The 57,671-nt window shown below is 35.4% G+C and carries 37 protein-coding genes (1 of these 37 running past the window's edge); 24 read left to right on the plus strand and 13 right to left on the minus strand.

Features of this window, described 5'->3' with window-relative positions; all coding sequences use genetic code 11:
* The 5 genes from GQN54_RS06560 to GQN54_RS06580 form a co-directional block, all read left to right on the plus strand.
* A partial coding sequence (locus GQN54_RS06560; protein ID WP_160632736.1) for a T9SS type A sorting domain-containing protein occupies positions 1-894 on the plus strand: 894 nt, incomplete at its 5' end.
* Positions 895-1,152: 258 nt separating this feature from the next.
* Complete coding sequence (locus GQN54_RS06565) at positions 1,153-7,218, plus strand: T9SS type A sorting domain-containing protein (protein WP_160632737.1); 6,066 nt, start codon at positions 1,153-1,155, stop codon at positions 7,216-7,218.
* A 129-nt stretch (positions 7,219-7,347) separates the two neighbouring features.
* A complete protein-coding gene (locus tag GQN54_RS06570) occupies positions 7,348-8,598 on the plus strand; it encodes a T9SS type A sorting domain-containing protein (RefSeq protein WP_160632738.1) in 1,251 nt (416 codons plus the stop codon).
* 132 nt (positions 8,599-8,730) lie between these two features.
* Positions 8,731-9,969 carry a T9SS type A sorting domain-containing protein gene (locus GQN54_RS06575; protein WP_160632739.1) on the plus strand — a complete coding sequence of 413 codons (1,239 nt, stop codon included), beginning with the start codon at positions 8,731-8,733 and terminating at the stop codon, positions 9,967-9,969.
* A gap of 137 nt (positions 9,970-10,106) precedes the next feature.
* Entirely contained in the window at positions 10,107-11,735 is a 1,629-nt protein-coding gene (locus GQN54_RS06580; protein WP_160633137.1) for an acyl-CoA carboxylase subunit beta, read from the plus strand.
* Between the two features lie 73 nt (positions 11,736-11,808).
* Here the strand turns inward: GQN54_RS06580 and GQN54_RS06585 are convergent, their stop codons facing one another.
* The 7 genes from GQN54_RS06585 to GQN54_RS06615 are packed head-to-tail and all read right to left on the minus strand — an operon-like array spanning position 11,809 to position 24,070.
* On the minus strand, positions 11,809-13,002 hold the full coding sequence (locus GQN54_RS06585; protein ID WP_160632740.1) for an NHL repeat-containing protein: 1,194 nt from the start codon (positions 13,000-13,002) through the stop codon (positions 11,809-11,811).
* Entirely contained in the window at positions 13,002-14,018 is a 1,017-nt protein-coding gene (locus GQN54_RS06590) for a PorV/PorQ family protein (RefSeq protein WP_160632741.1), read from the minus strand. Before GQN54_RS06590 ends, GQN54_RS06585 begins: the two co-directional genes overlap by 1 nt.
* A 2-nt stretch (positions 14,019-14,020) precedes the next feature.
* Positions 14,021-16,870, minus strand: coding sequence for a TonB-dependent receptor (locus GQN54_RS06595; RefSeq protein WP_160632742.1), 2,850 nt, complete (start codon positions 16,868-16,870; stop codon positions 14,021-14,023).
* 3 nt (positions 16,871-16,873) lie between these two features.
* Positions 16,874-18,301: a fibronectin type III domain-containing protein gene (locus GQN54_RS06600; RefSeq protein ID WP_160632743.1), complete on the minus strand. Its 1,428-nt coding sequence runs from the start codon at positions 18,299-18,301 to the stop codon at positions 16,874-16,876.
* Between the two features lie 50 nt (positions 18,302-18,351).
* A complete protein-coding gene (locus tag GQN54_RS06605; RefSeq protein WP_160632744.1) occupies positions 18,352-20,535 on the minus strand; it encodes a T9SS type A sorting domain-containing protein in 2,184 nt (727 codons plus the stop codon).
* 25 nt (positions 20,536-20,560) lie between these two features.
* Positions 20,561-22,717: a hypothetical protein gene (locus GQN54_RS06610; RefSeq protein ID WP_160632745.1), complete on the minus strand. Its 2,157-nt coding sequence runs from the start codon at positions 22,715-22,717 to the stop codon at positions 20,561-20,563.
* A 48-nt stretch (positions 22,718-22,765) separates the two neighbouring features.
* Entirely contained in the window at positions 22,766-24,070 is a 1,305-nt protein-coding gene (locus GQN54_RS06615; protein WP_160632746.1) for a T9SS type A sorting domain-containing protein, read from the minus strand.
* A 131-nt stretch (positions 24,071-24,201) separates the two neighbouring features.
* On the opposite strand from GQN54_RS06615, the gene GQN54_RS06620 reads away from it, so the two are divergent.
* Positions 24,202-25,776: an NAD(P)/FAD-dependent oxidoreductase gene (locus GQN54_RS06620; RefSeq protein ID WP_160632747.1), complete on the plus strand. Its 1,575-nt coding sequence runs from the start codon at positions 24,202-24,204 to the stop codon at positions 25,774-25,776.
* Here GQN54_RS06620 and GQN54_RS06625 read toward each other — a convergent pair.
* The gene (locus GQN54_RS06625; protein WP_160632748.1) at positions 25,751-26,494 is read right to left on the minus strand and encodes a TrmH family RNA methyltransferase; all 744 of its coding nucleotides are present in this window, start codon (positions 26,492-26,494) and stop codon (positions 25,751-25,753) included. The two genes, GQN54_RS06620 and GQN54_RS06625, sit on opposite strands and share 26 nt — an antisense overlap.
* A gap of 98 nt (positions 26,495-26,592) precedes the next feature.
* Between GQN54_RS06625 and tamL the strand changes: the two genes are divergently transcribed.
* Positions 26,593-28,824, plus strand: a complete 2,232-nt coding sequence (gene tamL, locus GQN54_RS06630) for a translocation and assembly module lipoprotein TamL (protein WP_449369398.1) — start codon at positions 26,593-26,595, stop codon at positions 28,822-28,824.
* 5 nt (positions 28,825-28,829) lie between these two features.
* Here the strand turns inward: tamL and GQN54_RS06635 are convergent, their stop codons facing one another.
* The 3 genes from GQN54_RS06635 to GQN54_RS06645 form a co-directional block, all read right to left on the minus strand.
* Positions 28,830-29,525 carry a hypothetical protein gene (locus tag GQN54_RS06635; RefSeq protein ID WP_160632750.1) on the minus strand — a complete coding sequence of 232 codons (696 nt, stop codon included), beginning with the start codon at positions 29,523-29,525 and terminating at the stop codon, positions 28,830-28,832.
* Positions 29,526-29,528: 3 nt separating this feature from the next.
* A complete protein-coding gene (locus GQN54_RS06640) occupies positions 29,529-30,434 on the minus strand; it encodes a hypothetical protein (protein ID WP_160632751.1) in 906 nt (301 codons plus the stop codon).
* Positions 30,435-30,512: 78 nt separating this feature from the next.
* Positions 30,513-31,970, minus strand: a complete 1,458-nt coding sequence (locus tag GQN54_RS06645) for a sodium:solute symporter (protein WP_160632752.1) — start codon at positions 31,968-31,970, stop codon at positions 30,513-30,515.
* Between the two features lie 134 nt (positions 31,971-32,104).
* On the opposite strand from GQN54_RS06645, the gene recR reads away from it, so the two are divergent.
* A complete protein-coding gene (recR, locus tag GQN54_RS06650) occupies positions 32,105-32,725 on the plus strand; it encodes a recombination mediator RecR (RefSeq protein ID WP_160632753.1) in 621 nt (206 codons plus the stop codon).
* An 8-nt stretch (positions 32,726-32,733) separates the two neighbouring features.
* The gene (locus tag GQN54_RS06655) at positions 32,734-34,707 is read left to right on the plus strand and encodes a glycosyltransferase family 2 protein (protein ID WP_160632754.1); all 1,974 of its coding nucleotides are present in this window, start codon (positions 32,734-32,736) and stop codon (positions 34,705-34,707) included.
* Here the strand turns inward: GQN54_RS06655 and GQN54_RS06660 are convergent.
* Positions 34,704-35,309: a T9SS type A sorting domain-containing protein gene (locus GQN54_RS06660; RefSeq protein WP_160632755.1), complete on the minus strand. Its 606-nt coding sequence runs from the start codon at positions 35,307-35,309 to the stop codon at positions 34,704-34,706. The two genes, GQN54_RS06655 and GQN54_RS06660, sit on opposite strands and share 4 nt — an antisense overlap.
* A 130-nt stretch (positions 35,310-35,439) precedes the next feature.
* Between GQN54_RS06660 and GQN54_RS06665 the strand changes: the two genes are divergently transcribed.
* From GQN54_RS06665 to GQN54_RS06680, 4 genes are all read left to right on the plus strand, one after another.
* Complete coding sequence (locus tag GQN54_RS06665; protein WP_160632756.1) at positions 35,440-36,765, plus strand: dihydrolipoamide acetyltransferase family protein; 1,326 nt, start codon at positions 35,440-35,442, stop codon at positions 36,763-36,765.
* A 105-nt stretch (positions 36,766-36,870) separates the two neighbouring features.
* Positions 36,871-40,233 (plus strand): PD40 domain-containing protein, encoded by a 3,363-nt coding sequence (locus tag GQN54_RS06670; protein WP_160632757.1) that lies wholly within the window; start codon positions 36,871-36,873, stop codon positions 40,231-40,233.
* A gap of 87 nt (positions 40,234-40,320) precedes the next feature.
* Complete coding sequence (locus tag GQN54_RS06675; protein WP_160632758.1) at positions 40,321-41,088, plus strand: 3'-5' exonuclease; 768 nt, start codon at positions 40,321-40,323, stop codon at positions 41,086-41,088.
* A gap of 9 nt (positions 41,089-41,097) precedes the next feature.
* On the plus strand, positions 41,098-41,712 hold the full coding sequence (locus GQN54_RS06680) for a fumarylacetoacetate hydrolase family protein (RefSeq protein WP_160632759.1): 615 nt from the start codon (positions 41,098-41,100) through the stop codon (positions 41,710-41,712).
* A 29-nt stretch (positions 41,713-41,741) separates the two neighbouring features.
* On the opposite strand, the gene GQN54_RS06685 is transcribed toward GQN54_RS06680, so the two are convergent.
* Entirely contained in the window at positions 41,742-43,079 is a 1,338-nt protein-coding gene (locus GQN54_RS06685) for a saccharopine dehydrogenase family protein (RefSeq protein WP_160632760.1), read from the minus strand.
* Between the two features lie 89 nt (positions 43,080-43,168).
* Between GQN54_RS06685 and GQN54_RS06690 the strand changes: the two genes are divergently transcribed.
* The 11 genes from GQN54_RS06690 to GQN54_RS06740 form a co-directional block, all read left to right on the plus strand.
* Positions 43,169-43,558 carry a DUF423 domain-containing protein gene (locus GQN54_RS06690; RefSeq protein ID WP_160632761.1) on the plus strand — a complete coding sequence of 130 codons (390 nt, stop codon included), beginning with the start codon at positions 43,169-43,171 and terminating at the stop codon, positions 43,556-43,558.
* A gap of 71 nt (positions 43,559-43,629) precedes the next feature.
* Positions 43,630-45,525, plus strand: coding sequence for an asparagine synthase (glutamine-hydrolyzing) (gene asnB, locus GQN54_RS06695; RefSeq protein WP_160632762.1), 1,896 nt, complete (start codon positions 43,630-43,632; stop codon positions 45,523-45,525).
* Positions 45,526-45,591: 66 nt separating this feature from the next.
* Positions 45,592-46,785, plus strand: a complete 1,194-nt coding sequence (locus GQN54_RS06700; protein WP_160632763.1) for a glycosyltransferase — start codon at positions 45,592-45,594, stop codon at positions 46,783-46,785.
* A 151-nt stretch (positions 46,786-46,936) separates the two neighbouring features.
* Positions 46,937-47,629, plus strand: coding sequence for a polysaccharide biosynthesis/export family protein (locus GQN54_RS06705; protein ID WP_160632764.1), 693 nt, complete (start codon positions 46,937-46,939; stop codon positions 47,627-47,629).
* Positions 47,630-47,653: 24 nt separating this feature from the next.
* Positions 47,654-50,095, plus strand: coding sequence for a GumC family protein (locus tag GQN54_RS06710; RefSeq protein WP_207554845.1), 2,442 nt, complete (start codon positions 47,654-47,656; stop codon positions 50,093-50,095).
* Positions 50,095-50,637 (plus strand): dTDP-4-dehydrorhamnose 3,5-epimerase, encoded by a 543-nt coding sequence (rfbC, locus tag GQN54_RS06715; RefSeq protein WP_160632766.1) that lies wholly within the window; start codon positions 50,095-50,097, stop codon positions 50,635-50,637. The genes GQN54_RS06710 and rfbC overlap by 1 nt, the downstream gene beginning before the upstream one ends.
* Positions 50,637-51,707 (plus strand): MraY family glycosyltransferase, encoded by a 1,071-nt coding sequence (locus GQN54_RS06720; RefSeq protein WP_160632767.1) that lies wholly within the window; start codon positions 50,637-50,639, stop codon positions 51,705-51,707. The genes rfbC and GQN54_RS06720 overlap by 1 nt, the downstream gene beginning before the upstream one ends.
* Before the next feature lie 2 nt (positions 51,708-51,709).
* Positions 51,710-52,645 (plus strand): lytic transglycosylase domain-containing protein, encoded by a 936-nt coding sequence (locus GQN54_RS06725; RefSeq protein WP_160632768.1) that lies wholly within the window; start codon positions 51,710-51,712, stop codon positions 52,643-52,645.
* Positions 52,646-52,679: 34 nt separating this feature from the next.
* Positions 52,680-55,523, plus strand: a complete 2,844-nt coding sequence (uvrA, locus tag GQN54_RS06730; RefSeq protein ID WP_160632769.1) for an excinuclease ABC subunit UvrA — start codon at positions 52,680-52,682, stop codon at positions 55,521-55,523.
* Between the two features lie 6 nt (positions 55,524-55,529).
* Positions 55,530-56,246, plus strand: a complete 717-nt coding sequence (locus GQN54_RS06735) for an LOG family protein (RefSeq protein WP_160632770.1) — start codon at positions 55,530-55,532, stop codon at positions 56,244-56,246.
* Between the two features lie 226 nt (positions 56,247-56,472).
* Positions 56,473-57,671 carry the 5' portion of a hypothetical protein gene (locus GQN54_RS06740; RefSeq protein ID WP_160632771.1) on the plus strand. Its footprint extends 187 nt past the window's final position, so 1,199 of the gene's 1,386 nt are visible here — the first part of the coding sequence; the start codon lies at positions 56,473-56,475; its stop codon lies off the right edge, out of view.

Consider the following 57,671-nt stretch of genomic DNA (forward strand, 5'->3'; position numbering starts at 1 on the left):
GGAGATGTGTTGAACGATACCATCGTTTCTACCATTAATAGTGGATTTGCACAACCGTTGAACCAAGCATTCCCGTTCTACTACAACGACTTTGAAGGAGCTACCAACAATTGGGTAACTTATGGAACCAATAATTCATGGGAAATAGGAACCCCAAGTACGTTCTTCATCAGCGGTCCTGCAGGCGGAATGAATGCTTATGTAACATCAGCAGCGAGTAACCACAATGCGAACGAACTGTCGTACATCGAAACACCATGTTTTGACTTGTCGATCTTTAATGCAGCAGATGAGTTTGAGATCATATTTGATGCATTGTTCAGAACAGAATCAGATTCAGACCAAGTATGGATGGAGATGACAATGGACAATGGATTGACATGGTCTAAAGTAGCAGCAGCTACTTTTGCGATAAACTTCTACAACAATACTACCGATGATGTTTGGGATGGATTCTCTAACGGAGGAGCAGGAAACTATATTCCGGTATTTAATACCATTACAGGAATAGGTGGAGTGTCTCAAGTGAAGTTTAGATTTGTATTCAAATCCAACGGAAGTATAGAGAATGACGGGTTTGCATTAGATAACTTTAGAATCAACTCTCCATTATATATAGGAGTTGGAAAGAATAGCTTAGATGCTTCAAGTTTTGGATTATATCCAAACCCAACGAGAGAGCAAGTAACCATTTCATTCAACAATGTAGCAACTGGTAATTATGAGTTGACTATAGAAGACGTAAAAGGTCAGAAAGTAGTGAACGAAGTAATCGCTGTTAAAAACAGCAACTCAACTAGAGAAGTGAATACTTCACAGTTTGAGAAAGGCGTTTACTTTGTAAGATTAGTAAATGGTACTTCAACTGTTACGAAAAAGTTAGTAGTGAACTAAAAGATAGCGTTCATTCAACTATAACAATCAAAAGCCCCCAAGATTTAAATCTTGGGGGCTTTTTTAATACCATTTTACACGAATATAGATAAACAAATCTCGTATACCTTTCATATTAAAACTATTAATATTCTATAAAACAAGAATAGTGTGGCTATTTGAAAATTGAGAAACATTAAAGAATGTCTCGAAATGCTGCCTTTTAACAAATTTTAATTAAATTGGGGTTCCGTAAATTCTAACTTAAACTAATAAACTATGAAAAAAATTATGCCTTTAATAAGGGTAGTGTTCTCATTGCTATTATTTACAAACCTCAATTTAAGTGCTCAAATAATCTGGCAGGATGATTTTGAGACTTATGTTACAGACTCCATTATTGAACCCCAAAGTCCTTTATGGAATGGCTGGGGCGGAGCCGTAACAAGTGCACTTGTCTCAGGAGACTCCGCATTTAATGGTACTAATTCATTAAAAATATGGAATGGACTTCCCCCAGGAGCGGCAGTTGCTCTTTCAGATGTACTTTTAGACCTCGGAGACTCTACTTCTGGCAGGTATGAATTTAATTTCAAAGTTCTTATTCCTTCTAATCTAGGGATATCCGGAGCAGGTGGCTATTACAATATTCAACATACAATTGATGCGACTAATACAGGAGTCGAATTTGCCTTTGAAGTGTATCTAGGACCTGATGGGGAATCCTACATTTCGGTAATGGGTCAACAATATTCTATACCTGAACGATTGGATGAGTGGGTTACGATAACCCATATTTTTGATTTGGATAGAGACCGGCATGACTTCTTCTATGATGGAATTTGGATAACCACACAACCATTTTCTGCCCAATCAAACACAACTGTGCTCGGAACAAATAGATTAGCAGGAATGGACTTGTATGCAGCATGCAGTAATAGTTGCCCCGAGCTAGCCTATTTTGATGATTTTGTTTTCAAACATTTTCCTGATCAACAAAATGATGGTGGAATTATAGCCATTAACTCCCCTACTTATTGTCAAGGAGACTCTATACCACTTCTGATCGACCTGAAAAATTGGGGGTTCAATGCAATAAACTCAGCTAGTATTAATTGGTCGGTAGATGGTGTGTTACAAACCCCTATTACCTACTCAGGAGTTTTAGCACCAGATAGCATCGAAACTATCAATTTAGGAAAATTTAAATTTACTGGAACTTACCCTTATAATGTGAAGTTCTGGATCTCTGGTGTTAATGGAGTTGCTGATACAGTAGCCTTTAATGACACCAACAAAATTGAAATTGGTGGACCAGGAGTGAGTGGTAATTTCACAATAAACTCACTATTAGCACCATCCGCAACCAATTTCATTGATTTTACTTCCTTTTTTAACTTTATTAACCAATCCAACGTTTGCGGAGATGTTATCGTTGATGTCGTTCCAGGTTCGGGCCCTTATATGGAACAAGTTGCTGTTTCAGGAATTCAAGGTGCTGCAAATGCAAAGCTTATTATAAATGGAAATGGAGAATTATTGGACTTTGCAGCTACTACATCAACTGAAAGAGCAACTTTCGCAATTGAAAATTCTTCTTATATCACTCTAGATAGCTTAAACATATCTGCAAGTGGAAGTACATATGGTGTGGCTTTATATATGGATGATATTGATAACGTAACCATAAAAAATTGTACTTTTTCTGTGGACAGCACCTCCACTTCCACCAATTATTCATCGGTTAGAATTAGTGGAATTCAAACAACACAATCGTCTGCTACGAGCTTTAATAATTTAGTTTTTGAAGGCAATACAGTAATTGGAGGTTATTATGGATTTTCATTTTATGGTAACTCTACCTCACCCTCTTCTAACATTCTAATTAAGAACAATAAATTTAGAGGGTTTTATTACTACGGTAATTACCTTTACTATTCAGATAATATGATTTATGAGGGTAACGATATCAGCAGACCTAATCGATCTGTAGTTACTACTTTATATGGATTATATATGTTTGGACACACTAATCAAGTTGTGAATAGAAATAGGATCCATAATTTATTTGACGGAGCCACTACTTCATCATCCACTTGCTATGGTCTATACAATAGTAGTGATGCATCTACATCCAATTCTAATGTAGTAATGAACAACTTATTGTATGGCTTTAATCATAGAGGAAGTGTTTATGCATTGTATGATGGAGGAAGTGATAATACTTACTACTATAATAACACAGTTTCTTTAGACAATACGACTAACACAAGTGGTAGTTCATACGCAATGTATCACCCTACTGCATCTATTGGAACTGAATTCCAAAATAATATTGTGTCAGTTTCTAGAGGTGGATCAGGAACCATATATGGATTGTACTTCACACAATCTGTAGCGGTGTCCAATCATAATAACGTTTTTATCAATTCTGCCGGAACTGGAAATCACTATTATGGATATAATGGTTCTGCTAAATCTACTTTAGCCGACTGGAAAGCTTCTGGATATGGGTCGAACGATGTGGACACTGATCCATTATTTAATAATATCGCTTTAGATGATTTTCAGCCAATGAGTGTTAGTTTAAATGCAGCTGGTTTTCCTGCACCACAAGTAACTGAAGATTTTAATGGTGCACCTAGAATTGTAGCAGCTAATGATATCGGTTCTTTTAATATTCAATCTCCACCATTAGATGTTGCAGCTGCTAAAATTGATGTTGCAACTCCATTTTGTGCCAGTACTCAGCCGGTATCTGTTGTTATTTCTAATAATGGCTCAGTAAAGGTCGATAGTTTAATGATTAATTGGTCCATTGATGGTGTATTACAGACTCCTATTGCTTATAAAACTGTAATTGATACAGCAGGAGCATTGACAGGAAATAAGGATACCGTTTTATTAACGAACTATACTTTTGCATCTGGAGTAGGAGCCGACTTTGTTGCATGGTTAAGTGCACCAAACGGAGTTTCTCCTGACTCATACATTGCCAATGACACAGCTAGTAGATTTGTTGGTGGTGCGCTGGTAGGAAACTATACTGTTAACCCAAGCCTACCTGCAAGTGCTACGAACTTTATTGACCTCAACACTATGTCAACAAACCTAAGTACGTTCGGTGTTTGTGGCCCTGTAAGTATTACTGTATCTTCTGGTAACTACACCAGCAATATCTCTTTAGATAATGTAGAAGGTTCTGGAGCAAACAATCCAATTCTTATTGATGGTGTTGATTCATCTCTAACATTTGTAACTTATCCTGGAAATGGAATTGGGATTGGAGCCATTTCTATCAACAATACTGACAATGTAACTATTAAGAATTTTAGCCTTGAAGCATCTGCAAACTCTAACGCCGTTGGTGCAATCATAGCTAACTCTTCGAATATTACAGTTTCTAACTGTTACATGGAAGTTGATACAGTGAGTACATCCTCTACCTTAAATGGAATTTCTATTTCCTCTAATATTACAGGAAATTCCTCAGGTGGTTCAGGACGAAACATTCGATTTGAAAACAACACTATAAAAGGAGGTTACTATGGTTTTTATGCATATGGGTCAACTGGAGAAGCTATTCAAAACATCCAGTTAATTAACAATACCTTTAGCCGACCTTATTATTACGGTCTTTACACCTATTACTGTGATACACTCGACTTGATCGGTAATAATATCAATCTAATGGATCGTGCAAATGTAAATGCTGATGGAGCTTATATCTATTATACCTCAAATGCAAGAATTAATGGAAATAATATTTCAGCTCCTGACTATGGATTGTATTATTACATATTTACATACTATTGGCCTAAGACGATTAAGACTGAATTTATCAACAATATGATCTATTCTGACACTGATTATGGATTGTATGTTTATTATGCGGATAGTGTAGACATCTTCCACAATACAGTCGTTTCAAACAGCAGTTCTTCTTCCGCTGTGAGGCTTTACGGTACAGGAAGCAACAGCCAAGATTTTGACGTAAGAAATAATATTTTCTATTCAAATGGCGCAGATGCATTGAATACGAATGTTTCTGATCTTACAATGTTTTCTGTCTTCGACTACAATAACTTTTACACAACTGGATCAAGTTTGCTGACAATAAACGGAACGCCTTATTCAGATTTAGCTGGTTACGTATTAGCCCAGCCTGGATTTAATGCCAATAGTATTGAAGGTAATCCAATATTCGTCAATGTCAATTCTGACCTTCATTTACTGGGAACTTTAGTAAATGGACAAGGAGATAACACGGTAGGTGTTACAACAGATATTGACGGCGATCTTCGTCCGCTTTCGGGTTCTACGATAGTAGATATGGGAGCTGATGAATTTGATCCTCCATCTTGCCCTCCTCCTACTGCAGTAACTATAACAAACGCAACATTTACCACTGCAGATATAAACATTACAGGAGGTGCTACATCCACATGGACTTATGAATATGGTTCAGTAGGATTTACTCCTGGTACAGGTACTTTTGGAACAGCAGCAACAGCAATTTCAACCATTACAGGTTTAACTTCTGGTTCGGCGTATGATTTATACATCAGAGAAATCTGTACGGCTACAGATTCCTCTCCTCAAGTTGGACCATATAGCTTTGTTACTGCCTACGGAGTTCCTTATAGTGAAGACTTTGAAAACTTTACAGTTGGTGAAACCGGCCCGAACTTCTCCAATGGTTGGACAAGTACTGCAGCTTCTGGCTTTGGTTGGGAGTCGGAGTTAGGTTCCGGATTTAATACAAACTCTAGTAGTACAGGTCCACTTTGGGACAGAACTAATTTTGGAACAACTAGTGGTATCTATATGTATATGGAAACATCAGGAGGAACTACTGGTGATACAACAATTTTAGCTTCACCACCTATTTTTGTAGATCCCAATAAAACAACATTACTATTGGAATACTCTTTATTTAATTACGGAGCAAACGTAGATAGAATGGATGTTTTGATTGATACCAATGGAGTATCTAATGTAGTGGCAAGCTTTGTTGGTCAGCAACAAACTTCTCAAAGTGATGCTTGGATAGACACATCAGTGGTCCTTCAAGGTTACCAAGGAAAGTCTGTTCAAATAATGTTTAGAGGTGTTAATGTAGCATGCTGCACGGGAGATATAGCAATAGATCAGATTCGTTTATTCGATACTGTAGCAGTAGATTTAGCTATAGACTCTATCGTTTCTCCCGTATCAAACTGTGGACTATCATCTGCTTCGAATGTTACGGTAAGTATTTCTAATGTTGGATTAACAGGAATGTCAAACTTCCCTGTTTCATTCGAGTTAAATGGAGGAACAGCGGTTACAGAAACTGTAACAGCAACTATACTTCCTGGAAATAGTTTGAACTACACATTTACTACTACGGTGAATCTTCAAACAGTAGGAAGTTACGACCTAAAATCATACATAGCAGTTCCAGGTGATGGAGATTTAATGAATGATACAGTGAGTTCCATTGTTAATAGTGGATTTGCTCAACCATTAAATCAAGCATTCCCTTTCTATTACAATGATTTCGAAGGAACAGCTAATAACTGGGTTACTTATGGAACCAATAATTCATGGGAAATTGGAACTCCAAGTACATTTTACATTAGTGGTCCTGCAGGTGGCTTAAATGCTTATGTAACCTCTGCTTCTGGCAATCATAACGCCAATGAAATGTCATACATTGAAACTCCTTGTTTTGATCTTTCACTATTCACCAGTAGTGATATCTTTGACATTAGCTTTAAAGCATTGTATAAGACAGAAATGGATTCTGATCAAGTTTGGATGGAAATGTCAATGAACAACGGGGCAAGCTGGACGAAAGTAATGCCAAGTGGTAGTTCAATTAACTTCTATAATAATTCTAACGACAACGTTTGGGATAATTTTTCAAGTGGAGGAACAGGCAATTATATACCTGTACTGAATACGCTAACAGGTATTGGTGGAAACTCTCAAGTGAAGTTTAGATTTGCATTTAGATCAAATGGATCAAATGAAAACGACGGATTTGCTATGGATGAGTTTAGAATGAACTCTCCACTGTATACTGGTGTTGATGGAAATGGATTAACAGATGCTAGCTTTGGATTGTATCCAAACCCTGCAAAAGACAATGTGACCATTACTTTCAACAATGTTGAAGCAGGAAATTATGAAATGACTATTGAAGACGTTAAAGGTCAGAAAGTAGTGAATGAAGTAATTACTGTTAAAAACAGAATTTCAAACAAAGTGATTGATTTATCAAAAATCGAAAGCGGTATCTACTTCGTAAAAGTGGTGAATGGCTCTTCTATCGTCACTAAAAAATTAGTAGTGAATTAAACATGAATTCAATCCTAAATTTTATCAGCCCTCAAGATTTTTCTTGGGGGCTTTTTTTGTAATGAATTGATTTGTTTTTAATTCTAAAATTTACGTACTTTAAATTGTCTAAAATTCAATACATTACCTATGAATAAAAATCAAATCTACTCCTTTCGACACTTTATAACATTTATAGCAATCCTACTCCTTTCGTTCAATAGTACTGCTATTGATTTATCGGTGGATTCCATTCTTTCTCCTGTTTCAGATTGCGGGATCTCTACCCTATCTTTTGTTGAAGTAAAAATTCACAACCACGATTCGGTTGCGGTTTCTAATATTCCGATTTCTTACCGTTTAAATGGTGGAGCTACCGTAACAGAAATAATTACATCAAGTATTTTAGGAGGAAGTAGTTTTAATTATACCTTCACCTCGACTGTAAATATGCAAACCCATAGAGTTTATGAAGTTCAAATATATACTGCGTTGATTAGTGACACGAATTCGTTGAACGATACTTTAAGTAAAACAGTTGTAAATGGGTATATACATCCTCTGAATTTTACAAACCCTTTCTATTTCTATGACTTCGATAGGCCTCCGATTGAATGGGTGACATATGGAACCAATAATTCTTGGGAAATGGAAACACCTAGTACCAGCTATATCAGTAATGCAGCAACAGGATCTACTGCATTTGTTACCAATGCAACTGGAAACTATAATGCCAATGAATTATCGTACATTGAAACACCTTGTTTTGATTTATCATTTTTCGATCAAACTGATTATTTTGACCTTATTTTTGAATGCTTGTATAGATTGGAACCAGATTCAGACTATGTTTGGATAGAACAATCAGTAGATGGAGGAAATGCTTGGACAAAAATACTCCCTAAAACCCTATCTATCAATGTATACAATGACACCTCATTAAAAGCATGGACAGGAATATCTAATGCAGGAGCTGGAAATTTCATACCTACGATGCATATAGCAGATAACATTGGTGGCCGCTCAAAAGTAAAGTTTCGATTTGTATTTAAATCTAATGGAACAGTTCAAGATGATGGATTTGCAATTGACAATTTTAGAATTAATCCCCCATATTGGATCACAAACATAGAAACCAACAACTTTAAGCATGTCGATTTTAACCTTCACCCCAACCCTTCCAATCAAAATATTACCATTTCATTTAATTCGATTGAAAAAGAAAGGCACACATTAATTATTGAAAATATTAAAGGTCAACAAGTGTTGAAAGAATCAATACCCATTCAAAATGGCCTTGCCTCAAAAGTGATCGATGTATCTCAATTTAAAAGCGGCATCTACTTCGTAAAAGTAGTGAATGGCTCTTCTATCGTCACTAAAAAATTAGTGGTGAACTAAACATTAATTCAATCCTAATTTTTATCAGCCCTCAAGGTTTTTCTTGGGGGCTTTTATTTTTACAAAGAATTGATTTGTTTTTAATTCTAAAAATTACGTTCTTTAAATTGTCTAAACTTCAATACATTACCTATGAATAAAAATCAAATCTACTCCTTTCGACACTTTATTACATCTATAGCAATCCTACTCCTTTCGTTCAATAGTACTGCTATTGATTTATCGGTGGATTCCATTCTTTCTCCTGTTTCAGATTGCGGAATTACTACCTTATCATTTGTTGAAGTGAAAATTCACAACCATGATTCGGTTGCGGTTTCTAATATTCCGATTTCTTACCGACTAAACGGAGGAGCACTAGTAACAGAGACAATCACTTCATCCATTTTAGGAGGAAGCAGTTTTAATTATACCTTCACCTCGACTGTAAATTTGCAAACCACCGGAGTGTATGAAATTCAAGTATATACTGCGTTGACTAGTGACACGAATTCGTTGAACGATACTTTAAGTAAAACTATTAGGTCTAGCTCAATTTACCAATTGAATCAAACTACTCCTTTTTACTTCAACGACTTTGAAGATTCAATAAATTCTTGGTTAACCTATGGAATTAATAATTCTTGGGGAAGGGGTACACCAAGTACGTTATACATTAGTGGTCCTGCAGGGGGCTTTAAAGCATACGTGACTAATGCAACTGGAAACTATAATGCCAATGAATTATCATACATTGAAACTCCGTGTTTTGATCTTTCTTTATTCGTTCAAACTGATGGATTTGAAATGTATTTTGAATTATTGTATAATATGGAGTCCGATACGGACATGGTATGGATGGAACAGTCAATCGATGGGGGAAACTCTTGGACAAGGGTACTACCCTCAAGTGCTTCTTTCAATTTCTACTCAAATATATGGACAGGTTCTTCAAGTAGTGGCTCGGGCAACTATATTCCTGTCTTTAACTTTTTTACAGGGATAGGAGGATTTTCTCAAGTGAAATTTCGATATGCATTCAAGTCGAATGGTACCATTCAAAATGATGGATTTGCAGTTGATAATTTTAGATTTCAAATTCAAGCAATGTCAACAGTAGTTGGAAATAATAATTTAAAGGCTAAAAACTTTAAACTTCACCCCAACCCTTCCAATCAAAATATAACCATTTCATTAAATGCAAATGAAAATAAAAACCACACATTAATTATTGAAAATATTAAAGGTCAACAAGTGTTGAATGAATCAATATCCATTCAAAATGGCCTTGCCTCAAAAGTGATTGATGTCTCTACTTTTGAAAGCGGAGTATACTTCGTAAAAGTGGTGAATGGCTCTTCTATAGTCACAAAAAAATTAGTGGTGAATTAAACATTAATTCAATCCTAAATTTTATCAGCCCTCAAGATTATTCTTGGGGGCTTTTTAATTCGGTGAACTCAAATACAAAACTGATTGTTTAATTATATTTGAACTTCAAAGGATAAAATACAGCTATGGCGAAGAAGATAGATTTAGAGAAAAGTAAAAATGATGACAGCATGCGTTTGTTGATCTCTCAGATGAACAGAAAATTGGAAGAAATCTACAAAGGCGGTGGAGAAAAACGAATTGCGAAACAACATGCAGAAGGGAAACTAACTGCAAGAGAACGTATCGATTTTTTACTAGATAAAAACTCAAAAAGTATTGAAATTGGAGCATTTGTAGCCAATGATATGTATGAAGAGTACGGTGGATGCCCCTCAGCGGGAGTTGTAATAAAAATGGGTTATGTATCAGGTAAACAATGTTTAGTGGTAGCTAATGATGCCACAGTAAAAGCAGGTGCTTGGTTTCCTATTGCTGCTAAGAAAAACTTGAGAGCTCAAGAGATAGCTATGGAAAACCGCATCCCAATCATATATTTAGTAGATAGTGCGGGTGTATTCTTACCCCTTCAAGACGAAGTTTTCCCTGATAAAGAACACTTTGGACGGATATTTAGAAACAATGCGAAAATGTCGGCAATGGGAATTACCCAAATTGCGGCGGTAATGGGAAGTTGTGTTGCTGGTGGAGCTTATCTACCTATTATGAGCGACGAATCATTAATCGTAGACAAAACAGGAACTATTTTTTTAGCAGGAAGCTATTTGGTGAAAGCCGCAATCGGTGAAAACATCGACAATGAAACACTTGGTGGCGCCACTACTCAAAGTGAAATATCAGGAGTTATTGATCATAAATGTGAAAACGATGAAGCTTGTTTAACATCTATCCGAAACATCATGGATAAGATTGGCGATTTTGACAAAGCGGGATTTAACCGTAAAAAAGCAGTTTTACCCAAATCACCTTTGAAAGATATTTACAGCCAAATTCCTGAAGACCGTTCTAAACAATACAATGTAAAGGATGTAATTGCCAACTTGGTGGATGATAACACCTTCGAGGAATTTAAAGAATTGTATGGTCAAACATTAGTTTGTGGATATGCTCGGATAGATGGCTGGGCAATAGGCATTGTGGCTAATCAACGGACGTTGGTAAAAACTAAAAAGGGAGAAATGCAATTTGGTGGTGTTATCTATTCTGATTCCGCCGACAAGGCAGCTCGTTTCATCATGAATTGCAATCAAAAGAAGATTCCATTGGTATTCCTGCAAGATGTTACCGGATTTATGGTCGGGTCTAAATCTGAGCATGCAGGTATCATAAAAGATGGGGCTAAAATGGTGAATGCTATGGCCAACTCTGTGGTTCCTAAATTCACTATTTTAATGGGCAATTCTTATGGAGCAGGAAACTATGCTATGTGTGGAAAAGCTTACGATCCTCGATTAATTGTTGCGTGGCCAACGGCTAGATTGGCAGTTATGGGCGGCGCTCAAGCAGCAAAAGTACTATTGCAGATAAAAGTAGCTTCGTTAAAATCAAAGGGAGAGGTTATCACCGATGAAGCCAAAGAAAAGTTATTAGAAGAAATTGAATCCAATTACGACGATCAGACTTCTCCCTATTACGCTGCATCTCGTTTATGGGTAGATGCCATCATTGACCCTAAAGATACCAGAGATTGGATCTCAATGGGTATAGAAGCAGCAAATCATGCTCCTATTGAAAAGCCATTTAATGTTGGAGTAATGCAGACTTAGAAAACAAAAGTTTATACCACCAAAAAGGGAGTCTAAAATTTAGACTCCCTTTTTGGTGATTATGATAGACACTCTATCGAATATCCAGTGTTAATTTAAACCGCAACACTCTGCCATTACCAGCATCTGCTACATATAATATCTTATTGTTGTAGGCAACTGAAGTTGGTTCTTTAAACTGATTCAACTCGACTCCTGTTCCACCAAATGAAGTTTTAACAAATTTGGTTTCTCCCGATGCGGGTGGTGGCGTTACACCTTCGAATCCATTTCCTGAAAACTGATAAATGGAGTCTTTTTCTCGATCCGCTACAAAAATGTAATTGGTCCCATCACCAGTAATTGTAACACCATAAGGCTGCTCAAACTTATAAGGTGTAAATAGAAAACCATCAGCTTCTGATGCATCTCCAGGAGGAGCAACAACTGAATTATACTGACTTCCAAAATCTGACTCTGAATACTCTATGACTTGGAGTTTCAAAACTGTTTCATCATTCAAAGAGGTAACAATAAAATTTTGACTAGACGATGCGTTAATCTGTGGTGGTTTTACAAAAGATGAAATCGCATAAGGTTTCTTAAAATAGAATCTATCATTTGCACCACTAACGTTTACAGCAATTGGTGTAATAAAATTATCATTGGCATCAAACTGCAATACAGCATCATCAGGAGTTCTAGCAGATGAAGCGGTGTTGTTTGGACCCGTTCTCGTAACATAATACTTATTATCCGACAATGTACCAATTCCATTAAATTTAACTAAATCATCATTTGATAATAAAGTAGTTCGATCATAAAAAGGATGAATAACTTCATTTGTAATTTTTGCATACTTTATGCCATAGCCTAATGGAGATGAAAGATCCAATCTATATATACATGTCAGTTTTCTTAAAGTTCCACTAATCATAGTATCTTTTCTTCCGATTGCTAAAATATCCAATCGCCTATCTTGCGCTATAGAAATTACTCCTGGAACTGATTTTCTGCCCAATTCTCGCCCTGATTCGTCCATTGCAACAATCTCTTCAGTGGCATTATCTACCACATAAATTAACTCATCAAAGCCTGCCAAAACAAAAGTTGGGCGAACGAAGTTATCCAATACAGGCTGCACTGGCACATATGCCACCTCTCTATAGTTTTGTGTTGGAACTTCGATAAAATCCAAATTGGTTTTATCCCCAAAATATTTTTCACATGAAGTGAATAGCAAAATTGAGGTCAATCCTAAAAATTGAAATACTTTAATACTCTTCATTATCGCTCCTCCATTTTATTAAATGCCATTGAAAGTCCTATCATATGTTGAAATCCATAATATTCTGTAGGATTAGCTGCATAATCTATATGGATGGGAAACCCTGCTACGTTGGCTCTCACTCCCAGACCAAATGTTGGTAATCCTTGCCCTTCTATATTCAATTTTATACCAGTCCTAACAAACAATAACTTCATGTATTCGAATTCCAAACCGGCTCTATAGTTCTCCGCATTGTCATTGGGGTGATTTAATTGTACAGAGGTAGTTAAAGAATACCTCTCCTTTTTAAGTGGTACCATGGAAGCTCCTAATTTAAATACAGTGGGTACTGTATAATCTTGCAACTCCAATGAGTTCAAATCACGGTTAAAGTTTACTTGCACTTCATCTCCACTCAAAGCCGAATTCCCTCCAAAATTTTGCACCATTACCGCAAACTTTAAGTCCTTATAATCGGTATAGTATAGGAATGAAACATCAACTGCTACTGTAGAGTTTCTATATTCTGCAATCTGTTCGTAGATGTATTTGAAACTTACACCCGCCGAAAACATATCAGACAACTTTTTTGAGTAACTAAAGCCTGCTGCTAAATTTGTTACGTAAAACTGCTCCCCGGTTCCTTCTGGCTGAAATTCAGTCCGAACATCCATCTTACCTGAGTTCAGTATATTTAAAGTCAACCCAAATGCTGACTCATTTTTTCTGGGAAGTATGGCAGAAACAAAAGACTGTTGAACGCCAGCTCCCAGACTTAAGCTTGAGGTGGCCAATGTAAACCCTTTGGCATCTGTAGCTGAAGCGGGATTGGTATATAATGAATAGGCATCACCACTTAATGCCACACTCGTTCCTGATAAACCTGCTGATCGAGGACTCATGTCGTTTTTTAAAAACGATAAAGATGACAAGCCGGCCCTTTGCCCTCCAAAGTTGGGTAGCAACTGCGCCGAGGTATCACTAGAAAAAATGAATCCCAAAAATAATAATGATATATATAATGTTTTTTTCATGCTTAAAATCTAAATGCTATCCCATATAAAATGTGTCTTGGAGCTAAGTACCTAGCAGGATTATCCGAAGGTACTCCACTTTCCTCAGGCCCAATATATCTTGGGTCTCTCCATTCATTTGGCACATCATCCCCGATTTCATAACCTTCGCCTGTGATTGGATTAATGATCTGTGCATTTTTGTTATTGAATATATTTCGAATCTCTACAGAAACTGTAATTCCAGAATTTTTATCTTTCAATGGAATATCCTTACTCAGTTTTAAGTCACCACTAAACCAAGCTTTAGCGCTTTTAGAAAGGTATTTATCTTCTTCTAATCGGTATAATGGTCGGCCAAGATCGTTGTAGCCATCGAACGCATATGGAGTGTATCTAAATCCTGATTGATAATTCATAGAGAAAAATGCTCTAAACCCATTGGTGGATACACCAAAAATTCTCAAAGTTGTATCACCTTTTAATACCAAACCTGCTGTAATGTCCCATGGACGATCAAATGCCAAATATTGCTCAGAAGTCAATGGTACAGAACCATTTTGCTCAATTTGCAATCCGGACTCTCTGGCGGAGTTTGACTTTCCTCTCGCTACCTGATAGGTCACATTTAAAAAGGTTCTAATATGCTTTCCAAATCGATTAGATATTCCTGCTTCTACTCCAATTACTTTAGCATAATCCTGATTGATATACATCCGTTTAGTAACGGGTCTTCCTGTTTGGTCGTTTACAATTACACTTCGTTGAACGATATAGTCAAATCTATTGTTATTAAAAGCAGCTACATTTACACCAAAATCCTTTGTAATTTGAGCTTTGTAACCAATTTCATAGGAAATGTTTACTTCAGGGTCAATATCTGGATTACCTAGGTTAGATAAAAACGATTGATCTTGGTAATCCGGATCCAAACCAGCATATAAAAATCTAGGATGAGGCAGTTTCATGGAGTGTCCGTAATTGAAATACAAGACATTGTTTTCCGTTACAGGGAACGAGACATTGATTTTCGGTAATAACCGAGTCTTGATTCTATACCCCGCAAAACCAACTGTTTTGTCTTTATAATCTGTTCGAACTTGGTCAATTACTGGAGAGTTCGGATCTTCTACTGCATTATCAGCAAATTTTCCTGGTGCCCAATAATTTAATCGAGCTCCAACTGTCGCTATAATTCCTTTGTAGTGGATCTCATCTGAAATAAAGAATCCACCATTAAAAGGCTTTACTGCCCATATATCATTAGAAGAACCAACACTTGTTGAAGGTGTTGTTAATGAGTCGTTAATTACAATTGGCGCTCCGATCCATGGTTTTGTAACATCCACCCATTGATAGGCTGTAGATTTGTGCTCAAAGCCGAATGAGAGCTTATTGTCTCCTGTTTTAGAGTATCTAGAGAATGAAGTATTTAATGTCAACTCTCTTGCATAGTGATCGTGCCAAACAGGAGATATACCACCATTATTATATAATCCTGGGCCAGGAAGAACATACTGCACATCACTTCCAGGATTAAAGATAGTAACCGGGTCAGTAACAATTGAGCTTTCGTCATAAATCTGATCCACTGTTGGGTATCTGAAAGGTCTTCCATTTGCATCTGCTCGCAGATTGGTAAATAAGCGTCCAACTGATACATTAAACCACCATTGGTCATTGATCAAATGCTTTAGATTTAATGCCGTCAAATTGGACTGATGCGTATAGGTGGTAGCATTGTCCAGATTCAGACTCCTTTCCCATTGAAATCCAGGTTGGAGGATGGCATCAAAACCCACTATTTGGAGTGTTCTCGTGTTTTGATTTACTCTTAAACTATGCTGATTAGTAATCGTTATTTTGGTTCCCTTCTTAAATTTATAACCCAGCTTTACGGTATTGGTATATGCGTTATCTTGTCTAGGAGACCATAAAGAATCGTTGCTAGTGAATAAAGAGGAATGCAATTGATCCGCAGTTGGACCAAAATAATTATCTGACAAATTCATCGTTGCATTCACAAAGAATGAAACTCGTTTGTTGGTAAATGGGAGAGGTCCTCCAATAGAAAATTCAGCAATATCAGTATTCCAAGCAGTACCTTGATTTTTATTGAATCCAAAATTATCTCGTTGCCAACTTCCTGAAATCTCAATGGTCTCGCCACCTTCACGAATGGTAGTAGAAATAATCCCTGAAGAGCCATCGCCATATTCGGCACCAACTCCACCAGTAATAATATTCAAACTTTCAATAGAACTAGAAGAAACATCTACACCAAAACCAGTTCCTGCTAATGGATCCTGAGCTGATATTCCATCAACAACATATCTCGTTTCGTATACTCTTGCCCCACGAATCTGCAGACCATCAGGAGTTTTATTAACTCCAGTTTGCATAGCTGCCAATTCTTGAACATCCCTCACATTCATTTCCTTGATTTCTTCCCGTGAAATCTTAACCTCTGTGCTAGCGGATTCCAAATTTACGATACTCTTATTTCCGACAATAGTAACTCCTTCTAATGTCTGTGAAGCAGGTAGCATTTTTACATTAAGAGTAGTTGTTTCTCCGGCCTTCACGGTTACACCGTTGTACTGCTTTTCTCCAAAACCTATAAAGGTAAATTTTAGGGAATAATCCCCAGGCTTCATTTTTAAAAACTCAAAATTTCCATCCAAATCAGCAGAAGCTCCTCTATATGTACCAACAACCAATACAGTAGCTCCAATTAATGGCTCTCCTGTTTGTTCATCTAATATAACCCCTTTAATGGTTCCAGTATTGGCTACTTCTCCTTGATCCTCTTGCGCAAAAAGTGGATGAAAACATATGATAAGAAGCGCTATTAAAAAGTTAAATTTCTTCATCTATTAATTGAATTCTACATTCAATACTTGATTAAACAATGCGTCTAAATCTGATTGGTTCTTATTGAATTTCCACAACTGAACTGAAAAGAAAACCTGAAAAGCTTTACCGTTTCTTTTACGAACAGATCCTACTATATTTGGCCCTCTCCAGTTGTTATTAGGTTTTTTTATTTGTCCCGTGTAAAACACTTCTGCATCTGAAGTTGGATAGAATGTATTTACCGCATCAACAAAATTCGCAGGATACAGCAAAGGAAATTGATTATTCGTTGGAACAATCGCACTATCATTAAAAATACGAACTCCAAAATCTGAGGACTCTGCCAATGTGTCTATCGGCATTACCCCATAAATGGGATCCATATTTGAAGTGGTTTTAAAATCTGTAGTAATGAGGAATTTTCCACCGATGTTTGCATACTCTTGAAATGAAGGAGCTGCAAATTCCAATAGCATACCAGATTGATTGTTATACGGATTGATTACAGCAGATTCATCAGAGAAGAAGACCACTTTTTCGTATTGCAAAAGCATTAGTGTAAAAGTAGGATTCCACAACCGCGGTAAATTCTCTGAAGAGTTGACTAGAAAGTCGATATAATCGTATGAAACACCAATATTATTCAAAGTAGATTTATATATATTGGCGGGAATAGTCGAAAGCCCTGCAATTAACAAGACGTCATTATTCTTTCCTTTTAAATAAAAAGTGGTAGAGGTATCTACTTTACTTTCTGCATTTGAAACGTCTACAACTTTTAAATAGAAAGTATTGGTATCATTCACTCGAAGTCCATCTAAAATAAGTGAACTCGGATTTTTGTCATTTTCATAATATATCAATGCATTCCCTCTTCCACTAGTCGATGGATTCTCAGGGATGATTGAAAAAGTTTTTCTATCTCTATTGATTTCAAACCACTGCCCATCATTAATTTTTAGATAAGCAGCTTTGATAGATTCGTTGCCATCTACATCGGAAGCAGTCCATGCTCCGGTGACAACAATATTCGCACTATCAGGAAACTCCAATTGTTCGTTAAAAGTAGCTTCTGGTGGTGTATTTTTTAAAGGTATTCTTAAAAATGCAGGTGAAGGATCTACTAACCCTTCGTTGTCCACTGCTCTAACATAGATATTGATGTCAACAGTATCCGACTCGGCAGATATGGAAAATCTGAAAGTTGAATCTTGATTAGTGACATAACTCCATGTGTTATTGTCAAAGGAAAGTTCATATCCTTTAACGTAACCATCTGGGTCTTTTCCATACCAGCTTAATCGAACCACGCTGTTCAATCGATTTTCGCCAGTTAAATTAATTTCCTTAATAGAAAATTGTGTTTCAGGAGATTGATTAAAATCCTTCTCTCCTTTGTCGCAAGCGACTAAAAACAAGAAACAAAAAATGTATACTAAATGCTTCATAGATAAAAATAATGGGGAGCAGAATTAAATCCGCTCCCCAATAAATGAAATTATTTTGAAATAACCAACTTAGTAGTACCTACCACTTCATTGTTATTCATGATTCTAACAATATAGATACCATTGTTAAAATCAGAAACATTTACGTTATTCGTAGTATTTCTTAAAGATTCAGACTTTAACAATTGACCTTTTAAGTCATAGAAAAACGCTTCATAATTAACGCCTTCTGCATTTTTAACCTCAATAGTAACATTGCTTGAAGCAGGGTTTGGATAATACTTCATATTGATAGTATTATTAACTTCTTCCTTTGCACCAACAATCACTAGAGGAAGTGAGAAGTTAATGATGTCTGCATTATTTCTAGGAGTTAATTTAAAAGTTCCAAAAGAATACCAAAGAATTCCAACCATTGCATCCATATCTTGAGTGGTATCAGTGATAATAGCAGGAACATTCATTACTCCTTGATTCTGGATATAGAAAGAGTCAGTTACTAAAGAAACATTTAATGAAGATTGAGCAGTAGTACCACTAACTCTTCCGCTAAGAACTCTAACAAAATCATTAGATCCTGACAAACCAATACCAAACTCACCGTTGTTTAAGTCTGCTTCAATGATATCAATTTTTCCATTATTAGGATCATCTAAACTAATCAACATCCCTTCATACATCTCAGCTTTTGCATCAAAATTAGCATCAGGTGTTACTGAAATAGGAGCTATATTAAATGTGGTATTCAATTTAGTAACGTTTGTTACAGTTACAGTAGTTACTCCATAAACCTCAGATACGTCACCGGTAATTGTAGCTACATCACCTATAGCCAATCCTGCTAAAGCAGCATTTCCTGTAACATAAACACCCGCGTATTCTGTAGCAATAGTATCCTGAATGTAAACATAACCTAAATTATACTGATTCAAAGTAGCAGTAACTGCTCCTGTGAACGTAACTGACTGTCCGTCATAAGGGGAGTCCGTACTTGAGTTAGGTCCAGGGTTCTGAACATCAACAATTGAAAAACCAGTAGATCTAACAGTGTAAAAAGCAACACTATTAGCACTCGGGTATGAAGATACGTTGGAACTATCATCTGTTGCTTCAATAAAGTATCTTACCATTGTATCTAATGGAAAAGCAGGAATTGTAGCTGTGTAAGAATTACCAGTAGCAGTCATTGCTACGGAAGTAAATGTTGAACGAGTTGCAGCTGGATCTGCAGAGTAAAATAGACTCGCTGAAGTTACTACTCCATCATTATCAATAATATCAGCTGTAATCGTAACGGTTTGAGTTGCATTCGGAACTATTGGATTTCTAACTACGTTGGTAATTGAAGGAGGTGTAGCACCCTTTACATAATGCGTAGAGTCAAAAGGATTCAATTCATAACCTCTTCCTGTTCCACCAGTACAGCCATTTTCAGAGTGTCTAATCATTCCTTTGATTGAACTATACACTGTTCCAACAACTGGAGCAACAAATGTCCCAGTTCCAGGTCCACCGTTAGCTACAGAATTCGGAGAATTTGGATTAACGACCGTATGAGATGGTAAACGCTGTGCTAAAAACTCATCGGATACATTAATTTCATTTCCATTCGCATCAGCGATATCAAAACTAACTCTAGAACCACCGCCAAAAAAACTTACACCAATAACAGTTACATTTTGAAATTCTACAAAAGAGCCTTCCCATTGTTCTCCAGTTGTTAATTTATTCACTCTACTTTGGTCATTTAAATCTCCAATAGAGATCAATGCTGGAGTTGGAGTAATCGCAGATGGAGTAATTAACGTCACAGAACTACTTGTTAAAGGAGTTAATTGCAATCCACCTTGATACTGATTAACAATTCCAGTAATTTCAATCAAATCACCTGATTGAGCACCTTCAATTGCTGGAGCGGGAGTATTACCTACTGCTCCCATCACTTCAATACCCAAGAAAGAACCTGCCGCGCCATTAGCCGAAGCAGTATCTAATAAATAGATAAAAGGGCGAGATCCACCTGTTACCGAACTTGAAGCTACTTCAGACAAATTTCCAGGTGTAACGACGTAACCTCGAGTAATTACTGTATCTCCTAAGTATTGATTGGTATCAATACAAGCAGCTAAATCTGAAGGACTGACATAACTAATGTCATAAATAGAAACAGGTGTTTGAGCCATTGCCCAAGTTCCTGCTGCCATTGCAACTAAAGAAAGTAAAATTTTTTTCATCATTTCAATTTTTGAATTTCAATTATTATTTAATTATTGTGAATTTGCCTCTATATGTTTCATTATTATCCAAATTTTCTACAGAGAACAGATAAAGTCCTCTACTGATAATTTGGGTAGATTTTGATAGTAAATCCCAAGCGTGCTCACCGCCTGAAAACTTATTGTTCTTTTTATTCTCAGCTCCAAAAGTGTCAAACCATTTAATATCACTTCCATCGTATTCAGGATTGTGATAAATTTCATCGATTAAATCTCCAGCTGGAGCAAATACTCGAATAATACATCGTTCGGGTAGATTACTAAAAATTAACTTTCTACTTTGTTCTTGAAAATTACTTCTTCCTTCCCAAGATGCACCCATGTAGTATGGATTAGGATAGGCAAATGGTTCATTTTCATCAAATGAATCGGATGGCTTTTTACCTGGAAATACTCTAAAGTTATTACCCAATATACTGGATTCTAAAGATTCCAAATTACTTTCCTCGTCTCCTGTATCAAATGAAGAAACAGCGACTGCATATTGCCAACCATCCAACAAATTATCTATTACATATTTATATTGATACACATTGGTGTCTCCATCAAATAAAGCTGGCGTAGTTAATCGTATATCATCCAATCCAATATCTTTAAACTTTCCATTATTGGGTAAATCATACTCGTCTAGTGCGACAAGATCTTCCGCCAAATTTTGCACTCCAGTTACATCAAAGCCTAATTTCGATAAGTATATACGGTAGCCTTCAAAATCTTTTTGATTCGTAATTGGGTCGATTGATTCCTCTGCATTATCCGTCCAGTAAATTTCAATCTTTTTGTCTTGAGCAATTACTTTAGTTCTAGGAATTGCAGGTGGCTCAGGCAAAATGAATCGAGTAATTTTACCATTGTTATCATTATCCTCACCTGGATCCAACACTCCATTAAAGTTGATATCTTCACCGTAATAAGCCAACTGAGCTCGATCTGCGTTAGCAAACAAATTTCTCTTTTGCTCAAATGTATTGGCTGATGTTGGATTTCCATCATCAAATTTCTTGGCCATAATTATCGCATAAGAAACGCGTAACGTATCGCCCTTCTTGAAATCTCTAAATGGTCCTACGGATACTAAATCCGAGCGATTTCCTGCCATGTTCAATGACTCTTGATAACTTCTTCCTGTACAACCTTGGGCAGAACCATCTTCCCAACATGGGCTATCATTCAATCCTTTGGTCATTTTCTCGTAACGAGCATTATCATTGGCAGGTTGAAAGAAGATAGGATCAGATGAACTGTTAAACGTCCAAGCACTATAATGAGCATCAAAGCTAGGATCTAAAGTAGGGTGATGAAATCCAAACTTATCTTCAGCACCTAAAAACTTTTGTCCAATATAGCTATCGGTAAAGCCAACATCTCCTGCCTTGTCATAACAATAAGCGATGTCCAAAGAATCAATAAATCCATTTCCTCCTTTATCATAAAAAGACACTCCTCCAGAACCTACAGGAGTAATATTGGTATTACGAACAACTGTATTGGCATAAAAAGCAAAAAAAGCGCTATCTATTAGACTTACTGGATCTCCTTTTCGACCTAAATTAATAATCTCGAAATCCAAAAACACTATAAAGTCACTAAAGGTAAAGTTCCAATTATATGTCTTTTGAATAATTTTAACGTTCAATGGCTGAGTATGTCCTGCAATAGGAACTCCAGGACCTCCGGAACCACCTGTTCCGGGTACAAACAAATTGGTATCTGTGTAAGATGCAATAAAGTCTTCATGAGAAACCGCATTGGGGTTATAATTTGGACTATCATATAGAGAAGATCGTACATTAAGTCGATTTCCGATTTCCCCAGTGAATTCATACCCACCTCTACCAGTAGCATACCCTTGCGGTTGGTCAAATGCCGAAGTAGATACTAATGGTTGACCTCCTGCGTTTTTTCCTCCAACCCATACACCAGCTTCAAACAAATGTTCAATTCCTGAACCAGCAGGATACTCGCACGATTGATTACCACTTCCATCTCGATATCCTCTAAAAGCATTTCCGAAAGTACCAACGTTGGTAACTGTTATCCTTGTATTGGATACTGATGTCAAACGCTCCTCAAAAGAAGTCGTTTGACCAAACACCAAAATACTACTAAAGAGAAATAATATAGATAAACCTTTTTTCATAAGCAATGCAAAGTTCTTTATTATTGAATTGGCAATTGAATAACAGTGTTAAATCTTTATTAACTTTTGAATTTTTACCAACTCCTTACCTTCATATATCTTTAGAATATAAGCCCCTCTTTTCAAATTAGAGACATCTATTCTAATAAAAGAAGTCTGATTATTAATGGACTCCATTAAGACTCTTCCATTCATATCGAATAACTGAATCAATGAAGATTCAAAATTTTTGCCTTCTTTTATAATTCCTAAAAAATCCTTTAGAGGGTTAACAACTCTAATGTTTTCTCCTAATGTAGAGGAAACAACATTTGTTGGGATAGAATAATCTATTTCATAGGATGAGGTCACTGGTAAATGATCACTCATATTATACAAAGCATTCGCAACAGTTGAAGGAACCAATGGATTAGTAGGTGAATTAATATTTCCATTGAAACGATTTCCATCTTGTCCTAAAGCGGTGTATGAGTTGGGTATATACCTCATCCGATTGACATTATTTAATACCTCATCAGAAACTAAAGTAAAATCAAATCGATCGTCCATTCCACCGCCAGCTGCACATCCATTGCTTGAAGAGCGAACAGACTGGGTATGTGCATAGCTAAAATTGCTGTTGTTACTCCAGCTTCCAATAGTATTGATAGGATCAAAAAATCGAACAGATGGATTAGAACTGTAATTGATTAAATTTTGAAAAGCAGGCTCTGAAGCAGTATAAACATTAAAATCTCCACAGATAAAAACATTGCCTTGTATACTATTCTCATCCAAATATTTCATTATTGCGGCGGTGGTCTTTGCTCTCTCCAGCTGATCAGCAGAAGTGTTACTTGCTTTTAAATGAGCGGCCAACACTGTAAGATAAACGGTGTCGGTTTGAGCTGTCATATTCGGTTGTTTGTAATACAAACGGTATACATCAATTAAACGAACAATAGGGACATTATTGGTATCTCGCTCTATTTGATCTTGAGAAATTAACCCCAATTTTGTAGTATTGAAGTACAGCATATTGGACAAGCTCGAGCCTTGAGTTACAAAATAATTGGCTTGCGCCCAATGGTTTACTCCATTAACATTTAAAGAGTTTTGCATTAGGTAATAACCATTCGCGAAATTGGCTCCAATTTCATTACAAACAAGCAAATCGGGTTTCACATGATCGACAATAGTCGCTAAATAACCTTCTTTGTCGGCAGTATTATTGTTGGTATTCGTACAATAAGTGGTAGAATTTCTATAATTCAGCAAGTTATATGACATGATCTTTATAGTATCAAGTTGCTGAGAACTAACACTATTTATCGCTGATATAAAAATGAACGCAATCGAGAATAACTTCCCCATTATAATAGTTATAATTTTATGCAAAAAAACTTCAATTACATTGAATACCGAAATATTTTAACAAGTATTTTTGAACAATTAAAAATCTATTTTGAAACTAATAATAGTAAGTGTGCTTACTAACTCCTCCATTGAATAAAACAATCGACATTTCCCTCCTTTTAGATCAATATCGCAACGAAGTAGAATTAAAAAAACAGTTGTCGAGTCAGTCCGGTATTCCGGTAAAGGATATCGTGCAGTTCAAAATAGTCAAACGATCTATTGATGCTCGAAAAAAAGACATCAAGATTAATTTAAGAGTAACAATTTACACCACTACTCCTGAAGAGCCCATTCCATACAATACCAAGTTCAAAAAAATAAGACTCCAAAAAGAAGCAGTGATAATAGGCTTTGGACCAGCAGGAATATTTGCAGCAATTGAGTTATTGAAACATGGAATTAAGCCTATTGTATTTGAACGAGGAAAAGATGTTCGTGCACGTAGAAGGGACTTGGCTGCCATAATAAAAGCACAAACAGTAAATCCAGAATCTAATTATTGTTTTGGTGAAGGAGGTGCCGGCACTTATTCAGATGGAAAACTATACACACGAAGTACTAAAAGAGGTGATGTTGAAGAAATTTTAAACCTTTTTGTGGAGCATGGAGCTAACGCAGATATTCTAGTTGACGCTCACCCCCATATAGGAACTAATAAGTTGCCTCAAATTATAGTAGCCATGCGTGAAAGAATAATAGAAGCGGGTGGCGAAGTGCATTTCAATTCAAAAATGACAGATATTTTCTATTCCAATAATCGTTTAGAAGGTATTGAAATTAATAATGAGAAAAAGATTACTTGCGATAATTTAATTTTAGCGACCGGTCATTCTGCTCGAGACATCTTTACTTTATTGCACGATCGTAAGATTGCTATTGAATCTAAATCTTTTGCAATGGGTGTTAGAGTTGAACACCCTCAGGAGTTAATTGATCGAATGCAATATCACGGTAGAGTCAGTGATGATATTTTACCTCCTGCAGCCTACCGAATTGTGAAACAAGTAAATGGTCGAGGTGTATATTCCTTTTGCATGTGCCCAGGTGGAATTATCGCCCCATGCGCAACCAATGCTGGAGAAATCGTTACGAACGGTTGGTCTCCATCGAGACGTAATAATCCTTTTGCCAATTCAGGTATTGTAGTACCAGTAGAAGAAAAAGATATTCATCAATTTGGGTTTAGCGGCCCATTAGGTGGGATGAAATACCAGCAATATGTAGAGCAATTGGCTTTTAAAATTGCAGACAATGACACCACTACAAAAATAGGCCAAATAGCTCCTGCCCAACGATTAAAAGATTTCGTGAAACAGCGAAACTCTAATTCTCTCCCACTCAACTCCTACAAAGCCGGAACCAAAGAAAGCAGATTAGATATTGAATTACCGCGCCCAATAGCGAGCAGACTCATCAAAGGGTTCGAGCTATTTGGACAAAGTATGCGAAACTACCTCAGCGATGATGCCATTATTGTAGGAGTAGAAAGTAGAACTTCTTCTCCAGTTCGAATCCCTAGAGATAAAATAACACTCGAACACACCTCTCTTAGAGGATTATATCCATGCGCAGAAGGTGCAGGGTATGCCGGGGGAATTGTTTCTGCGGCTATTGATGGGATGAAATGTGCTTCGGCTATCGCAGCGAAATTTGACGCATAATTTCACTCGACATAATGGAACAAGCCACCGAAACATTTAAGGACTCAGCTCCTCCCCTTCTTGGAATTTCAAGCCTATGAGAAACTTTAGATAGTATTTGAGTAGAAAGGCCTTTACTTTCATTACCTAAAAGAATAACCCCCTTTGATTCAAAATTAGTCTGATATAAATTTTCACCTCCTAAAACTGCGGCATAAACTGGCCTATTCTGATTGGAAATCCACTGATCTAAATCTTTATATTCAACAGCCACTCGGGCAATAGAACCCATCGTAGCTTGTATCACTTTAGGATTATAAACATCTACTGAATCCTCACTTAAGACAATTTGAGAAATCCCAAACCAATCAGCAACTCGAATGATGGTTCCAAGATTTCCGGGATCTTGTAATTTCTCAATCGCAATGGTCCAATCCGGTTGTTCTTCTTTTAGCTTAGTGATTTTAAGCAGCAACAATACTTGATTGGGAGTTGAGAGAAATGATATTTTTTTTAACTCCTTCTCAGTTACCTCACAAATTGAAATACCTGACGTCAATAATTTTGAATTTAACGAAAGCCATTCAGCAGTGGCATAAATTGTTTCTACTTCAAAAGATTGATGTTCAATAATTTCTTTGGCTATTTTCTCACCTTCTGCAACGAACATTTGGTATTCGTTCCTAAATTTCTTTTGCTTGAGTGATTGGATTAATTTAATTTGTCTATTAGAAAGCATGCTTATTATTAATTTCGCAGAAAATGAACATCTAAACTTTTCTCATTCAGTTGAATTTCAATCGCCACTTATTAATTTTTGTTGCAATCCTGATTGCAGTGATAATGAATGCGTGTAAATCTACTAGGCACCTCAACGAGAATGAACTATTAGTCAGCAAAGTTAAAGTAAAAGTTACGAATGACGCATTGGATAAGGAAGCGATGTTTGGTTTAGTGAAACAAAAGCCGAATCGCCGATTGCTTGGTATTTTTCCACTTTATTTAGGAATATATAATTTATATTATGATAAAGCGGAAAGTAGAATAAAGGACGCTATTGGAGAAGCTCCAGTAATCTATGATTCCTTATTGACAAAAAAAACTACCAACCAACTCAAACTCTATCTGAACAACAGAGGATTTTATGACTCACAGGTTTCCTACACAACAGACATTAAAAAGAAAAAAATTAAGGTCGAATATAAGATTGATGAGGGTGTACCCTACAAAATAAAAGACCTCAATTATTCCATTACTGACAAAACGATTTACTATCATGTTACTCAAGATAGCTCAAATCTTTTAATCAAACCAGGAAAGCGATTTGATGTAGACCTACTCCAAGAAGAACGCAATAGGCTAACTCGATTAATTCGTAATGAAGGATACTTCTATTTTTCTAAAGAATATATTTATTTTGAAGCAGATACCAATCAAAATAAGGCCTCTTTGCAATTGGGGATAAAAGATGTGGAGAAGAAAACTTATGAAGATGAAGTTTATTACGAACCGCATGAAAAATTTACTATCAATAATGTTTTTGTTCGATTGAATTATGATAATCAATTGACTTATCAAATCGCCAGTGACACGCTATACGAAAAGAACATTTATTTCATTGACGAAGGAAGCTTCAAGTTCAAACCAAAAGCCATCGCTCGATCCATTTTCATTAGAAAAGGCGAACTATACCAGCTTAAAAATCAAGACTTAACTTATCGAAACTTATCTGCGCTAAGGGCTTTTAATTTCATCAGCATTCGTTTTGAAAAGGACTTTGAAAACCCCAATAGTTTGAATTGCTTTATAAATCTTTCTCCAAGGAAAGCCAAAAGTTTTACTATTGAAGCTGAAGGTACTAACAGTGGTGGCAATTTGGGAATTTCGGGAAACGTGGGATTTCAAAATGCCAATGCCTTTAAAGGCGCAGAAACTTTTAGCGTTCGACTAAAAGGTGGATTGGAGGCTCAACAAGTTTTAGATAACGAATCCAACTCTAACATAACCAGTGGACTACCCTTCAATACAGTTGAGTTTGGTCCCGAAGTCAATTTGGACATTCCGAGATTCTTACTACCCATTTCTGCCGATCAATTTTCTGCTCGTACTAATCCTAAGACGACCATCAACATGTCTTATAATTTTCAACAACGACCAGATTACACTAGAAGAATTTCGAAGATTTATTTGGCTTATTCATGGAATGAGACAGCAGAAAAAACACACATTATTCAGCCAATAGATGTCAGCTATATTAAATTAGATAAAAGTCTCAATTTTCAAAATAGGTTAGACGCAATCAACAACCCATTTATTCAAAATAGCTACAGAGATCATTTCATTACTGCAACTAAATATAGCTTTATTTTTAATAATCAAGACTATACAAAAAAGCGAAATGCGCACTTTTTTAGAGGAAATATTGAATTGGCGGGTAATATCTTAAATGGGATAAATCGGCTTTCGAACCAACCCAAGAACGAAAGTGAAACTTTTGATTTCTTGGGCATTCGTTACGCCCAATACGTTAAATCGGATATCGATTTAAGAATATATAGAAACTATAGATTTACTTCTTTGGTTTACCGATTCGCTGCAGGAATTGGCTTACCTTATGGTAATATAGACGTAATGCCTTTTGAGAAAAGTTTTTTTGCTGGAGGCGCCAACGGAATTCGAGCATGGCAAGCCAGAGAGCTAGGACCAGGTTCATTACCGAATACTGAAGAAAACCAAGTAGACCAAATAGGAAATGTAAACCTAGAAGCAAATGTAGAATACCGTTTTGATATCACTAAAATTATAGAAGGTGCCGCATTTGTAGACGCAGGAAATATTTGGGAATATAAACAAGGAGACCCTAGACCGTCAACGGAATTCAAATTCAACAAATTATGGGACGACATCGCTATAGGTGTAGGAGCAGGTATCCGTCTTGATTTTACCTTTTTTATCTTAAGATTTGACGCTGCTACTCCTTTCAAAGATCCCGGTGCACCCAAAGATCAAACCTATGATGTAAGAATAAAGGAGACCAATTTTAACATTGGTATTGGTTATCCATTCTAATAAAATTAAAAACCTAGTCCACCAGATTTAGTATGTTCCACAAGAACACCAACACATCCCACTTCTTTTATTTTTAATTTTTTCTGTACTGCTTCTCCTGGCACTTTTACCTCTATCGTTAAACTTTTGGTATTTTCCGCTGTGAATTCTATTTCTTGCACCATTCCATCTTCTTTATTGTCGTAAAGCAACTCTTTAACCAGCTTAAATTTTGCTTCTTTATATTCTCCGCTCCCCGTGTTTGCGTTTCCACCACCTGAATCTCCCCAGCTATCATCGCTATACGAATCGTAGGATGCAGAATTCCCCCATCCATCATCACTATCTCCCCAACCGTCGTCCTCCGTGGAAGTCTCTTCTTGCTTAGTTGATGCCGCAGCCGGCTCATCAGAAGATTCTGCAACAGGTTCGATTCTTGTTCTTACCTTTTCATAGATTCTAAACTCTACCGGCTCAGAAAAGGTTTCATCGGTGCACAAAACGATGCGATAATCTTGCCCCTTATAGGCCACCATATTAAAATCAGACTGCTGACCTTTAGAAAACAAAGCACTTTTTGACTGCGTATCTTCTCTCATTGGGATTTCACTTTCTGAAGCGCAGTTTCTTTTGTGAAAATAATTGCAAGACTGAGCTTTGAGATTAACAAAAGTTATACTCGCTAGTCCAAAAAAGACAATAGAAATTAAATTATTCTTCATTTTTTAGATTGTTTCGTTTAACATTGAACGTCTAACTTGCTCAACACTTGATTTTAATTGCAGGAACTGTTGAGCGGACATGTGAATTTTTGTACCTCCACCCAATATCAGCTTTTTACCCTTTTTCTGATTGGATATTTTACCTGTTTTTCTTTCTTCGAAACTAGAAAAAACCTCCCGTACAGGACTTACCTTTTTCATCATATTCATAACCATAGGATCATCGCTGTAATCCTTTAAATAAGCAAGCAGATTTCCAAAGACTAACTTTTGATCTGCAATTCGCTGCATCACTTCATTAGACTCATCGAATTTTTCTACAGAAGATAAAACTATATGCATACTTTCTACCCAACCACTTGCCGCAATAACGGCCATAACGTTTCCTCGTTTGTTGTTCTCTAAAAACGCTACCGACTCTCGATATGAATTATTCACAATTTTCATTAAAGAATCAGGTTGATCTAAATGAGCTTGTATTCTATTCATTGTATTTTGAGTCACAGCACCCTCTATTCCTAAATCATTGCCTAGTTCTCGAATAGTTTTATAAAAGGAAATTGACTTCTGAAAATCTTCAAAAGAAGCTACATAAGCTAAATTAGTTGAAAATACTCCGAAAGCAACTGCCTTTTGTTCTTCAGAGGAGAATTTAGAAATATCATTACTAATCACTTTGGCAGGATCGTACTTCAATTGATTGGCTTTGATAAATTCAAACATTTCCTCTGGTGACGGAATTGGATAATAATTCTCATCAGGTTGGATAGCCGATGTCGAAGCTAGTTTTAATGAATCGACTTCTTCGTTAGTCTTTTCAGCTGTTGAATGTTCTGGTTCAGCACATGCTACTACTGAAATTAAACCAACTACTACGCAGTTAATCGATGCTGCTTTTAAAATATTCATTTTGAAAACAATTAAAGTTTTAAGACAACTAATTTATAAATAAGTAACGTGATTCAAAATTGTGAAGTAAAAATAATATCAGAACTTCTCTTTTTTCCCCTGTTTAATCAGATATAATCCTAGATAAGTAAGCCCTCCATTCAGAATTAATAAGTCGTAACCAAATTTATAACCATTTAACAAATCCACTGAATAAGCGTTTATACCATATGAAATGATAGGCGAAGCTAGACATATCAAAGGAACCCACTTATCTTTTACATTCAAATCCGTAAACAACCCAAAAGCGTAGAGTCCTAATAAAGGACCATAGGTATAACTAGCTGCTTTAAACAATGCATCTATCACGCTGTCGTCGTTGATAACCTCGAACAATAAAATCACCAGAAACAAAATAACAGACATTCCTATATGCGTCATTTTTCTTAAAGATTCCTTCCGCTCCTTTGGTTGTTTATTGATATCTATGATATCAACGCAAAAGGATGTCGTTAAGGCAGTCAATGCACTATCTGCACTTGAATAAGCTGCTGCAATCAATCCTAAAATAAAACAGATAGCAACTGTATAACCCAAATAACCTCCTGTAGCGAGCATAGGGAATAATTGATCTGATTTTTGTGGTATAACTATGCCTTTTTGAGCAGAGTATAAATAAAGTAAAGCTCCTAAAAACAGAAACAGAAAGGTAACAAAAACCATGACCACACTCATAGAATACATATTCCACTTGGCCTCTTTAATGTTTTTACAACTTAAGTTCTTCTGCATCATATCCTGATCTAAACCGGTCATTACAACCGTAATAAACATTCCACTAAGAAATGATTTAAAGAAGTATTGTTTAGAATTCCAATTCTCAAAAAAGAATATTTGGGAGTATTGACTTTCCCTCACTTGAGTAATCATCTCTGACAAACTCCAATTTAATTGATCTGAAATAATGTAAATGGTAACACCTACTGCCGTCAACATAAAAAAAGTTTGCAAAGTGTCTGTCCAAACAATCGTTTTTATTCCTCCCTTAAAGGTGTATACCCAAATCAATAGAATTGTTATAGCTACTGTCACCCAAAATGGAACTCCCCATTCATCAAAGATGGAAAGCTGGAGAACACTAGCGACTAAAAAAAGACGAAAAGAAGCCCCTATTATACGTGAAATTAAAAAATAAAATGCCCCTGTTTTATAAGACCAAAAACCAAAACGTTGATCGAGGTAAGTATAAATAGAAGTGAGGTTGAGACGGTAATACAATGGCATTAAAACATTGGCGATAATAAAATAACCGAATAAGTAGCCAAAAACCATCTGCATATACGAAAACTGTGTGACACTAACCCACCCAGGAACAGAAACAAAAGTAACTCCAGACAAAGAAGCTCCTACCATCCCAAATGCGACGAGGTACCATTTAGAATTTTTATTGCCAACAAAAAAGGAATTATTATCTGCCCCTTTCGAGGTGAAATAACTAATCCCAATTAACAATAGAAAGTAGGCGACAATAATAGAGAGTATTACAATAGGACTCATGATGACATTTTAAGACACGAAATAAAGCTTTTTTATTCAATTAAGGATTGGAGAAAAGGTTATTTATAAGAGGATAAAATTGATATTCCAATAAAGATGGTAATTTTGAATCAATCTAAAATTTTAGCCTTTCTGTGGGAAATTATCCTTCAAAACTTTTATCAAATGCCGTTGAGCAATTTAGTACCCTTCCAGGCATTGGCAGAAGAACTGCATTGCGATTAGTCTTGCATTTACTAAAAAAGGAAAAAGAAGACGTCAATTTATTTGGGCAAAGTTTTATTGATTTACGCAACAACATTACCTATTGTCAAAGTTGTCACAATATCTCTGATACTCCAACCTGTGATATTTGCAGCAACAGCAATAGAGACAGCTCTATCATTTGTGTTGTGGAGGATGTTAGAGACGTTATGGCGATTGAAAACACTCAACTTTTCAAAGGTAAATATCATGTTCTTGGAGGAATTATTTCTCCAATGGATGGAATTGGCCCGAATGATTTAAATATTGATTCCTTAATTGCAAACGTCAATAAGGGAGAAATTAAAGAAGTTATTATGGCATTAAGTGCAACAATGGAAGGTGACACTACTAATTTCTATATCTACAAAAAGCTGAAAAGTTTTGATGTTAACCTATCTACCATAGCCCGAGGAGTTGCTATTGGAGATGAATTGGAATATGCAGATGAAATTACCTTAGGTCGCTCTATCCAAAATAGAATTCCATTCGAACAAACGTTTTCCTCTTAATTTATCGTATGAAACTATCAGTAATTATAGTCAATTACAACGTTCAGTATTTTCTTGAAAACTGTTTGAGAACAGTACAAGTTGCTGCAGACAAACTCGGTGACTGCGAAGTGTTTGTAGTAGACAATAATTCTGTTGATGGCTCCATGAAAATGGTTAAAGAAAAATTCCCAGAGGTCATCCGAATCGAAAATAAAGTAAACGTAGGTTTTTCTAAAGCCAACAACCAAGCGATTCGTCAATCAAAAGGGGAATTTATCTTACTACTTAATCCTGATACTGTAGTAGAAGAAAACACATTCTTAGATTGTTATCAATTCATGAAAGACACTCCTGAAGCAGGAGGTTTAGGCATTAGCATGATAGATGGTAAAGGAGTTTTCTTACCCGAATCGAAAAGGGGTCTACCAACACCTGAAGTTGCTTTTTACAAAATATTCGGCTTATCTTCTATTTTCCCTAAATCCAAGAAATTTGGAAAATATCATTTAGGTTTTTTGGATAACAATGAGACGAACGAGGTAGATGTGCTTTCAGGAGCCTATATGTGGTTGAGGAAAGAAACGCTCGATAAAGTTGGATTACTTGACGAGAGCTTTTTTATGTACGGAGAAGATATTGATTTAAGCTATAGGATTACATTAGGTGGTTACAAGAATTATTATTTCCCAAAAGCAAGAATCATTCACTACAAAGGGGAAAGCACCAAAAAAAGTAGCATTAACTATGTTTTTGTCTTCTATAAGGCGATGGTCATTTTTGCTAAAAAACACTTTTCGCAAAAAAATGCTAAACTCTTTTCATTTTTCATAAACCTAGCAATATACCTAAGAGCCGCTTTAGCGGTTTTGATGCGTTTCTTACGTCAAATAGCACTACCACTTTTCGATGCTGTGATTTTATTATTTGGTATGAGCTTCATTACTAAATATTATGAAGAGAATGTTCGTTTTGTAGATGGAGGAGCCTATCCAGATGAATTAATTCATATTGGATTCACAGTAATGATCTCAATGATTCTGTTAGCAAACACCTTTAGCAGCGCATATAGCAAAAGGCACAAAATTTCCAACCTATTTAAAGGTATATTCTTAGGGGGTATTGTTATCTTAACATCCTACTCGCTACTAGATGAAGCGTTCCGTTTTTCAAGAGCTATTATTCTACTCAGTATCCTTTGGGCGTTAATTGCACTTCCCCTAACACGATTTTTGCTACATCTTTTTGGAATCAATAAATTAAAAGGGAAGCAATCTAAACGCATAGCAATAGTCGGCTCGAAAAAAGAGGTTAAAAGAATAGAACAATTCTTGAAAGAGACTTTAGTAGAGGCAGACTTTTTAGCCAGAATAAATCCCTTAAATGAAAACGAAATTGAAAATGATAATTTTTACCTCAGCCGACTTTATCAGTTAAATGATGTAGTAGAAATTTATAAAATAAATGAAGTTATTTTTTGCAGTAAAGATCTTGGAGCTTTTGAGATTTTATCGCAAATGTCTGAGATAAAAGATAAAAATGTAGAATTTAAAATTGCTCCGCCTGAAAGCCTCTATATCATTGGTAGCAATTCTATCCAAAATAGTGGAGAGTTTTACATCATGGATACAAATGCTGTAAGCAAACCTAATAACAGACGAAAAAAACGTGTTTTTGATATCGGGTTATCTTTTCTTTTTTTACTCCTTAGCCCTATTCTTTTACTAATTGTAAGATCAAAAGTTCAGTTTCTAAGAAATATATTTTATATTATAAAGGGAAATGCTTCATGGGTTGGTTATCAATGGTCTGACAAGGTAGGAGACCAACTTCCTATGCAACAGAAAGGAATCTTTACCCCTTCTGATAATTTTGAAAGAGAGCTAACTGACCCCGAATTGATTGTCAAAACCAATTATCAATATTCTAGAAATTATACCACTTTAAAGGATATTGAAATTATTTTTAAAAACATTGCAAAACTCGGTACTCCTCCACATTAAACTTTGATAAACTTTTTCCTTATCACCTCGAGGCTCTGTAAATTCTTCAATTCTAATATATATACTCCCGAAAGTAGGTCATTTGCATTCCAAATGACCTGCTGATTCACAAATTCTCTGCTTACAAAATATTCTTTACCTGAATAGTCTAGTATTCTAAACTGATACTTCTGACGACTATTATTTTCAAACCAAAACTCTAACTGATTTTGGATGGGATTAGGAAAAATATTTATTTCTCCAAAAATCACTTTGGAGTTATAATCCACTTTAATAGCATTAGTAAAATCAACACCTTCAATTTTCATTCGGTAATAATTATAGCTATAATTGATAGGAGTTTGATCAATCCAATTATAACTTTCAGGCTCATCAGAATCGCCACAAATACTAGGATAAGTATACACATCGCGAAAATTAACAGAATCAATGCTGCGTTGAACCACCACCTCTTGGCAAGTAGACCCCGCTCCAACCACCCAGTTGACAATTACACTTTGACCCGATAAAGTCGCAGAAAACTTAACAATTCTATCGACTTGAGAAAGACACGGAGAAATTAACAAGAATAAGCTATTAAGGGATAGTATAATTTTTCTCATAAGTAAATCCAAAGTTAGGTAAACGATAAATCTCCCTACATATTTTCAACAATACGTTTTTTAATGATTCCCACTCTGTGAAAACTATTATTTTGGCTAATTTTGCAACGTTATTATTTAAAACAAAGAGATGGCAGAAGTAGAATTAGTTATGCCTAAAATGGGCGAAAGTGTTGCAGAGGCAACTATTATTAAATGGTTAAAAAGCGAAGGCGACAAAGTTGAAGCCGAAGAAGCTATTATAGAAATAGCCACTGATAAAGTTGATTCAGAAATTCCTTCTCCAGAAGATGGAATCATTAAAAAACTTTTGTTTAATGAAGACGATGTTGTACAAGTTGGACAAGTTATAGCAATCATCGAAACTGAAGGCACTAGCTCTGCTGCTCCTTCCGCTCCTGCAGCCTCGGCTGCCGCAACAGCACCAAGTCCTGTTAAAATGGAAGAAACCAACACGATTTCAACTTCTAACGAAAAACTTGATAAAAATACTTCAACTGGAAAATTTTTATCTCCTTTAGTAAGAAGTATTGCTGAAACTGAAGGCATTTCTGCTGCAGAGTTAGATCAAATAAATGGCACTGGTAAAGACGCCAGAATTACTAAGGACGACTTATTAAGCTATCTTAAGAATAGAAATAATAGTACGTCAAGTGCTGCTCCTCAGGCGGTCAATAATGTTCCTTCTACTCCAAAAGCTAATACGGCTTCCTCAACTCCATCGGCTCCGGCAGTTAGCTTAGGTAGCGGTGATGAAATTATAGAAATGGACCGAATGAGAAAACTGATCTCTGAGCACATGGTTCGTTCTAAACACACCTCCCCTCACGTTACTTCTTTTGTAGAAGCCGATGTAACAAATATGGTACTATGGAGAAATAAGGTAAAAGATCAATTTTTAAAGCGTGAAGGTGAAAAGATTACTTTTACCCCAATCATTATAGAAGCTGTTGCAAGTGCAATCAAAGACCTACCGATGATTAACGTGTCTGTGGACGGCACCAACATTATTAAAAGAGGTCATATCAACATCGGAATGGCAACAGCATTACCTTCAGGAAACTTAATCGTTCCTGTGATTAAAGACGCTGATCAAAAGAACCTTCTCGGCTTAACTAAAGCAGTTAATGATCTTGCCAACCGAGCAAGAAATAACAAATTGCAATCAGATGAAGTTTCTGGAGGTACTTTTACGGTAACCAATGTTGGTTCCTTTGGAAATGTAATGGGAACACCTATAATTAATCAGCCTCAAGCCGCAATTATGGCCATTGGTACAATTAAAAAGAAGCCTGCTGTAATTGAAACACCTTATGGAGATACTATTGGTATAAGACATATGATGTATTTATCATTATCCTACGACCATAGAGTGGTTGATGGCTCTTTAGGAGGAAGTTTTATTCGTAAAGTGGCCGATTATTTAGAGAATTTTGACCTGAATCGAGGTTTTTAATCGATGAATACAGTTACTTCATAGATTATTTCCTATTGACTCTTTCAATATTCCTCATTTAGAATATATTTGTAGGATATTAATAATCCCTTATTCAATCTTTTTATGAAAAAGACGCTTATTTTCTTGTGCATTAGTTTATTCACAATTGTTGCTATTGCCCAAAAATCCTATAGAGATAAATTTGTTGAGGCCAATTATTTGATGGAGGAAAACAACTACTCAGTAGCCTTGCCTATTTGGGAAGAATTATATCAAGGAAATGAGAATAATGCAAACATCAATTACAACCTTGGTGTGTGTATGTTAAACTCTACAAATAACAAGGTTAAAGCTGAGTCCATCGGTTATTTATTAGTAGCAGCTGAAAACGTGGCCACTAATTATGACCCCTACTCAACAAGTGAAAAAAGTGCTCCTGTTTATGCTTACTATTATTTAGGCATAGCACAACACTTAAATTACAAGTTTGATGAAGCAATAGTTAGCTTTGAAAAGTTTGACAAAGAGATCACCTCAAAAAATTACTTATACGATAACAACAAACGTAGAATAGAGCAAGCGAAATATGCTAAGTATTCTGTTGCTCATCCAGTAAATATTGAAGTGACTAACTTGGGTGGCCAGATGAATTCTCAATACCCTGATTACAGCCCTGTAGTTAGAATTGATGAATCTGCAATCTATTTTACATCAAGAAGACTTCTGGAAGATAGCTCTAACCAGTACCTTAAAGATTTTAATGATGCAATGTATTATGAAGACATCTACGTTTCTTACAACGATGATGGCGAGTGGGGAGTGCCAGAACGACTAAACATTAATACAACTGGACACGAAGCGACAATCAACCTTTCAATAGATGGGAGAACACTGTATATTTATAAAGACGATAATGGAGATGGAAATCTTTATTACTCAAAATTAGAATCAGATTCAGCAGGCCATGAAATTTGGGCTGATCCAGTTAAATTTGGCTCAAACATCAATTCAGATGCCTATGAAACCCACGTGGCAATTACTCCAGATGGAAAAAGATTGTATTATGTGAGTGACCGAGAAGGTGGATACGGAGGTAAGGACATTTATTTCTGTAATCTTTTACCAACTGGAAACTGGGCAGCGCCGCAGAATGCAGGACCTCAAATCAATACTTCTGGAGACGAAGATGGAGTATTTATTCACCCAGATGGAGTTACAATGTATTTCAGTTCGAATGGCCACTCAAGTATTGGAGGATACGACATTTTTAATGTAGAATACATAGAAGATAGTAACAAATGGGCAAAGCCAAAAAATTTAGGTTACCCTATCAACTCTGTTGACGACGATGTATTTTTTGTAACAACCCCTGATGGCAAAAGAGGCTACTTCTCTTCATTTAAAGAAAAAGGATATGGAGATAAGGATATCTACATGATTCAATTGTTTGATGCGAAAGAAACGGGACTTACTTTGTATACAGGTGAATTTACATTCATCGACCGAATGACTCCACCAGAAGGTGCGTTAGTAACAATTATTGACAATACTACAGGAACATTAGTAGGTTATTATAGCCCAAGACAAAGAGATGGAAAATTTAGTGCCATTCTGCGTCCAAACACAAGCTATCACTTAGTTTATGAAGCAGACGAATATCAATCCTATGAAGAAGATATTTTTGTACCAGACGGCTCCATGTATCAAGAAATTTATAAAGCTATCCGTCTAAAACCAGTTAGAGTCGGAAAGAAAGGAGAAATCATAGTTGGTGAAAAAGAAAATATTAAAGGAGTGATTAGCGTAGATGGCGCTAAGAAAAGTGGGGTTTCTATTGATTTGCTTAGTATGGATAAAAACCTATTGAACAGCTCGACAACAGATGATGCTGGGATATTTAACTTCGCTGCCTTAGACCCTGATAGTGTTTACTTTATTAGAATCAACACTGAAGATCCTGAAGTCTTGAAAAAAAATCAAATTGTCATCATGAATGAGCAAGGAGAGGAACTATTATTCAAGAAAATAGGAGAAGGGTTATATCAATTTAGTCCTAAAAAAGCAGCAGAAAAAGCAACATACACCACTGACATTAGTGGGGTTGCAACCAAAAATGGCATGCCTTTGAAAAAGGTAAATGTTAAACTATTTGACAAAGAAGATGATTTAATTGCCTATACAGAAACAGACAATGCGGGTGTATTTAACTTTAGTAAGCTCAATTCAAATGAAAGATATTTAATTGTTTTTGATGTAGATAAAGAGCAGTTACCAGATGAAAATGATATCTCTATCGTTAATGAAAAAGGCGAGATTCTTGTTTTTAGGAAAATTAGAGAAGGAGAATTTGAGTTTATTCCTGACAATATCCGAACAACTGTATCTAAAGAAGCAACAATTCAAGGAGCAATCGCTAGTAATGGTGAACCCCTAAGAGGAGTAAGCATAGATTTATTAGATGATCAACAATCTCTTTTATCATCTTCAACTACTGATGATGCTGGAGTGTTTAATTTCTATAAATTAGATCCTTCGAAGAAATACCTTATACGAATCAATGCACCAGACGATCAGCTTCCTACTGATGATAATATTATAATCAAGAACAAAGATGGAAAGCCTCTAAACTTCAAAAAAGTAGGAAAAGGTTTATATGAATTTGTTCCGGAAGCAGACAAAACTCCTGTTTATGTAACTAACGTAGGTGGTTTATTAACGATCAATAATAAGCCCGTAAATGGAGCTAACGTAAGATTATTAAACGATAAACAATCTTTATTAGCTTCAACAACGACCGATCAAGTAGGTGCATTTAATTTCTATAACCTTTCGACTGACAAACAATATTTCGTGCAGTTTGATGCCATTGATGGTGAATATCCAATTGAAAGTCAAATACTATTGACTAATGCAGATGGAGAACCAATGGTTTTAAATAAAGTAAAGGATGGCCTATATGTTTTCACTCCAACAGTTAAAAAGAATATTGGGCTGATCTACTCTGTTGGACCAAACGGAGAAAGGATATATAGTACAAAATCTTACAGTATTGAAGCGAGAGAGGGTATTAAATATGATGAGTCCTACCCGACTCCAGCGGAACTAGAAGGAGTAATTGTGTACTTCCAAAAATTCTTTACTTACAATGTAAAAGATATTAGTGAGAATAATCAGCAGTTCTTGATGTTTGCAAATGACATTGCAGAATTAGTTAGACAAAGAGGATATGCAGATATCATTATTACTTCTAGTGCGTCAAAAGTGCCTACAAGAACTTGGAAAAATAATACAGTTGTATCGTCTAAACGAGCTTATGATACTAAAGCTTTGCTCGAGAGAGTAATGTTAAAAAGAGGACTAAAGCCAAGTCAGTACAACTTTGTAGACATCAATACGCTCATAACAGGGCCAGAATACAAAGGTGATTACTTAACCAATAAAAAGGTTTACGAGAAATTCCAATATGTAAGAGTATTCGTAAAATAGAAATAGCTACAAATCTTCTAAAGAGGGAAACTTTGAAAGTTTCCCTCTTTTTTTTTAATAAACTATTAAGTTTGTAAAAAACACCCTATGAATTTAGAATTAAACAAACCAATCGTTTTCTTTGATTTGGAAACAACAGGAGTGAATGTTGCAACCGATCGAATTGTAGAAATTTCCATCTTAAAACTGCATAAGGATGGCAAAAAAGAAATAAAAACAAGAAGAATCAATCCTACAATACCCATTTCGCCAGAATCAACTAGTATTCATGGGATTTCTGATGAAGACGTAAAAGATGAACCTACATTTAAATCTCTTGCCAAAGGCATTGCACAATTTATTGGTAACGCTGACCTAGCAGGTTATAATAGCAATAAATTTGATGTCCCTATGCTTATGGAAGAGTTTCTTCGAGCAGAAGTTGATTTCGATCTTTCTAGTAGAAAACTGGTAGATGTACAGAATATATTTCATCGTATGGAGCAGCGAACTCTAGTGGCTGCTTATAAATTTTACTGCAATAAAGACCTAATTGGTGCGCATGGAGCTGAAGCAGATAATTTAGCTACTTACGAAGTATTAGAGGCACAAATTGAAAAATACCCTGAACTAGAAAATGATGTTAATTTTCTATCCGAGTTTTCAAAAAGAGGAAATAATGCGGATTTGATGGGTAGAATTGTTTTTGATGAAAACAATGTCGAAGTTTTTAATTTTGGAAAACACAAAGGAAAACCAGTTGAGGAAGTTTTAAAAAATGAATCCTCCTACTACGACTGGATGATGAAAGGAGATTTTCCACTTTATACTAAAAAAGTGTTAACAGCAATCAAAATGAGGAGTTTCGGAAAATAATCTAATGATATGAAAATAATATGTATTGGTAGAAATTACGCCAAGCACGCCAAAGAATTAAATAACCCACTACCCACGGAACCAGTTTTTTTCTTCAAACCAGACACCGCTCTGCTACCTAAGAAGATGCCGTTCTTTATTCCAAATTTCTCAAATGAAATTAATTATGAAACTGAAATTGTAGTTAGAATTGATCGGTTGGGCAAAAACATTGAAGAGCGATTTGCACATAAATACTACAGTGAAATAAGCTTAGGGATTGATTTTACCGCCCGTGACATCCAAAACGATTGCAAAGAAAAAGGATTACCATGGGAAAAAGCAAAAGCTTTCGATGGTTCTGCTCCTGTTGGCCATGAGTTTATCCCAATCAATACATTTAAAAATATTAATGAAATCGAATTTCAATTATTAATCAATGGAGAACAAAGACAAGTTGGAAATAGTGCAGATATGATTTTTTCCATTGACCAAATCATCGCTTATATTTCACAATTTGTTACTTTGAAGATTGGCGATTTAATTTTTACTGGAACTCCTGAAGGTGTTGGAAAAGTAAATATTAATGATCATCTAGAAGGTTTTCTGAATAATAAAAAGGTTTTGGATTTAAAAATAAAATAAAAAAGCTCGGCCATATGGCCGAGCTTTTTTTATTGAATTAATTTTTCCTTGAAATCAACTCCATATCTCCTTAGCTCAGATAACACAGGCTCATATATCTCCCTCGCAATTGGAATCTGAATACCAGGACGATCGATAACTCCTTTTAATAACATTTTGGCTGCTATCGCAACAGGATACCCAACGGTTTTGGCCATCGCGGTTCTTAAACTATCCTCTCCTTTAACCACCATTGAAGAATGTAACTCATGGATTGACCCGTCCAGCTCGTATACAAATTTATGCCACATAACAATCATATCCTTATCCTCTTTACTTAACGACCATTTTCGTTCCAAAATATATTGCAATATTTGAGCAGGCGAAGCATTTTTTAAAGGAATTCTAATCGATTTAAAAATATCTAACCATTCCAGTTTATCAAAGAGCTCAACATCATCCTGATGCATATTTAGGTAATGCTTCAACTTCAATTCTACCGAATCATTTGGGTTATAGGCAAGAAATAAATTTATAAAATCTCTAAACGTCATTTGGTCAGAATTCTCAATTTGATAAGAATCGTCAGTCGCTCCTAACTGCACAAAAACATTCCAAGCTCTTGAAAAACCAGGTCTTCGAAGTGTCCCTCTATACATCGTTTTAATATCTTCTAACTGATAAACTGAACGATACATTAATGAATCTCTATTCGCATATCCCTCAAATTTACCATAGCCCTCTACATCAATAATTTCGGTTCTTCTAAACAGTTTGTGATAAGGGATATACTTATAAGTTCCACTTTGTATAAACTTAACAGCACCCCCCTGACCAGCAAGTACCACATTTCTGGGATTCCAAGTAAACTTATAATTCCAAGGATTATCATCACTCTCGGGAGCTATAAGTCCGCCTGTAAATGTTTCAAACTCTTCTATTTTTCCTCCTTTTCCACGAATTTCGTCTATCACTTTCATAGCAGACATATGATCAATACCCGGATCAACTCCTATTTCATTAATAATGGTCACTCCATTCGCTATCGCATCTTGCTCCAATGCTCGCATCTCTTTTGAAACATAAGAGGCTGTTACCATATTTTTTTTAAAACGAATGCAATCTTTCGCAACCGACACATGCATATGTGCAGGTAGCATCGATATTACAATATCCGAATCACTTATCTCTTGCTCTCTTTGCTCATCATCTGTCACATCAAATGCGATAGCTGAAGCTCTTGAATGATCTCCTATTTTAGACTTTGCAAAATCAATGTTCTGATCTCCGACCAAAAGTGTCCAATTTTCCTTTTCTAAATTTTCAAGTAAATAATCTATCAACGAAATAGTTGATCTTCCCGCCCCTATCAATAATATCTTTTTCATATGAAATTTATGCTCTTTTGTGAGTGGGCTAAATTAATGGTTTACCTTTGTCAATATCAAATTTTAAAGAAGATAAAACTTTCTTTCTCATGAAAAATAATGCAACTACATTCGGTGCAGCATTTGGTCTTTTGGCAGTGATTTTAGGAGCTATGGGTGCTCATGCTTTAAAAAGTGAGCTTTCTATAGATCAGTTAGAAAGCTTCCAGACTGGTGTGAGGTATCAAATCTATCACGCCATTATGCTTTTTATTATAGCTAATCGAAATAATGCTAACTCTAAATTATTAAACACAGTATCCACACTTTTTATAATTGGGATTATTCTATTCTCATTTTCCATCTATTTGCTGAGTACTAGATCAATTACCGGAATCGAAGGGTTAAGTATTCTTGGACCGATAACTCCGATTGGAGGTTTATTTCTTATTTCAGGATGGATCATGCTTCTATTTGGAGCAATTAGAAAAAAAATATAACAATAAACTTGTCCAAACTACATAGCTTAGCTACCTTTCTTATTCCATTACTTACTATAAATTAATTTCTGATGTGTGGCATTTGTGGTTGTTTTACCTTTAAAGATAGAGACTTCTTAAATATTGACTATCTGAAACTTGCCACAAAAAAATTAGAAAAAAGAGGCCCTGATGCTGAGGGAATTTATACTGAGGGCAACATCGGGCTTGGACATAGAAGATTATCTATTATAGATACCTCTGAACACGCTAATCAGCCATTCACTGATGAAACAGGTAGGTATACGATTGTATTTAATGGAGAAATCTTTAATTATTCCGTTTTAAAGCAAAAATTAATAAATTTTGGCTGTGAATTCAGAACATCAAGTGATACAGAAGTATTGCTGCAAATGTTCATTCACTACAAAGAAAAATGCTTGACCTTTCTAAATGGCTTCTTTGCTTTTGCCATATACGATAACCAATCTAAGGAATTGTTCCTAGCTAGAGATCGTTTTGGTATCAAACCTCTCATATACTACAAAGACGAAACGCATTTTATCTTTTCTTCGAACCTAGACAGTTTACTATCTTTCCCAATAAAGAGAGAGCTAGATCATACTTCGTTAAATATTTATTTACAATTAAATTATTTACCAGAACCGCATAGTTTTATTCAAAGTGTGAAAAAACTAGAAAGTGGTAGCTATGCGATTATAAGTAAGGAAGGTAAAATACAAATGGACACCTTCTACCAATTAGAAATCGCCAATGAACTTCCTTCCTCAAAAATACTAGACTATCAGTCGGCACAAAAGAAGTTGATGTCAATTTTAGAAGAATCAGTGCAACAAAGGATGATAGCAGATGTGCCTTTGGGCACCTTTTTAAGTGGTGGTATTGATTCATCAATTATTACCGCGTTAGCCTCTCAAGCGTCTAACAAAACACTTGAAACCTTCTCTATCGGATTTAAAGATGAACCATTATACGATGAAACTAAATATGCAGAATTAGTAGCAAATAAGTATCAAACAAATCACCATACCTTCAAACTATCCAATACAGACTTACTGGAGAGTTTTCACGATTATATTCATCATATTGACGAGCCATTTGCTGACTCTTCTGCATTAGCAGTAAACATCTTAAGTAGAGAAACCAAAAAACATGTAACTGTGGCCTTGTCAGGTGACGGAGCAGATGAAGTGTTTTCAGGATATCGTAAGCACATGGCTGAATACCAAGCCAGAAATGGTCATTTTAGAAATAAGTTAGTTACAGGTCTCGGGCCTATATGGCAGTATTTACCACAGTCTAGAAATTCAAAAGCAGGAAATTTATTTCGGAAGCTTTCCAAATTTAATGACGGTTTACAATTGAGTCCAAAGGATAGGTATTGGGCTTGGGCCTCCCTTCTTGACGAAGCTGCTGTGACTAATTTACTAATTAAAGAGACCCCTAAAAATACTTACTTTTCGCGAAAAGACAACCTTCTATCAGCTATTAAAGGCATTGATTTTAATGAAGTTTTATTGTCTGATGTAAAAATGGTTTTGAAAGGAGACATGTTAAAAAAGGTCGATAGCATGAGCATGAGAAATGGACTCGAAGTTAGGGTGCCTTTTCTGGACCATCGATTAGTAGAGTTCGCTTTCTCTTTGCCTTCCCACTATAAAATTGATGGCAAAATGAAAAAGAAAATCCTTCAAGATGCCGGAAGACATTTATTGCCCCATGAAATTTATAATCGTCCAAAACATGGTTTTGAGGTTCCTCTAGTGAAGTGGTTCAACAAAGAACTAAAACCTTTAATTCATGAGGAATTGCTCTCGGATAAGTTTATAAAAGATCAAAACCTATTTAATTTAAAATCTGTTAATGAGTTGAAAAGCAAGCTTCAATCCAATTATCCAGGAGATAGCCCGGCAACAGTTTTTGCGCTGCTTATCTTCAACAATTGGTGGAAAAAATACTTATCTTGACATTTCGACGATTATTAGTATTTTTTCGACCAAAGCGGCATATATTTGTTTAAAAGTTTTTAATTCATGGGTAAAAAGGTTCTACGTATTATCAATCGTTTCAATTTAGGTGGTCCTACATTTAATGCCGCTTACTTAACTAAATACCTTGAACCGGAATTTGAAACTTTATTAGTTGGTGGACAATGGGATGAATCAGAAGAAAGTTCTCAACATATTCTAACTAACCTGGGACTTAAACCTACCATCATCGAGGAAATGAAAAGAGAAGTGAGTATGACTTCTGATCGGGAAGCATACAAACGTATCAAAAAAATAATCAAGGACTTTCAACCAGATATTATCCATACGCATGCCTCAAAAGCTGGGGCTCTTGGTAGACTAGCTGCAATTAATTATGGTAAAGCAAAAGTAGTTCACACCTTCCACGGTCATGTATTTCATTCCTACTTTGGTAGTTTAAAAACGAACATATACAAAAATATAGAGCGTGGACTCGCATATAAAACAGACAAAATAGTCGCTATCAGTGAACGACAAAAGCTAGAACTTACCAAGCGTTATCACATTTGCGGTGCTGAAAAAATTGAAGTAATTCCTTTGGGGTTCGATTTGAATAAATTTCAGGAAAACAATGTTGAGAAAAGAATCTCATTTAGAAAACAGTATTGTATTCAGGATGATGAAATTGCTGTTGGAATAATAGGTCGGTTGGTTCCGATTAAAAACCACCAATTATTCATCGATGCGATTCATGAAGTAAGAAAAAGAACAACACTAAAAATTCGTGGTTTTATCATTGGTGATGGAGAAGAAAGAGAAAACTTGAAAGCATATGCAAATATGATCGGTCTTCCTCATGTCAATGGAGAGTTTCGAGGCAATAACCCAGCTCCATTGCATTTTACATCATGGATAAAAAATATTGACTGGGCTAATTCGGGCCTGGATATCATTGCTTTAACTAGTTTTAATGAAGGGACGCCAGTAAGTTTGATTGAAGCACAAGCTGCAAACAAACCAGTTATAAGTACTAAAGTTGGAGGAATCAAAAATACAGTGATTCAGAATGAAACTGCTTTGTTGGTCAACCAAAATGACAAAGAAGACTACATCAACAACCTCATTAAACTAGTAGAAAATAAAGAATTAAGAGAAAGATTGGGTGCGAATGGATGGGCACATGTTAAAAGTAAATTTCATTATGAGCGTTTAGCTAATGATATGAGCAAGTTATATAATGAACTATTAACCTCCTGATGACAGCCAATGTTACTACAAGTTGATATATTTTAATAGCTTTGCAGCTCATTCATCAATAGTCGAAACATTCATGAAAAGAATTCTTTATTTCCTAGGTATTATAGCGTTTGTTAGTTTAAGCTCTTGTAACCGACTAAATCCTAGCATAATGCTTAAAACAGATAAGAATTATGAATATGACGAAGTCCCCAATGAAAGTATTTTAGAATATAAGATTGCTCCTAATGATATAGTTAGTTTTAGACTTTATACGAACGATGGCTTCAAATTAATCGATTTCACAACTTCCAACAACATGAATACGAACATTAATGCTCGTAACGATGGTTCGCTTGAATACTTAGTGGAGTTTGATGGTTACTGTAACCTTCCAATCCTAGGACGTACTAAAATTTCTGACCTTACTATTCGAGAGGCAGAATTATTGTTAGAAGAGAAGTATGCTGAGTTATATATAGACCCATTTGTATTGCTGAATATTACTAATCGAAGAGTGACTATTTTTCCAGGTAGTGATGGAAGTGGAAAGGTTATAACACTTCAAAATAATAACACTACATTGATAGAAGCCTTGGCTTTAGCAGGAGGAATATCAGATAATGGTAAAGCCTATCGAATAAAGTTGATCCGAGGAAACTTAAAAGATCCAGAGGTTTACCTTATTGACTTATCTAAAATTGAAGGCTTAAAGTATGCAGATATAATTTTACAAGCCAATGACATCATATACATTGAACCAATTGGGGTAACCACAAGACAGATTATTTCTGAAATTGCTCCAATTATAAGCGTCATAACCTCGTTAATAACATTGGTAGTAGTTATTAATCAAACAAAATAACTTCAAATAGGAGAACATCGCAAAATGGATGAAAACTCGAACCTATCCAGCCCAAATACAGTAAATAGCTCCAATGAGTTTGATCTGGGTTTACTCCTATTCATATTGAGGAAAAATTTAGTGTGGATTGCAGTTATTCTTTTAATTTCATTCATTGCTATTTTTCTAACACTTAGATACTCTGTGCCAACTTATAGAGTTAGCTCCGTCATTCAAATTGAAAAAAACGATAGAGCTAATCAATTGCTAGAAGTTCAAGGCTTTAATGAAACAGGCGACATTTCTGGTGAAATTGAATTACTGAAATCTAAATATCTTATTCTAAAGACAATAGAGAATCTTCCAATGGAAGTGAGCTATTATTCTCAAGGAAAGTTTTTAGAAAAAGAACTTTATGTTGAATCTCCTTTTGTGGTTGAATTTGATTTAATTGATTCAAGCTTGATTGGTCGGCCAATTTTTGTTGATTTTTCAAATAAAACCAATGGATCGATCTCCTATACCAATACAAATTTAGAAGTTAATAATTATGATGTAACCTTTAATGAATGGGTTGGTGTTCCTGAAGGCAGAATAAAAATCATCATTAAAAATTTTGATTTTATAAAGAACTTCAATAATCAAATTAAACAAAATCAACTCTTCTTTAAAATAAACAATAAAGAAGCCATCGCGAATGCATTCGCGCAAAAATTAACAGTTACCGTTTTAAACCAAGCAGCAAAAACCATTCAGATCTCGTTTATAGACGAAAACCCTTTTAAAATCCGTGATTTTGTTTCAGGATTAATTAAAGAGTTTCAGGTATACGACATTAACAGAAGAAAGAAAAGTTCTTCTAGAATTTTAGATTTTATCAATGAACAATTGGGAGCAGTTTATCAGAGGCAACAAAAATCTGAGCGTACAATCCAAGAATTTAAAAGAGACAACAAAGTTTCTGGAGCCAAAGAATTCTCTTCAATATTCATTGAAAGACTCAATCAATTAGATAATGCTATTGTAGAATCAACTATTCAAAAGAATATCCTTGAAGAAATCTATAATCAAATAAATGTTGACCCTGAGAAAATTGACGTTTATCAAATATTACCCATTCTTATGGGCTCAGATTTCCAAAAGTCTCTGGAAGGATTAATGTCTGAATTAAATTTTTTATTAATAGAAAAACAAAATCAGTTATACTCTAACACTGCTTCAAGCGATCAGGTAAAAAACATCAACTATAGAATTGAAGTTCAAAAAAAGCTACTCCTAACAACAGTTAAGGCGATTAAAGAGAAAATGAACCGAAGAGTTGAAGAACTTGAGAAAAATTTGGAAACGGCTCAGACAGAATTTTACGGCATTCCTGAAAAAGAAATTGAACTGAATCGATTGCAACGTACTTTCGATATCGACGAAAAATTCTACACTATGCTTTTGGAGAAAAGAACAGAATACTCTATTTCAGAAGCAGGTTTCGTATCGCAAATGCTCATACTAGAAGCTCCATCAATTCCTAGAAGCCCAATTACTCCAAACAAAGAGTTTATTGTTATTGGTTTTATCATTGCGGGAGTATTTTTAAGCGTTGTATTACTAGTAATTAGATATACACTTCACAACCAAATAACCACAATAGCGGATATTAAAAAGTATTCTTCAGTGAGTTTTAGCATTCTAGGTATTATCCCAAAATATAAGAAAGAGATTCCTGTATCTCAATTAGTAATTAACGAAAATCCCAAATCATTAATTGCTGAAGCATTTAGAACTATTCGAAGTAACCTCCAATTTATTTCGACGAAAGAAGGCCCCAAATTAATGGCTGTAACTTCTACCATTTCAAGAGAAGGTAAAACATTTGTAGCCATCAACATTGGCGGCATTATTGCCTACTCCGGAAAAAAAGTAATCCTATTAGATCTAGATATGCGTAAACCAAAGATTCACTTGGGTTTTGGCGCAGAAAATATCAAAGGGATGAGTACCTTGTTAATAGATAAGGACAGTCTGGAAAATTGTATACAGCACAGTAAATTAGAAAATTTAGATTTTATAACTGCAGGACCTACTCCTCCAAACCCTTCCGAACTAATAATCAGTGGCAAATTGGATGAAATAATTGCTACATTAAAAAAGACTTATGACCTGGTCATAATTGATAATCCACCAGTTGGACTTGTTACAGACGGAATTAGTATCATTCAGAAAGCTGATTATCCATTATATATTGTCCGCTCTGAGTATTCAAAGAAAAACTTTATCCAAAATATCGATAAATTAATCATAGATAATAAAATCACTAAACTTTCTGTAATCCTAAATGGATTTAACGCTAATGCTTCAGGCTATGGTTATGGCGGAAAGTACGGATATGGATATGGTTATGGTTACGGATATGGATACGGATACGGGTATTATGAGGAGAATGGTGACCAGAAAGAAAATTTAATCAATAGAATATTTAAAAAAGACAACTGATGAAGATAACTACTACTCCTATTCCTGATTTATTGATTTTAGAACCTAGAGTTTTTCATGATGAAAGAGGTTACTTTTATGAGTCTTATAATGAAAATACCCTACGTCAATTAGGTTTTGAAGAGAACTTCAAGCAAGACAATATTTCCAGATCAACCAAAAATGTGCTTAGGGGATTGCACTTTCAGAAAAACCCATTTGCTCAGGGTAAGTTGGTTCAAGTATTAAAAGGAGCTGTTCTTGATGTCGCAGTTGATATTAGAAAGGAATCTAAAACTTATGGCCAACATTTCAAAATAGAGTTGTCTGAGTCGAATAAACTATTATTTTATATTCCTCCGGGGTTTGCACATGGCTTCCTAACATTGGAAAATGATACTATTTTCTCTTATAAATGTACAAATGTCTACAATAAAGAATCTGAAGGAGGATTGATGTGGAACGACTCTTCCATTGGAATTGATTGGGGCACCACCGATCCAATTCTATCTGAAAAAGATTTGGATTATACTGATTTTAAAAATTTTACATCTCCATTCTAATGGAAAATATTTACGCCAGCAAATATTTAGTTTTCCTATTTACTGCATTTTGCTTTTCTTTTTTAATCAATAAACTGTTTCTAAATTTTTCTAAAAACTTAGGCGGAAGAGCAAAAAACGAAAATATGGTGAGGTGGTCCAGTGTTACTAAACCTGCGTTTGGAGGAATCTCCTTTTTTATCGTATTCCTGCTCACTTATTCAGCTTACCCCTTGTTCTTTGAGAATAGTTTGACATTTACCAAACCCGAAACCCTTGGAATTCTAATTGCCTCTACTCTAGCTTTTCTTATGGGATTAGCTGATGATGCCTATGATACTAACCCCTCTTTAAAATTTATTATACAGTTTGCTAGTGCAATAGTACTAATAGTAAGTGGCACTTTTATAGAAGTATTTGACTCTACCATAGCGAACTACATTATAACTATCCTTTGGGTAGTGGGAATGATGAACTCCATCAATATGCTGGACAATATGGATGGTATAAGTACTCTGGCATCCATTTTTGCATTTGTGTCTATGCTTATAGTAGGAGCATACTCAAATGAGGTTCAGTCAATCTATTTTCTTATAACCTCCTGTATGATTGCAGGATTAATAGGATTTTTGTTTTTTAATTGGAATCCTTCTAAAATGTATATGGGGGATACAGGAAGCCAGTTTTTAGGCATTATACTGAGTGCATTATCTATAAAATTCTTATGGAATCCTATTCATTTAACTGGAGAAATTGCTATTTCTAAACAATTCGTACTAGTAACCTTAGCATTTTTGGTACCGCTCAGCGATACAACCACTGTTGTAATTAATCGCCTTGCTAAAGGTCAATCACCCTTCGTTGGTGGAAAAGATCACACTACTCATCACCTTTCATATCTTGGGTTTTCTGATCGTCAAGTTGCGTTAATTGTAGGAATTATATGTTCAATAAATACATTATTAATCTTTTATGCCCTGACTATTAAAAACTGGTCAGGATTGTTCACATTTTTATTCGGTGGATACGCTTTTTTGGTTTTCTTATCGTTATTTTTAATAACTAAAAGAACAACACCAAAAGCGACATAACTATGACTAGTAATATCTCCAAAGCAGGCTCATATATCATCACCTTTTTAGCAGGGATAGGCATTGTTAGCTTATTTAGTAATGCATTCGACACGTCAAAGGAAGAGCAATCTTATCAAGAAAGAATTGATCTAAATTATAATATCTATTCCCTTTCAATACCTGAACAGGTGACTTTTGCAGATGAAATTATACCTCTTAAAGACTTTGAATTAAAAGAACGTCTAGATAGAGAACTTCATGTAAACACTTATTTTCACTCTCAAACTATTATTTTCTTCAAACGAGCCAATCGATGGTTTCCAGTAATTGAACCAATTTTGAAAGAACAAAACATACCAGATGATTTTAAATACTTGGCATTAATAGAAAGTGGATTGGACAATGTCATTTCTCCTGCAGGAGCGACAGGATTCTGGCAATTTATGAAACCTACTGCTCTTGAATACGGTTTAGAAATAAACGAGGAAGTAGACGAAAGGTATAATGTTGAAAAAGCAACGAGAGCTGCCTGTAAGTATTTGAAAAAATCATATGAAAAATTTGGAAGCTGGAGTTTAGTGGCTGCATCATACAATGCCGGCATGAGTAGAATTGAATCACAATTGAATAGACAGATGGCAAGTAGTTATTGGGATTTATTGCTTAACACAGAGACGGAACGATACGTCTTTAGAATTGCAGCTGTAAAGATAATCTTTGAAAACCCTGAGAACTTTGGTTTTAATATTAGAAAAAAAGACCTTTATAAAAGTTTTAACCTCTATACCGATACAATTACCGGAAGTGTGGAAAATTTTGCAGCTTATGCTAAGGAGAAAAAAATAAACTATAAAATATTGAAGTTTTTTAATCCTTGGCTGAGAGAAAATTATTTAAAAAACAAAAGTGGCAATACATACGTTATCAAACTACCCCAAGAAGGAGAATTGAATTAATTCTATCCTTCAGGAGCTATACTGTATCAAATCTATGCCAAATACTATTATCGAAGAAGAACTTGTTGAGCCATTAATTGTTTCAGGCGCAAGAGTTCACAACCTAAAGAATATTGATATCTCTATCCCTAGAGAGAAATTTGTAGTCATTACTGGCCTTAGTGGAAGCGGTAAATCTTCTTTAGCTTTTGACACTATCTATGCTGAGGGACAAAGAAGATATATTGAAAGCTTTGCTTCTTATGCCCGTCAATTTCTTGGAAATTTAGAACGACCAGATGTTGAGCAAATAACCGGGCTTAGCCCTGTTATCGCCATTGAGCAAAAGACCGTTAGTAAAAATCCGCGTTCAACTGTTGGTACCATTACGGAGATTTATGATTTCTTAAGGCTATTATTTTCCAAAGTTGCTGATGCCTACTCCTTTAATACAGGAGAACAGATGGTTAAATATAGTCAAAGCGAAATTGTAGATTTAATCTCTCAAGATTGTAACAACCAACCAATATCAATCTTAGCTCCTGTAATTAAAGGTCGAAAGGGACACTATAGAGAATTATTCAAACAGATATCAAAAATGGGCTTTCTTCGAGTTCGCGTAGATGGCGAAATCAAAGAGATAACATCTACCATGCAATTGGATAGATATAAGGTGCACGATATAGATATTGTTATTGATCGACTTGAAGTTAAAAAAGAAAATAGAAAACGACTTGACGAATCAGTTTCTACAGCTATGAAGCATGGAAAAAATTCCATCTTAATATTACCTAAAGAATCCTCTGAACCAAGGCATTTTAGTAAAAACTTGATGTGCCCCACAACCGGAATTAGTTATGATGAGCCAGCACCCAATTTCTTTTCCTTTAACTCCCCTTATGGCGCTTGCGAAAACTGTGGCGGTTTGGGTAAAATATCAGAAGTAGATTTAGACAAAATTATCCCATCAGATAAAAAATCTATTAAGCAGGGGGCTATAGAACCGTTAGGAAAATTCAGCGACAAATGGATATTTAAGCAATTAGAAGCAATTGGAAGGAAATACGACTTTAAGGTAACTACTCCAGTCAGCGAAATTAGTGAGGAAGCGATGAGAGTAATTCTTTATGGCACATCTACTCCGCTAAAAATGGAGGACTCTATAGCAGGTGTAAATAGTACATACTCTTTTGAATTCGAAGGGATAGTTAACTTTATTAGCCGTCAATTCGACGACAATCCCTCAAGTTTGATTTCTAATTGGGCAATTAAGTTCATGAATAAAATTGACTGTCCAGAATGCCAGGGCAATAGACTTAAAAAAGAAGCCTATTTTTTCAAAATATTAGATAAAAATATAGCCGATGTCTCAAATATGAGCATTGAAGACTTAAGTAAATGGATGCTTTCTATTGAGAAAAAACTCAGTAAAAAAAACCAAATTATTGCGAAAGAAATACTCAAAGAAATTAACACAAGACTTCAATTCCTTTTAGATGTTGGGTTAAATTATTTAAGCCTCAATCGTCCTTCTAAATCCCTGTCCGGCGGCGAGGCTCAGCGAATTCGTCTCGCTACACAAATTGGTTCTCAATTGGTTGGAGTACTTTACATCCTAGACGAGCCCAGTATTGGGCTTCATCAAAGAGATAACATTCGATTAATTAACTCATTAAAAGAACTCCGCGACCTGGGAAATTCAATAATTGTAGTGGAGCACGATAAAGAGATAATGCTTGCAGCGGATTACTTAATAGACATTGGGCCTTTTGCAGGGGTAAATGGGGGACAAATTATTGGTGCTAATTCGCCAAAAGAATTTCTTAAAAACAATACCACTACTGCAAAATACCTCAATGGCAAACTTGAAATTCCATTTTCAAAGCAAAGAAGAAAAGGAAATGGTAAAAAACTCTCTCTAAAAGGAGCAAGTGGAAATAATTTAAAATCAGTAGATATTACGATACCGTTGGGTCAATTTATTTGTGTGAGTGGTGTATCTGGTAGTGGTAAGTCTACATTAATTAATGAAACTCTTTACCCCATATTGAGTCAACATTTTTATAAAAGTAGAAAGTCTCCGTTACCGTATAAAAAAGTTACTGGATTAGAGCACTTAGATAAAGTTATCGATATTGATCAATCACCTATAGGAAGAACTCCTAGATCAAATCCTGCTACATATACAGGAGTCTTTACAGATATAAGAGCATTATTTAGTGAGTTACCCGAAGCAAAAATTCGAGGATATAAACAAGGGCGATTTTCTTTTAATGTTGCTGGAGGAAGATGTAACACTTGCAAAGGTGCAGGTCTGCAAACTGTTGAAATGAACTTTCTTCCTGACGTATATGTCGAATGCCCTGAATGTCACGGGAAGCGATATAATCGGGAAACATTAGAAATTAGATACAAAGGAAAATCTATCTCTGATGTGCTTAACTTAACTATTAATGAAGCTGTTGATTTTTTCAGTCACATTCCTTCTATTCTCGTAAAAATTCAAACACTGAAGGATGTAGGTTTAGGCTATATTAGACTAGGTCAGGCCTCCACTACATTATCAGGAGGAGAAGCCCAAAGGGTTAAATTAGCCACTGAGTTATCGAAGAAAAATACAGGAAATACTTTTTATATATTAGATGAACCTTCAACAGGGCTTCATTTTGAGGACATTCGAATTCTACTAGAAGTACTTAATAAAATAGTGGATGCAGGAAATACAGTATTGGTTATTGAACACAATTTAGATATCATCAAGGTGGCTGACTACATCATTGATATTGGTCCAGAAGGAGGAGACAAAGGAGGAAAAGTAGTTGCCGAAGGCACTCCTGAAAAAGTGAGTCAATCTAAGTCAAGTCATACTGCTCCATTTTTATTAGAAGAATTAAAATAATAGGTTATGAAAAAGAATGAGGAAGATTTTAGAATAGCTGATAAATTTGAGGACAAAAACTGGAATGAAATCAAGTCAAACGATTCATGGGCAATTTTTAAAATAATGTCTGAATTCGTAGAGGGATACGAAAAATTAGCTAAAATAGGGCCTTGTGTTTCTATTTTTGGTTCTGCACGCACTAAAGAAGATCATAAATATTATAAGATTGCTGAAAGTTTAGCCTATAAGTTATGTAAAAAGGGTTACGGAGTAATAACTGGTGGTGGTCCCGGAATAATGGAAGCTGCCAATAAAGGCGCCCACGAAGCTGGAGGTAAGTCTGTAGGACTAAATATAGAACTACCATTCGAACAACACTTTAATCCATACGTTGATGATGACAAAAGGTTAAATTTCGATTACTTCTTTGTTAGAAAAGTAATGTTCGTAAAATATGCTCAGGGCTTTATAGTACTTCCCGGAGGATTTGGCACTTTGGATGAACTTTTTGAGGCGATCACTTTAATTCAGACCAACAAAATAGCAAAATTCCCCATTGTATTAATGAGTAAATCTTTTTGGGGTGGTCTTATTGAGTGGATGAAAACTATTCTTTTGGAAACCAATAATAATATTCATAAAGATGATTTAGACTTATTCTATTTGGCCGATACTGAAGAGGAAGCCGTTGAATATATCGACAAATTCTATCAAAAATACCTCCTTAAACCCAACTTTTAACTCCATTCTCTTTTTAACAAAATTGCGTTAATAACTTAACTACAATCCACTCCTATCCTCTGATGTTAATCTATAGCTTTGTTTTAGCTGTTATTAACAACTGTTGAAAACTCCTTTGAATAGCTTAGTTCTACTAACATTCATATTGAGTATTACTTATAATAGTAATTAATTCAATTCAACAGATAACTAACAGTTTATTAACAAACACTAAATGCATTAGAAAATGGCGAAATCGATCATCCTTCTATTAAACCTTATTGGAGTTATCATTTTTGAACTATTTTATGGAGAAGTAGTTACAGTAAAACAAGACTTTCCAACCAATATGGAAATAAATGTAACAGATACGATTGTAGTTACTATTTCTAAAAATGAATTGAATGGATTTGCAAAACTTCAACAAGACATCCCAAATGGCTTTAATATTGAAGTAGTGGATTCTAAAGGAGGCACTTTCTCCTTTAAAGATAATATCCTAAAAATTATTTGGATAGCACTCCCTTCTGAAAAAGAATTCCAGATTAGCTACGCCATTACTCCTACAGAGGGAGTGGCAAAAACAGTAACATTTGCTGGTAAATTCTCATACATAGTAGAAAATGAGCGTCAAAATATTGATTTTGGCCCCTCGAGTGTAACAATAGGTGCTTCAGACGCTACTCTTGCTGAGGATTCAGAGGTAACTAAAGAAGAGAAGAATGCAAACAAAAAAAGCGCTAAACAAAATAAACCAAAAAGTGAACTAGTAGCAGAAGGTGATGATTATTTAGTTTATAGAGAAATAGCTCAACTTCAAGATGAGACCAATAAATTCAGAGTAACGCTTATCATAGAAAAAAATGAAATAAATAGTTTTGGAAAGATTGAAGAGACAATACCTTCCGGGTTCGTTGCAACAGAAGAAAATTCAAACGAAGGATTCTTTTCATTTAAGGGCAATCAGGTCAAACTACTTTGGATGGCGCTACCTTTTGGAGAATCGGTTACAGCCTCTTATTTAATTGAAGCTACTTCTGAGATTTCAGGTGAGCCTGAAATTTTTGGAAAATTCTCATTTTTAAAAGACGAAGAGACTTATGCTACAAACCTATCTGCTTCAAAGATAAACACTAACAATCTCACAGAAATTATTCCGACTGAGGAAATCGCTGAGGAGACAGCTACAGAAACACCACTAGAAAAAGTGATTGATGATGCCAAAGAAGAAGTCGCTATGATTGAGAGTGAGGAAATTGTTGAAGCACCAATTGAAACTCCAAAACCAGAGATTAAAGAGGAAAAACTCGTAAGTAACATCACTAATATTCCTTCACCAGAAACTGGAATTAGTTATAAAGTACAAATAGCTGCAGGACATAAAGAAGTTGCTGCAAACTACTTTGCTAAAGTTCATGCTATTAAGGAGCCAGTTGCTACAGAATT

This window comes from Acidiluteibacter ferrifornacis, from assembly GCF_009909615.1.
In the GTDB taxonomy this organism is placed as follows: domain Bacteria; phylum Bacteroidota; class Bacteroidia; order Flavobacteriales_E; family Vicingaceae; genus Acidiluteibacter; species Acidiluteibacter ferrifornacis.

What these genes read in the sequence shown, in the direction of transcription:
- GQN54_RS06735 (WP_160632770.1), top strand. Translation starts at nt 55,530, where the DNA reads ATGAAAAAGAATGAGGAAGATTTTAGAATAGCTGATAAATTTGAGGAC.
- GQN54_RS06665 (WP_160632756.1), top strand. Translation starts at nt 35,440, where the DNA reads ATGGCAGAAGTAGAATTAGTTATGCCTAAAATGGGCGAAAGTGTTGCA.
- GQN54_RS06685 (WP_160632760.1), bottom strand. Translation starts at nt 43,079, where the DNA reads ATGAAAAAGATATTATTGATAGGGGCGGGAAGATCAACTATTTCGTTG.
- GQN54_RS06690 (WP_160632761.1), top strand. Translation starts at nt 43,169, where the DNA reads ATGAAAAATAATGCAACTACATTCGGTGCAGCATTTGGTCTTTTGGCA.
- rfbC (WP_160632766.1), top strand. Translation starts at nt 50,095, where the DNA reads ATGAAGATAACTACTACTCCTATTCCTGATTTATTGATTTTAGAACCT.
- GQN54_RS06575 (WP_160632739.1), top strand. Translation starts at nt 8,731, where the DNA reads ATGAATAAAAATCAAATCTACTCCTTTCGACACTTTATTACATCTATA.
- GQN54_RS06655 (WP_160632754.1), top strand. Translation starts at nt 32,734, where the DNA reads ATGAAACTATCAGTAATTATAGTCAATTACAACGTTCAGTATTTTCTT.
- GQN54_RS06660 (WP_160632755.1), bottom strand. Translation starts at nt 35,309, where the DNA reads ATGAGAAAAATTATACTATCCCTTAATAGCTTATTCTTGTTAATTTCT.
- GQN54_RS06680 (WP_160632759.1), top strand. Translation starts at nt 41,098, where the DNA reads ATGAAAATAATATGTATTGGTAGAAATTACGCCAAGCACGCCAAAGAA.
- GQN54_RS06700 (WP_160632763.1), top strand. Translation starts at nt 45,592, where the DNA reads ATGGGTAAAAAGGTTCTACGTATTATCAATCGTTTCAATTTAGGTGGT.
- GQN54_RS06605 (WP_160632744.1), bottom strand. Translation starts at nt 20,535, where the DNA reads ATGAAAAAAATTTTACTTTCTTTAGTTGCAATGGCAGCAGGAACTTGG.
- GQN54_RS06625 (WP_160632748.1), bottom strand. Translation starts at nt 26,494, where the DNA reads ATGCTTTCTAATAGACAAATTAAATTAATCCAATCACTCAAGCAAAAG.
- GQN54_RS06570 (WP_160632738.1), top strand. Translation starts at nt 7,348, where the DNA reads ATGAATAAAAATCAAATCTACTCCTTTCGACACTTTATAACATTTATA.
- GQN54_RS06670 (WP_160632757.1), top strand. Translation starts at nt 36,871, where the DNA reads ATGAAAAAGACGCTTATTTTCTTGTGCATTAGTTTATTCACAATTGTT.
- GQN54_RS06645 (WP_160632752.1), bottom strand. Translation starts at nt 31,970, where the DNA reads ATGAGTCCTATTGTAATACTCTCTATTATTGTCGCCTACTTTCTATTG.
- uvrA (WP_160632769.1), top strand. Translation starts at nt 52,680, where the DNA reads ATGCCAAATACTATTATCGAAGAAGAACTTGTTGAGCCATTAATTGTT.
- GQN54_RS06640 (WP_160632751.1), bottom strand. Translation starts at nt 30,434, where the DNA reads ATGAATATTTTAAAAGCAGCATCGATTAACTGCGTAGTAGTTGGTTTA.
- GQN54_RS06585 (WP_160632740.1), bottom strand. Translation starts at nt 13,002, where the DNA reads ATGAAGAGTATTAAAGTATTTCAATTTTTAGGATTGACCTCAATTTTG.
- GQN54_RS06600 (WP_160632743.1), bottom strand. Translation starts at nt 18,301, where the DNA reads ATGAAGCATTTAGTATACATTTTTTGTTTCTTGTTTTTAGTCGCTTGC.
- GQN54_RS06720 (WP_160632767.1), top strand. Translation starts at nt 50,637, where the DNA reads ATGGAAAATATTTACGCCAGCAAATATTTAGTTTTCCTATTTACTGCA.
- GQN54_RS06675 (WP_160632758.1), top strand. Translation starts at nt 40,321, where the DNA reads ATGAATTTAGAATTAAACAAACCAATCGTTTTCTTTGATTTGGAAACA.
- GQN54_RS06565 (WP_160632737.1), top strand. Translation starts at nt 1,153, where the DNA reads ATGAAAAAAATTATGCCTTTAATAAGGGTAGTGTTCTCATTGCTATTA.
- asnB (WP_160632762.1), top strand. Translation starts at nt 43,630, where the DNA reads ATGTGTGGCATTTGTGGTTGTTTTACCTTTAAAGATAGAGACTTCTTA.
- GQN54_RS06595 (WP_160632742.1), bottom strand. Translation starts at nt 16,870, where the DNA reads ATGAAGAAATTTAACTTTTTAATAGCGCTTCTTATCATATGTTTTCAT.
- GQN54_RS06635 (WP_160632750.1), bottom strand. Translation starts at nt 29,525, where the DNA reads ATGAAGAATAATTTAATTTCTATTGTCTTTTTTGGACTAGCGAGTATA.
- GQN54_RS06725 (WP_160632768.1), top strand. Translation starts at nt 51,710, where the DNA reads ATGACTAGTAATATCTCCAAAGCAGGCTCATATATCATCACCTTTTTA.
- GQN54_RS06710 (WP_207554845.1), top strand. Translation starts at nt 47,654, where the DNA reads ATGGATGAAAACTCGAACCTATCCAGCCCAAATACAGTAAATAGCTCC.
- GQN54_RS06615 (WP_160632746.1), bottom strand. Translation starts at nt 24,070, where the DNA reads ATGGGGAAGTTATTCTCGATTGCGTTCATTTTTATATCAGCGATAAAT.
- GQN54_RS06610 (WP_160632745.1), bottom strand. Translation starts at nt 22,717, where the DNA reads ATGAAAAAAGGTTTATCTATATTATTTCTCTTTAGTAGTATTTTGGTG.
- GQN54_RS06590 (WP_160632741.1), bottom strand. Translation starts at nt 14,018, where the DNA reads ATGAAAAAAACATTATATATATCATTATTATTTTTGGGATTCATTTTT.
- GQN54_RS06705 (WP_160632764.1), top strand. Translation starts at nt 46,937, where the DNA reads ATGCTTAAAACAGATAAGAATTATGAATATGACGAAGTCCCCAATGAA.